This is a genomic window from Rhodococcus coprophilus NBRC 100603, from assembly GCF_001895045.1.
Classification (GTDB): domain Bacteria; phylum Actinomycetota; class Actinomycetes; order Mycobacteriales; family Mycobacteriaceae; genus Rhodococcus; species Rhodococcus coprophilus.
Genome location: NZ_BDAM01000011.1, coordinates 226033 through 282871, shown reverse-complemented (window position 1 = coordinate 282871; position 56839 = coordinate 226033). Strand labels below are relative to the sequence as shown.

Below are 56839 nucleotides of genomic sequence, written 5' to 3'. Positions count from 1 at the left end.
CCGGTGTCCACGACATCGCGCATGGACGTGAGCAAGCGGACCGCCGATGCCACCCCGTCGCGCAGCGCCGCCCGGTCGCGTGGGTCCTTCAGATACCCGTAGTCGACCACCGGCGCAGCATAGGGGTTGCGCGCGTCGAAGAGCAGACGTCCGCGACTGTGCGGGCGGGTCAGCACGACCCCGAGCACCGGGATATCGGCGCCGCTGCCCGGAACCGAGTCGGCGAAAGGCGCCGTATAAGGGCGGAGTTCGAGTTCGTCGGTGTGCAACACGGTCTCGAGTACCGGTGCCCGGTCTGGTAACTCTCCTCGATACCGGTACGGCACAGCGACTTCCGGATGATCGGAGAATCCGCGACCCACGCCGGGAAGGTCGAGAACAGGCTCGATTCCGAGTCTGCGGAGTTCGTCGGCGGGTCCGAGTCCGGACAGCATCAGGAGCCGAGGGCTCTCGATCGCACCGGCGCAGAGCACGATGTTCCCGGCCTCGACGGTGGCGATCCCGCGACCGTCGTCCACCTCCACGCCCACCGCCGCTGTACCGGCCATCACGATCCCGCGCACGTGGGCATTCGCACAGACAGTCAGATTCGGGGAGCCGAGCGCGGGCACAAGAAACGAGAGCGCAGGACCCATGCGCATTCCGTTCGAGATGTTGAGCGGGACGCGTCCGACTCCGGCCGGTCCGGGTGCGTTGAGATCGTCGACCGGGGCGTGGCCGGCCGCCACGGCAGCCTCGTGAAACGCACGCGCTACCGGATGAAGGCGGTCCCAGGGCGTCCGGGCGACCGGGACCGGACCCGAGGCACCGTGCCACTCGTCGTCGAAGTCGGTGTCGCTCTCGATTGCCCGGAAGTGCGGCAGAACGTTGCCGAACGACCACGACGTCGGCCAGGCGTCGAAGTCCCCGGGCCGTGCACGCACGAAGTATCCTCCGTTGACCGCACCCGATCCACCGAGCACGCGCCCACGGGAGATAGCGCCGGACCGGCTTCCCAATATCGCCGGATACTCTGCGGTACAAACACTTTGGGGTCCGACGGGAAGCCGCATCGCGTCGAGGATCTCAGGCGGTGCGGTCGCGGTGCCCGTGTACCCGGACCCGCTCTCCAACAGGACCACCGTCCGCCCCGGCCGTTCGGCCACCAGAGTCGCGGCGAGGGTGCATCCGGCGCTCCCGCCACCCACCACCACGATATCGGCGCGTGCGGGAATCACCTCAGGACCGGATATCGGGCATGAGCGCCGCGGGGTCGCGGGCGTCGACGACGCCTTTCCACAGTCCGGCCCCGTATGCGATGTCGTCGAGACGCTTGTAGAAGACGTACCGGACCGGGTCGAGTCCGCCACCCTCCCGGTGCGAGTACCAGTCCCAGATACCCTCTGCCACTGCGAAAGCCACCACCGCGCGTCGCACCTTCGACGACAGTACGGCCGCCACGAACGTCAGGGGCCAATAGTGGCGGCACGCCGCGGACGCCACCTGCCACATGCCGCCCGCGAAACCCTGCCCCGTGAGGACCGCCGCGATGCGGGTGGGCCGGTCGAGTTCGGCGAACATGCGGCGCAACCGCAGGAGCGTCACGAACTGGCTCAGTACTGCCACGACGAAACCGAAGCGCGTCAGCGTGGCGACCGCCGCGCACGCCAGCAGAGTCCAGACCGAAATTGCCATCGGGGGCACAGTGCCGGGGTGCCGCGCCTCCAGCGGCGCAGCCCCTGTGCCGTAGAAAACCTTGCGGGAGAACCATTCCCGGAACCCAACCCGGTGATCGTGGGCCACTCGTGCGATCGGTTCGTAGCGGAGTCGCCACCCGGCCGCGCGGAGTCGCCGACACACGTCGACGTCCTCGGCCACATGCATCGTTTCGTCGAAGCCACCGCAACCGGCGAGTGCTTCACGACGGACCACCATCGCGGCGCTGGGCACATACGACACCGGGCTCCCGGCGACGACGGCGGCTTCCCGTCGACCGAGGTCCAGGGACGAACGTGCGTGTTCGTAGCGCGCCAAGGCTCCGTTGTCCGGGTCGAGAGCGACGATGCGAGGCGCGACGAGCGCGACAGCCGGGTCGCTGAAGTGACCCAGCGATGCTTCGAGCCACCCGATGCGGGGAACGACGTCGGAATCGAGGAAGGCGACGAATTCCGTTCGTGCTTCCCGCAATCCGCGGTTCCGCGCCGCGGACGGACCGCGGGATACGTCGGATCGGAGCACCCGGACACGGGGGTCTTCGGAAGTGACCACCGGGGTGTCGGAGCCGTCGTCGATCACGATCACCTCGAGGCCGGGGAGGGCCTGCAGCAACCGCCGTACTCCGGCCGCGTTGTTCCGGACGGGAACGATCACGGTCACGTCCGAGGTGGACGGCAGCCGGGTGGGCCGCGGGTTTCCGACGCCGGAGTCGAGTAGACGACGCGCGACGACCGCCGTGCGGGAGTCGACGACCTCGAGGTGGTCGCCGTCGATCATCGCCGCGGCGGCGGGAGCGAGTTTGAGCATCCGGGTGGGTGAACCACCGATGAGTACCTGTCCGCCGGCGAATCGCCGGACCCGGGGATCGATGCGAACTCCGAACCCGTCAGGAAGGCGGCCTCCGGGGGTCTGTGCCGTTTCGGGTGTTGTCGCCTGACTCACCGAAGTCCCCCCTCCGTGCCCGGTTCCCACCGAGCGACCTGCGATCTTGCTTGTTCCGTCAGGTGTGCGAACAAGCGGGCCCCCTGCTCCGCGGTTGCGGTGGTGGGATCACCGAGAACCCCGTTCGCCGACACCGAAACCATACCGGCTTCACGCAGTCGTGGCATCAAACTCGCGATCGAATCCGTGTTCCCGACGACCGCGCGGCCCATATCCACCGAACCGGGGCACAGGTGCAGCATGAGACTCGTTTCGGTGGCGCCCGCGTGCGCGTCGGCGCGAGGCACCGCACACGGGATCCACGCCGCATCGCGACCCTCGTACCGCAGCAGGGACACGGCTTCGGCCAGGGCATATGCGTTTCCGCCGTGTCCGTTGACGAACAGCACCCGTCGGGCCCAGCGGCATATCGACCGCCCGTATTCCACGAACACGGTGCGCAGCGCGTCGACTCCGAGCGACACCGTTCCCGGAAACGCCTCGTGCTCGCCGCTCGCGCCGTACGCGAGCGGCGGAGCCACGAGGACGTCCGGGAGTGCCTCGGCAACAGCAGTGGCGATCCGGGTATCGGTGTCGAGGGGCAGGTGTGGGCCGTGTTGCTCGAGTGATCCCACGGGCACCGCCACCGTCCACCGCTCCGGTTCGACGTCGGTCCAGCGGGCGCCGGCAAGATCCCGTATCACCGGTCCGATGCTAGTGCGTCGGATCGCCGGTGCCGCTACCGCGTCGGGTCACACCAGTAGGCGAGGTATCTCGCGATTCCAGTTCTCCGAGTAGACGCGCCGCTTTCCGTGGATCTCGTCGATCTCGTATGCGTCCAGTTGCGCGGTGATCACGAAATCCTCCGGTGTCGAAGTCAGCACCGTTCGGGTCTGCACTTCCGTCTGCCAGTCACCTCGTCCGAGATATCGCACGGTGCGCGTCTCACCGCGCGCCGACTCCACGTCGTTGCCCTGGAAGCCGAACCACTCGGTCGTCGCATTGCGCATCGTGGTGCCGGTGTCCTCGACGAACGACTCGCCCCGGTCGTCCTTGATCTCGAGTGTGGTCACGCCGGTTTCGAGATCGCGTGAAGTGCGCCAGTGGTGTTCGCCGGGTTCGACCAGGGTGACGGCGGACGATTCCGCTCCCTCGGGTTCCCCGAATGCGGGCAGCGCAGCGTCTTCGGCGTCGCGTGGCGGGCGGACGGGCAGCCTCAGCCGGCTTTCGCCGGTGGTCACAGTGAGCGTCGCGAGTTCGGGTGCCGGCCACACCAAGGGGAAGTACGACGTGGACAACGACAAGCGAATGCGATGGCCTGCCGGGAACTCCTGCGCCATGCCGTTGAGCTTGACGCGCACGCGGTACCGCCGGCCCGGTTCGAGGGGCTGAGGATCGGCGCTGCCGTCACGATGGGTGAGATTGAGCAAACCGTACGTGACGCGGGTGGCCTGACCGTCCGGAGCGACGTCGCTGAGTCGCGCCGCGATCATTGCTACCGGCTTGTCGGCGCTGACCTCGAGATCCAGAGTCGGCAGACCGACCACGTCGAGCGGTTCGCTCAGCGCTTCGGTCTCGAAAACGAGTGCGCCGCCGTCCTCTTCCCGTTGATCGGAGGGCAGATCGGGAGTGGCCGCATACGAGGCCCACTTGCCACCGGCCATGCCCAGGCTCAGGGGTGAGCACATCGTCAGATCGCGGCGCTCGGCTTCGTCCGGGTCGATGCCCTGGTCCAGCCCGAAGCGGGTCAGCGTGTACTCACGGTCCTCGATGCCCGGCGCCGGCCAGGACGGCTCGGCAATCCATTTGCCCGGTCGTTCGGGGTACCGGGGATGAGGCGGGACGCTGCCCTGCCTCCACATGCGGAGCATCGGTTCGTCCATGATTCCGTTGTCGATGCCCTTGAGCCAGTAGTCCCACCACCGGACGACCTCCTGCAGGAACCCGATCGCGGGGCCCGGCACGCCCTGGTGGGGGTACTTGTGCCCCCAGGGACCGATGAGGCCCTTACGCGGCACGTCGAGGTTCTCCATCAGCCGGAAGATGGCGTTGGTGTAACCGTCGGCCCACCCGCCTACCGCGAACACCGGACATGCCACGTCCGCGTAGTTCTCGTTGACGGAAGCCCGTTTCCAGTACTCGTCGCGGTGTTGGTGTTCGAGCCACTTCTCGACCCACAGGCCGCTTCCCCGAAGCCGTTCGTGCCACATGTCGCGCCACCGGTCACCGACGATCGCCGGGTCGGGCGCCATGCTGTTGAAGGCGAACATCACGGTGGCCTCCGACAGATTGTCCGACAGCAGGCACCCGCCCATGTAGTGCATGTTGTCGACGTACAGATCGTCGGTGGCCGACGCGCTGATGATCGCTTTGAGCGCCGGGGGCCGCTTCGCAGCGACGTGGAGGCTGTTGAAGCCGCCCCAGGAGATGCCCATCATGCCGACGTTGCCGTCGCACCAGGGCTGCTGGGCAAGCCATTCGATCACGGCGCAGGCGTCGTCCTGCTCGGTGGGAAGGTACTCGTCCTCGAGTACCCCGTCGGAGTTACCGCTGCCGCGCAGGTCCACTCGGACGCAGGCGTATCCGTGACCCGCGATATAGGGGTGATTGAGCTCGTCTCGTGCTCGCGTCGTGTCGCGGTGCCGATACGGAATGTATTCGAGCACAGCGGGAACGGGGTTGTCCTCGGCGCCGTCCGGAAGCCAGATGCGAGCCGAGAGGCGGCACCCGTCGGGCATCGTGATGAACGTGTTCTCGATGACGCGAACACTGTGGGGAAAGGACGTCACTGTCTGCACGTGTGCCTTCCTGTCGATCGGATCGAACAAATCGCAGCCAGGAACAGCCTTATTCGGAGATCGCGTCGATGCCGAACGGAAGAAGCTCGGAGGCACGATCGAAGTACTTCTCGAGTCCCCCGATGTCGTCGGCGCCGATGTACAGCGTCGCCAGGACGGTCCGGTAGCCGTCCTGATTGGGAAGCTCGGAGAGCCGGTCGCCCACTCGAACCTTGATGTCCACCAACGTATCCGGAATCTCTTCGCACACTCGGGCGAGATCGTCGGCACTCGGAACGCTGCGCACGATGCCGTCGGAGTAGTAGCCGATGTGGCACTGGGCAGCGTGCCGGTACCGTCCGCGGCCCTTTTCGATGCGGGGTTCCACACCGAGTGCGATGTCGATCGCGACCTCGTGGTTCGACGTGCCGTCGACCTTGACGAACAGGTCGCTGTGGGACTGCGAGATACGGGTGTTGACCTCGATCAGCGAGAGCTTTCCGGTCTTCTCGTCCCACATGAACTCCGTGTTGAAGCAGCCGTTGTCGAAACCGATGTGGCGCAGGTATCGCTCCGTGAGGTCGATCATGCGCTGCTGCACGTCGTCGGGAACCGACTGCGCAGGGTAATCGAGCCTGTCGAAGCTGTGGCCTGCGTCGTCCTTCCGCATGTCGAAGAATTCGTGAATGTTGTACTCGCCGTTGAACATCGTTCCTTCGGGTGCGACCTGAATGCCTGTGATGATGTCTTCGGCAAGGCACATGTTGCCGCCGACACCTTCGAGTTCCGGCGGGAGTTCCACCATCGACAGCACTTCGTCGAACGCGTCCCCGACCCGTCCGATCTCGGCGCGGATCTGTTCCAGGGCCGCTGCGAACTGCTCGGCGTTTTCGATCTCGAACCCGAGTTGTGACGAGTGCGACTTGATGGGCTTGACCCAGAACGGGAACGAAAGATCGATCGAGTCCAGCGCGTTGTCGTCGAACGGATCGAAAACTGCGAAGCCCGGGACGCATTCGGGGATGGACTTCTTCTGCTCGATCCGGCTCCACGCCTTGTGCTCGCACTGGAGAAGGCTGCGGAGGGTCGGCGCAGGCAGGCCGCGTTCGGCGGCGAGGATCGGAGCGAGCACGCTCGTCGGGAAATCCCAGTGCGCGACGATTCCGTCTATGCTGCCGTCGAATTCGTCGAGCTGCTTACGTGCGCGGTCGAGTAGGTCCTGAAAGACGTACGTTTCGGGCTCGATCAGTGACGTGTAGTCCAGAAGGCTGTGGAACCGGAGTTCGTCGGCGTTCGACAGGGTGTCGAGCTTGTCTCGCTGCTGGTCGGTCAGGGCCGGGATGAAAATGTTCTTCTGCATCACCAACGGGTGCCCATGCAACGATTCGGTAAACATCACCCATTTCGCTGCGCTGTGCCGCCGAGTGTGATCCGCCTCTTCGCGCCGGTCGCAGCCTGGGCTCCGTCTGCTGTCACGACCAGGACGCGTGGAACCCCCCTGTGCGTCGACCGGCCACCGGCTCGGTGGATCGCAATCGGTCGCGCCCCGGGCCGGCACGTAGTCTCACCTCGTGCAGATCGAACCGCGCCCCTTGGACGACCCCGACGTGCAGGCCCTCATCGACGAGGTCCAGCTCGAGTACGTACGGCGCTACGGAGGACCCGACCACACCGAACTCCACCCTGAGGAGTTCGCGCCCCCGCGCGGCCTGTTCCTGCTCGCGCACTCCGGCTCGACCCCGCTGGGAATCGGCGGCTGGCGCGCGTACGACGCGGGGCATCCCGGACTGCGCGACGGCGACGCGGAGATCAAGAGGATGTACGTGCGTGCGGATTCGCGGCGGCGCGGAATCGCGCGGCGTCTCCTCGAGGCGCTCGAGCGAACCGCAGTGGACGCGGGTCGCCGCCGGATGGTACTCGAAACCGGCACTGCGCAACCGGAAGCCATCGCGATGTACACCGCTGCCGGATACGCCCCCATGCACGAGCGGTTCGGTATCTGGGCCGACTCGGAATCCTCCTTGTATTTCGCGAAGGAATTGCCTCGCATCCGGCTCGCGCGAGAGGCCGAACTGCCGTTGCTCCAGGACATCGAACGAGCGGCGGGCGAGCAGTTCGCCGAACTGGGCATGACGTTCGTCGCGGACGACGCCCCGCCGACGGTCTCGGAGTTGCACCGCTATCTCGTCGCCGGCCGGAATTGGGTGGCGTTCGACGATGGTGGCGCGCCGGTGGCGTACCTGATCGCCGAACCGGTCGACGATGCACTCCACATCGAGCAGGTCTCGGTCCATCCCGGTCACGCTCGGCGCGGCGTCGGTCGCGATCTGCTCGACCATGCCGCCGGGTGGGCTCGCGATCACGGGTACAGCGCGGTGACGCTCACGACCTACCGCGACGTTCCGTGGAACGCGCCATATTACGAACGCCTCGGCTTCCGCATTCTCGGCGACGGAGAACTCACCCCGGCGCTACGCCGGATTCGCTCACACGAGACGGAGTTGGGACTCGACCACCGTCCACGCGTTGCGATGCGGCGCGAACTGGGTTCGTAGGCGCGCAGGAACGGTCGGAGTCGATGTCGCGCGCGGGGTGTCACACCGCGATCGCAGCTGCGTCTCCCTCGAGAATCGCGTTGTGCGCGCGACGTGGGGTCACCGCATCGCCGATGCGGAACACAGGAAAACTGCTGTCGGCCAGCTTTTTCCAGAGTTCGTCCACCGGTTCCTGATGGGTGACGACCACCACCGCGTCGGCCACGAGGAGTCGGCCCGTGCCGGTCCGGTGATCGACGAGTGACACGTCCATCGCGTCGTCGGCGTCCACGATTCCCGTGACCATCACATCGGTGATCTGCGTGATCCCGGCAGCGTGGGCGCGACGTGTCCATCCGTCCATGTCAAGTGTGAGGCCGAGATCCTGTCCGACGATCATGCCGCCTGTACACACGGTCACGGCGCAGCCACGTCCGGCGAGGAGTTCGGCCACCGACGTCGCCTGATGGAAACCCAGATCGTCGACCACGAGCACCCGCCCCTCCGGCTCGGCGCGACCCTCGAGCACGTCGCGCACGTCCACCACCTTCGCGGAGTCTCCGGCCCAGGCGGGCCGCTGCGGCCGAGCCCCCGTCGCCACGATCACGGCGTCGGGCCGGTGGGCGCGAACGAAGTCGGCGTCGACCTCGATGCCGGTCCTGATCTCGACTCCGGCCCGAGTGCATTCCGCTTCTAGGCTCGTGACGATACCCGCCAGTTCGCCGCGGTGAGGTGCGGTCGCCGCGCCGCGAATCTGCCCACCTGTCCACGGTTCTCGCTCACACAGGGTCACGGTGTGGCCGCGACGAGCGGACGTAGCGGCCGCCTGTAATCCGGCCGGTCCCCCGCCGACCACCAGCACCCGGCTGCCGGGCATGCGCGGCGCGGGTAACGGCGTCGATTCTCGGCCGGCGCGCGGGTTCACAGTGCATCCGATCCACCGGCCGAGCCCGACCCGCCCGATGCATTCCTGGTTGCAGCCGATGCACGGACGCACCTCCGCGTCGCGCCCGGCAAGCGTTTTCGCGGCGAACTCGGGGTCGGCGATCTGCGCCCGTACCGCCCCGACCAGATCGCAGACCCCTTCCGCGAGAGCGGTCCGGACCTGCTGGGGAGCGGTGAATCGGCCCACACCGACCACGGGCACCGACACCGCGGCACGCATCGCGGCCGGGACGAACAGCGAGTACCCGTGCGGCGTCGACATCGGCGCCTCGACGAGATGCAGCGTCTCGGTGGCGACACCGATCGACGTACTGAGGTAATCGACGGCACCCCGTTCGTCGAGCATGCGCGCCACCCGGACGGCATCGTCGAGTTCGATTCCGCCCGCCGTGCCGTCGTGACCGCTCAACCGCACGCCCACGACGTGCTCGGGACCTACTGCGGCGCGCACAGCGTCGACGACCTCGACCAGCAACCGTGCCCGTCCCCCGAGATCGCCACCGTATCGGTCGGCGCGGCCGTTGGTCCCCGGCGCGAGAAAGGCACGCAGGATCGATGCCTGCGAGCATTGGATCTCGACACCGTCGAATCCACCCTCGACGCACCGGGTCGCGACCGTCGCGTATCCGTCGATCAATTCCGCGATCTCGCGGTCGCCCACCGTGATCGGCACTTCCCGGAACAGTGGGTCGGGATCGGGTCCGGGAGCCCACAGCGCCCGGCCCGTGTACATCGAACTTCCCTGTGCCCCGTTGTGATTGAGCTGTGCGACGATCCGCGTACCGTGCCGGTGCACCGCGTCGGTGAGGCGGCGGTACCCGGGCAAGACGTCGGGATCCCATCCCCGGATCAGCTTCTCGTACGGCCGATCCGAGCGATGCACCGTGTGTTCCTCGGTGACGATCATCGCTGCCCCGCCGCGCGCCCGCGCCGTGTAATACGCGATGTGCTGGTCGGTGATCTTTCCGTCCACAGCGAAGTTCGTCAGGTGGGCCGGGAAGATGATCCGGTTGCGCAACGTGGCCGGACCGATCCTGAGGATGTCCCGGGGATCGGGACCGGCCATGTTGCGCAACACCGGCTAGACCTTGGAGTTGCCCTGGTCGAGGGCCATCTGGCTGCCCGTGATCGTCTTCGCGCGATCGCTCGCGAGAAACAGCACCGCGTCGGAGGTGTCGTCGGGATCGGCGATCGGCTTCTCGGTGAGGATGGGCGCGAAGTTGGGGAGCCAGGCAGGGAACCGTTCGAACATCTTCAGCGAACCCTGATCGGTGCCCATCGGCGTCTTCACCCCGTACGGATGGATGGAGTTGACGCGGATGTTGAACTCGCCCAGCTCTTTTGCCGCCGCCTGCGTGATACCGACGAGACCGAACTTGGCAGCGCCGTAATGTGCCTGCCCGGGCATCGCCTTGAGCCCGGCGACCGAGCTGACGACGATGATCGAACCGCCGTTTCCTGCTTCGATCATCGCCGGTGCCGCGGCCTTCAACGTCTTGAACACGCCCGTGAGGTTGATGTCGACGAGTTCCTCGAACTGCTCGTCGGGCATTTCCCAGAATCGGCTCCAGCTGCAGATACCGGCGTTGGCGACGACCACGTCGAGCCGCCCGAACTGTGCGACACCCTCGTCGACGGCGGCCCGGAGGGCGGCGCTGTCGCGGACATCGGCGATGCGAGCGACGATCTTGCCGCCGGCCTCCTCGACGAGACGGACGGTCTCGCGGAAGTCCTCCTCGGTCGCCTGCTCGTAGGTGATGTACTCCGAGACCGGCTTCGCGACGTCGATTCCGATGATCGCCGCTCCTTCCCGGGCGAACCTCAAGGCGTGGTTACGTCCTTGACCTCGCGCGATACCGGTGATGAAGACAACCTTGCCGTCGAACTCGCCCATGGAGATCCTTCCAGATCGGTCTATGCAACAGGTTACAGTTCCGAGGCGAGACGGTGCCCCTCCCCGATCGCTTCCCGCACCGTCCGAGGAGCGATGCAGTCACCGATCCCATCCAGCCCCGGCCGGGTCGATCTGTCATCCGGTAGTCCCACTGAGCAGTCGACGAGCGTCGCCGAATCCACGACGACCTCCGACCCGGTCACCCGGTGCACGAGATGCACTCCCGAGGCGTCGACCCCGCGCACCTCGACGCCGAGGTGCCGCCGCACCCCCGCACGATGCAACCGGGCATTCGCCGCGACGAGGTCACCGGTGGGTGCCAGTCTCGACCCGGGGATGGGGTCGATGGTGGCGTAATCGACCGCCCGCCCGCGCGCGACGAGGTGCTCCGCCACCGCGACACCGACCCGCCCGCCCACCGGATCCCACACGACGGCACGATCCGGCACGGTCTCCGGGGCGCGGAGAGCCTGGGTTGCGGTGAGATAACCGCCCCCTCCGACGACCGGGAAGCCAGGAGGTCGAGGACGGCTGCCGGTAGCGAGTACTACGGCCGTTCCGGCGTCGTGCGCCGCGTCGAGGTCGTCCGCGCCGACGACGGTGTCGGTGCGGATGACCACGCCGAGATCGCGGCATCGCTGCTCGAGCCACCGGGCGAGTTCGGCGAACGGCGGCGCACCCTTCCCCGAGCCTGCGGTGTGCAGCATGCCTCCGACGCGGTCGGCGCGGTCGGCGACGGTGACTCGATGTCCCCGCCCGGCCAGGCCGCGCGCCGCTTCCAGCCCGGCCGGTCCCCCGCCGACGACGAGCACGTCCCGCACCGTGGTCGGCACACCGGGTGCAGGTCGGTCCTCCTGCCCCGCCTCCGCGTTGGCGATACATCCGATCTCCGGGTTGCGGAAGTCGCGGACGAGGCATGCCTGGTTGCAGCGCACGCAAGGCCGCGGATCACGATGGTCGCGGACGGAGGAGACGAGATCGGGGTCGGCGATCTGCGCGCGGGTCATCTCCACCGCGTCGCACACCCCCCGATCGACGGCCTCCTGGGCGGACGAAGGACTCACGACGCTGCCCTGCAACACCACCGGCACAAGACCCACAACGGCCCCCCGGACCTGCCGGCACAACTCGCGATTGAACCCGGTCGGTGTGTGGGCATCAGGCCGGTACGTTTCCGGTGTGAACAACCCGCCGCGTACGACGGTGATCAGATCCAGCGAGCCGGCGAGTTCCCGCACGTACCGTGCGGCTTCGTCCGGTGTGATGCCCGCCCAGGGAGCGTTCTCGTCACAGCTCAGTCGCAGCGCGAGGATCCGTCCGGGCCCGAGTTCGGCGCGCACGGCCGCGATGACTTCCCGGAGCAGGCGCAACCTGTCGGCGCCGTAGCGGTCGGTGCGGTGGTTCGTCAGTCCGGAAAGGAACTGGCGGAGCAGCGCGGTGGGTCCGGCATCGAGTTCGACGCCGTCGGCGTCCGCCTCGACCGCCAGCGCCGCCGCAGCGCGGAAACCGTCAGTGACCGAGTGAATGTCGGCTTCGGTCATCTCCGCCGGGAGTTCACGGGTGGCGGGATCGGGAACCCTCGACGGTGCCCACAGTGGTGCCTGGGTCCAGGCGCTGGATCCCTGCAGACCGCTGTGCCCGATCCCAGCCAGGACGAGAGTTCCGTGGGCACCGCACGCCGAGACGATCTCCGCCCATCGGTCACCACAGTGCGCCGCAAGCGGAGCCCGTTCGTACGGGTGATCGCCCGGATGAACCGACGCCACTTCGGTGACGACAATTCCCGCGCCACCCCGCGCACGACGCTCGTAGTACGCGACGTGACGCGCCGACAGTGCCCGTCCCACAGCGAGGTTGGTTTCGTGCGGACCGAAGATCACCCTCGACGACGCGGTACGGCCGGCGAGGGTGATCGGGTCGGTGAGAGCGAGGCTCATGCCGATGGCAGTTATTCGACTCCCAGATCGCGACGGAATCCTGGCGGAACGACCACATCGCCGGGCACGAGGTCGTGGATGGAATCCCGGCCCAGCCCCAGAAGCGCGGAACCGATTCCGCCAGCGAGGATGTCGAGGACGTTCTCGACACCCGCCTGGCCGTTGGCCGCGAGGCCCCACAGGTAGGCTCGGCCGATCATGACGGCGTCGGCTCCGAGGGCAACGGCCTTGACGACGTCGCTACCGCGCCGGATACCACCGTCGAGCAGCACCTCGATGTCGTTGCCGACCGCCTCCGCGATGGCCGGAAGCGCCCGGATCGGCGCGGGTGTGCCGTCGAGGTTGTTGCCGCCGTGGTTCGAGACCGAGATCGCCGTGACCCCCGCGTCGACGGCGCGCTTGGCGTCGTCGACGCGCATGACGCCCTTGAGCATGAACGGGGCGTCGCCCCACTGTTCCCGTAGCCATGCCACGTCTTCCCACGTGGGCAGCGGGGTGCTCATCCACTCTCCGTACGCGCCGAAGAACGTCGGGGTCTCGCCGCCACCGGGCGGGGTGAGGTTGGGTGTGGTGAGGTCCGGGACCCCGCCGGTCCGCGCCCAGTCCAGGAGCCACTTGGGCCGGATGATGCCCTCGGGCGCGAACTTCACCATCGCGTCGAAGCTCATCCGCTCCGGGATGGCGGGGCTCCCCCAGTCGCGGCCGTTCGAGAAGGACCAGTCCAGGGTCATGATGAGACCCTTCGCACCCGCTGCACGGGCGCGTTCCATGCGCTGGACGAGCACGTCGCGGCTACCGACCCAGTACATCTGGAAGAAGGTCTTGTCGTTGGCCGCAGCCACGTCCTCGATGGATTTGCTCGCGAACGAGCTGAGGCCCATTGCGATTCCGCGCGCGGCGGCGGCTCGGGCGACAGCCACCTCTCCGTCCGGGTGTACCGCCTGGACGCCGGTCGGCGAAATCAGGACGGGCATGGCGACGTCCTGCCCCATGACCCTGGTGCCCATCTCACGCTTCTCCGACAGTCCCGCAACGTGCGGGGCGAAGCCGAGTTCGCGGAACGCCGCGAGATTGTCGTCGACGGTGATGCCGGCTTCGGACCCGGCCACAAGCGCGCCGTACACCGATTTCGGCAGCCGCTTGCGGGCGCGCTCCTGCGCCACGGCGACCGTTTCGAACCAGTCGCTCTGCTTCCAGGGATTCTTCAGCCACGAGAACTTGGCCATCGTGAACTTCTCTCCTCGAGATCTACAGGCCTGCGAGAGGGTTCTCGTCGCAGAATTTGGCGGGCGGCTTGGCGAGCAGGGTGAGCGGCACCGGCGCTGCCGGGGTGCGACGCTCGGCCCGCTTACCGGTACGCGAGTGGTCGACGCTCGACTGCGGCACGGTGCGGTCGGCTTCGAGGGCCGACTGTCCGTATCCCTGAACACATTCGGGGTCGGGACCGTCCATCGGGAGGCCCGTGAAGAACTTCGCAGCCATGCAGCCGCCGCGGCACGAGTCGTAGAAGTTGCACGATGCGCACGCCCCGGCCGACTGCGGTTCGCGCAGTTCCCGGAACAGCTCGGAGTTCTTCCACACCTGCGCGAACCCACCGTCGGTGAGGATGTTTCCCGCGAGGAAGTTCTCGTGGATCGCGAACGGGCACGCGTACACGTCTCCGACCGGGTCGATCAGGCACACCACACGCCCGGCACCGCAGAGGTTGAGGCCGGGCAGAGCACCTCCGCCGCTGTCGCCGCCGAACGCGGACAGATGGAAGAACGAATCACCGGTCAGGACGCCTTCGCCGTGTGCGACGAGCCAATCGTAGAGCTGCCGCTGCTGGTCGTGGGTGGGATGCAGATCGTCCCACACGTCCACGGCGCGGCCCGACGGGCGCAGGCGCGTGATGCGCAGCGTCGCGTCGTAACGGTCTGCGAGCGCCTTGAATTCGTCGAGTTGGTCGACATTGTGGCGGGTGACCACGACGGAGATCTTCGCGTCGCGGAAGCCCGCCTCGGAAAGATTCTCCAGGGCGCGCACGGCCATCGCGAAGGACCCGGGGCCGCGCACAGCGTCGTTGACCTCGGCGGTCGCGCCGTCGAGGGAGATCTGCACGTCCACATAGTCGGACGCTGCCAGCCGCGCCGCGACCTTCTTGTCGATGCGCACGCCGTTGGTCGAGAACTTCACCCCGACCTGATGGTCGGTGGCGTAGTCGACGAGTTCCCAGAAGTCCGAACGCACGGTGGGCTCGCCGCCGCCGATGTTGACGTAGAACACCTGCATGCGCTGGAGTTCGTCGATGATTGCCTTGCATTGTTCGGTGGACAGCTCACGCGGGTCGCGCTTGCCCGACGAGGACAGGCAGTGCACGCACGAGAGGTTGCAGGCGTAGGTCAGTTCCCACGTCAGGCAGATCGGAGCATCTAGGCCCTTCTCGAACTGGTCGACGAGTCGACCGACCTTCGGAGGCGCGGTGGTGACGGGAGGTTCGAGCAGAGACGTCATAGCGGGTCCTTGCTTGGTCGAAGCGTCAGGCGGGGACGATCATGTGCGAGTCGGCCAGTGTGCCGAGGGCACGCACGTAGGGCCGCTCGGCGTTCTCGTCGATTCCGTGGGCGCGCAGAGCATCCCGCACCGATGCGTGATCGTCGAGGGACCGGACCACGTCGACGATGACGGTGTTCTTCAGGAACGACAGTTTGCGGGTGCCGAAGTGGTAGAGCAACGCCCCGAAAGGCTCGGGGCGAAGCGCTACCTGCGGGTGGAGCCGCCACGTGGCGCCCGGATCGAACTGTGTGGTCGCCACGGCGGTGGCTCCGGGGGTGGACATGATCAGTAGACGCCGCACATGCCGTCGATCGAGACCTCTTCCACGAGGGACTCCTCGATCAAATCGGACTCGATCACCGCGTTGTCGCGATCGGACATGATTCCTCCTCGAATTTCACTCCACATGTGGAGTCCACATCACAACAGGGCTAGCGTTGTGACTCGGTTCACCACTGTAATGGCATCGAGTGCAGAATGTCATCCATGAATCGAGGGAAATATGCCTGAACGCCGAGAGCCGTCCCCGCGGACCGGCCGGCGCCCCTCCACCACGAGAGAATCCCTGGCGGCGGTCGGCATCGAACTCTTCCGCACCCGCGGCTTCGACGAGACCAGCGTGGACGACATCGCCGAGGCGGCGGGCATCGCGCGGCGCACCTTCTTCCGGTACTTCCCCTCGAAGAATGCGGTCGCGTGGGGTGACTTCGACGGCCAGCTCGAACGGATGCGACGACGACTCGCAGAGGTCCAGTCGGACGATTCGCTCGCGGACGCGCTCACCGCCGCACTACTCGACTTCAACACCTTTCCCGCATCCGAGACCGAGCGACACCGCGCCCGCATGGAGCTGATCCTGCGCACTCCCGCCCTCCAGGGGTACTCGTCCGTCATGTACCAGGGATGGCGCGCGGCGATAGCCGAGTTCGTCGCGCGCCACACCGGCGCCCGCCCCGACGACCACATTCCGAGGACCGTCGCCTACCTCGTGCTGGGCGTCGCGGTCGCGTCCTACGAGCAGTGGCTCACCGACGCCGAATCGGACCTTCACGACCTGTTGGGAACAGGAATGCTCACGCTTTCCGAAGGACTCGGCCCGACCGATCACCCATTCGAAAGAGGTTGACCGACAATGTCTGTGCTGGATTCTCTCGCGCCGTGCCCGCCGGGCCGGTGGACACACGACCACGTGACCGTCGAACGGGTGCCCTCCGGACCGATCAGGTTGCACCGCACCACCGACGGGCTGCACGTCACGCATGCGCTCACTCCCGACCTGCTCAGTGAGCGTCTCGTCGCCGACGTGACCGCATCCGTCCAGGACGCCGAGTTCGGACAGAACGAGTTCGAGTTGACGATGGTCGGTCTCGTCCGCTCGACGGTCCCCGGAGCGCTCGAGTCGTGGGTCACCTACTACCGCAACTCACTGAACGAACTGCTCGACGGCACAGCGGAGTTCGCCCCGATCCACGACATGGCAGCCACGTTGGTACGCGGCCGGGTACTCGACCTCGGTTCGTGCTTCGGGTTCCTGCCGTTGCGGCTCGCAGGAGCGGGGTTCGACGTGGTCGCCACCGACATCCTCCCCGGCACGATGCGGCTGCTCGATGCGGTCGCACCGCATTTGGGCCTGGCGGTGGACACCCTCGTCTGCAACGCGGCCGGAGTGCCCGTCCCCGACGACAGCTCGGACACCGTCACCGCGATCCACCTGCTCGAGCACGTCGACGACGAGACGGGTGCCGCCGTTCTCGCCGAAGCGCTGCGCATCGCCCGGGAACGCGTGGTGATCGCGGTGCCGTTCGAGGACGAGGCAACCGCGTGCCACGGGCACATCCGGACATTCGACCTCGCGTCGCTCGACGCACTCGGACGCACGACAGGCTTTCCGTACGAGGTGTTCGAACACCACGGCGGGTGGCTGGTCGTCGATCTCGTGTGACCTACGGGCGCTTCGCGACGAGAAACTCCGACATCGCCCGTGCGATCGTCTCGGGTCGGTCGAGCATCGACAGCACATAGGCGTCGTCGACCTCCACCAGAGTCCCGTTCGGCATCAGGTTTGCGAGCCGCCGCCCGTGACTGCGCGGCATGACCTTTCCTGCCGACGACCACAGCACCAGCGCCGGACCCGTGAAATGCTGCAACGCTTCGGTATCGGCGACGAGCTCGGTTGCGGTGCAGTGGGTCGCGACGTACTTGCGCAGGTCGCGGCGCACTTCCTTACTGCGAAGCCCCGGTTCGGTCCAGGCTCGGACGAGATCATCGCGCAGCGGTCTCCGGGCCATCCAACCGAGCAACAGCGGCGTTTTGCGCAGCCACGAAACCCGAAGTTGCCGCAGCGCGAGCGGGAGACCACCCGGGATACGCGAAGCGAGGACCGCCATTTTGCCCGGCAGCCCGGGCGGGAAGTTGTCGAAGGCCTCGCACGGCAGCAGGATCAGACGGCCGACGCGTTCGTCGAGGCCGTATGCGGTGAGAAACAGCGCGCCACCCCAGTCGCTGTGCACCAGCGTCGCGTCGGTCAGGCCGAGCGCAGCGAGGAAGTCCGCTACGAGCCGGTTCAGCCCGTGCAAGCTCAAATCCGCGTCGGGACGCATCGGTTCGGGGTGGGCGCCGAGGGGCAGATCAGGTCGCACATACCGGAACCCAGCGGGTAGTCGGTCGATCACCTCGTCCCACACCGTGTGGTTCATGAGGAGTCCGTGCAGTAACACAACGGCCGGTCCGTCGCCGTGTTCGACGTAGTGAATCGGCCCTGCCGCGAGATCTACTGTGGGCATCGCCGCACCTTTCGCGTGAGTGATCACTCCGGAGGGTCGGGTTCAGCGTGGCGGCGGGGACGGAACGCTGTCAACCGTTTTCCTCCCCACCCACCGCACCGTCGGCAAGTTCGCCGCCGTGTGCCCGGCGCGCACCGGACACGCAGGCGTGCCATGCTTCCCCTACAACTGTCGTCGAGCTGGGAGTCGCCATGCCGTCCTCGTCATCGCAACTCGGCCGACCGGTCGGCGCGAGAAGCGAGGACACGCGTCGGAGAATCCTCGCTGCTGCCATGCGCTGCGTTGCCGAGGTCGGTTACTCCGGAGCGACAATCCGGGAGATTGCGCGCCTGGCCGGTATCACGAGCGGGAGTCTCTATCACTATTTCCCCAACAAAGCCGAGATCGTGAAAGCCGCCTTTACAGAAATCGCCGAGGTGTCGCTGCCGCGCCTGTCGGCCGCAGCGGACCGCACCGAAGGCGTCGTGGACCAGTTGCTGGCCGTGCTCGACGAAGGGGGGCAACTGTTGCGCGAGAATCCGCATGCCGTCGCGTTCGATCGCGCCCTCCGTGTGGAAAGCGCCGAGCACCTCCAACTCGACCGCGACAGCGACATGATCTACACAGGTCTACGGACCGTCATCAGTGAGATCGTCCAGCAGTCGCACCGAGACGGCGTCTTGAGTGCCGACGCAGACGTGGACGGAACCACTGATGCCATCTTCGCCCTTTTTCAGGGACTGAGCGCTCACGCAGCCACCGCGTCGCCCGAGCGGTATCGCGCGACGAACCACGCTCTGGGGCTCCTGATCCAGGGCTCCTTGTTCGGCTCCGTCGATCCCCGGTAGCCGATACCCGCTCCCCGAATACCGCACGGTCGAGCAGCAAGCCCTCCGGGATGGGCCCGCCGGCACGCTCGAGATGGGCGCCGAGCGCGGTCACGGTGCCGGATCGCCCATCACCGCTCCCTCGCGCCGAGGATCGGCTCCCCCGACCCAGCCCGCCTCTGCGCGTTGCAGTGCGCTCAAGCCGCTGGACTGCGGCGCGACGGAGACCTCGTGCCCCTTGTCCCGAAGTTGCTGCACGAGCGGATCCTGAGCACCGTCGTCGGACGCATCCACGGCGGGATGCTCACCCCCGACGCCGGTGACCGGGGTGTTCGCTGCCCCGAAGGAGACGGCCGAGACCGCCTGCTGCGGATCCAAGCCCCAATCGAGCATCCCCACAAGGGTTTTGACGACGAACTGGATGATGACCGAACCGCCCGGCGATCCGACGACCATCTGCAGGTCGCCTCGTTCGCCGTCGGGCGTCCTGTCGAAGACCAGTGTCGGAGCCATCGAACTGCGTGGCCGCTTTCCCGGCTCGACACGATTGGCGGCCGGAAGGCCGTCCTTGTCCGCGGGCTCCGCCGCGAAATCGGTGAGCTGGTTGTTGAGGAGGAATCCGTCGACCATGTGGAACGACCCGAATGCCGATTCGATGGTCGTCGTCATGGCGGCGACGTTGCCGTAACGGTCGGCGACCGAGATGTGACTGGTGCCGTGCTCGGGTGTCTGTGCCGGCACCCCGAGCGGCACCGGGCCGAAATCACCGGGCTGCGCGGTGCCCATACTCTTTCCGGGATCGATCAGCGAGGCGCGTGCGGAGAGATATTCGGGGTTCACCAAGGTGTCGAGCGAACCTCCGGGCAGCGGAACGAAATCGGAGTCCGCGACGTATTTGTCGCGGTCGGCGTACGCGAGACGCTCGGCTTCGGAAATCAGGTGCACTGCTTCGGCATTCGGCACTCCCCCGTTCGCGTCGACCTCGGACGGACCCAGTGCCGCGAGGTCGAAGTTCTCCAAGATGCCGAGGGTGGCCGCGACGGCGGTGCCACCGGACGACGGGTTCGGCATTCCGCAGATCTCGTGGTCGCGGTAGGGCGTGCACAACGGGGTGCGTTCCTTCGCCTCGTAGGCGGCGAGGTCGTCGAGCGTCATCGTTCCCGGTGTGCGCCCACCGGAATCGCTGGTGGTCGCCTCGACTATCGACTGTGCGATGTCGCCGGTGTAGAAGGCACCGGCACCGTCGGTCGCGATTGCGCCGAGTGTCTTCGCCATCGCCGGATTGGTCAAGGTGGTTCCCGCGGCCTTCGGACTACCGTCCGGCTCGAGGAAATACGCGCGGGCCTCGTCGTCGACCGCGAGTTGCTGGGCGGAATCGGCAATCGACTGTGCCATCCGGTCACTGACGAGCACCCCTCGGTCGGCCAGATCTATCGCCGGAGCGAACAGACTCCGCCATTCCTGGTCCCCGTACTCCGCATGCACCAACTCGAGCATGCGCAGGACGCCGGGTACCCCGATCGAACGTCCGCTTGCGCGGGCATCCGGCTTCGGCTCGGTACGGTCGGTGACGCTGATCCAGCGGAGATAGTTCTCGTCCGCCGATGCGGGGGCGGTCTCACGGCCGTCGTACGCCTGGACCTGGCCGGATTCGGCGTCGAAGTACATCAGGAACGCTCCACCGCCGATGCCGGACGACTGCGGCTCGACGAGTCCGAGCACCATCTGCGCAGCCACGAGCGCATCGGCCGCCGTCCCGCCGTCCCGGAGGACCTCGCACGCCACCTCGGTGGAGACGGGATTGGCCGTGGAGACCGCGAAGGATTCGGTACTCACAGCGGTCATGCCGCTGCGATAGCCGGTAGCGACCTCCGGGTTGGTGGCGATATCCCGATCCCCGGTCGCCGGCGGCGGTGCATCACCTGTCAACGGGGTGCCGTTGGGCGTCGCCCCACATACCGCTGCCGCGGGCGCGGCGGTGTTCTCCGAACCACCGTCCGTGCTCGACGCACATCCGCCCACGAGTGCGACCGCAGCCGTCACGGCCAGTGCCGCACGTGTTCCCGACCTGATTTCCCCCACCGAGATCATCTTGACGACGGTAACCGGGCAGGGCGGTATCCGCCGGGCAAATGTGTTTCCACGACGCTCGGTGCGAACGTCCACTGCTGACGTCCGGTAGCGCGCCACACCGGTCGTCAGCCCGAGTGACCGAGTGCGCCGTCGCTCACGGGCGCTCCACCCCACACCGACGGGTCGCCGTCGAGAGGTAGCCGGCATGTGGAGGGTCTTGACATGCCTACCGTCTGGACGGATGCTGTATTCAACCGAAAGGTTGAATAAGGAGGGTGGCAGGTGGACGCTGCCGAAGCGGAGGACGATCGGCTCGACCGGGCTTTCATGGCCCTGTCCGATCCGGTCCGCCGACGCATCGTCGCCCGCCTCAGCCGGGGGCCCGCCACCGTCAACGAACTCGCGGAACCCTTCGAGATCACCGTCCAAGCGATCTCGAAGCACATTCAGGTACTCGAGCAGGCCGGGCTCGTCACCCGTAGTCGCGACGCGCAACGGCGTCCCGTCCACCTGAATCCCGCGCAGCTGGAGGCGCTGACCTCCTGGATCGACCGGTACCGGTTGGTCAAGGAACAGCAGTTCCGCGGCCTCGACGCTGTGCTGGCCGGGGACACGGCCGACACCGGAGATCGTCCGCCGGGATGACTCGCATCCCTTCCGAGAGGACAAGGACATGACCAACCCACTGCACGTCGACGTTCCCGAAGGCCTCCCCTATCTCGACTACGCACGGGAGTTCGATTTTCCCGTGGCCGAAGTCTTTCGGGCACACCAGGACCCGGCTCTCGTGACCCAGTGGCTCGGGCCGCGCGGTATGCGCACGGACATCGACCACTACGACTTCCGCAGCGGAGGTACGTACAGATACACCAACAGCGACGACAACGGGTCGTACACTTTCTCCGGCGTCTTCCACACCGTCCGGGAGAACGAGTTCGCCATCCAGACCTTCGAATTCGATCAGTACCAGGATGTCGTGAGCATCGAGTTCATGACCTTCGAGGATCTCGGCGACGGCCGCAGCAAGCTCAGCGGCCACAGCGTGTATCCGAACCTCGAGGCACGGGACGGTATGGCCTCCTCCGGCTGGAAAGAGGGCATGATCGATTGCTACGAACGAATCGACGAACTCCTGTCGAAAGCCACCGCCTGACCCACTCCCCGATGCGGCCGCACTCGTCGTCGAGCGCGGCCGCATCCGGCCGGATCGGCGGCGGCGTGCCCACTGTGCGGGAGGGGTGACGATGCATCTGTGAGCGCCCGGTACCGTTTCCCGGGCAATACCCCCGACTGTTACCCTTGAACTAGAACGCGTTCTAGAATTTGAGGTTCGACAACGTCGGAGATCGGGAACACCCGGGGTAGCGCCACTGCTCCCGCACGGTCTGCACGAGAGGACGACACACGCCATGACGACTGTCGAGGTGCCACACGGCTCACGATCGGTGGTTCTCACCGTATCCGCCGTCGTCGAGGAAACCGCCGACGCGAAGTCGATCGTCTTCGCCGTCCCAGACGAACTCCGCGACAAGTTCGCCTACAAACCGGGCCAGTTCCTCACCCTTCGTATCCCCAGCGAACGCACGGGGTCCGTGGCACGCTGCTACTCGCTCGCGAGTTCGCCGCACACCGACGACGCGCCCAAGGTCACCGTCAAGCGCACGTCCGACGGCTACGGATCGAACTGGCTCTGCGACACCATCGCGGCGGGCGACACCATCGAGGTCCTGCCGCCGGCCGGGGTTTTCACCCCGAAGTCCTTCGATCACGACTTCGTGCTGTTCGGCGCGGGTAGCGGCATCACTCCGGTGATCGCGATCCTGAAGTCGGCGCTCACCCAGGGATCCGGCAAGGTCACGCTGATCTACGCCAACCGCGACGAGGCGTCGGTCATCTTCGCCGAGGAACTGCGGGCCCTCACCGAGAAGTACCCGACGCGCCTGACCGTCATCCACTGGCTCGAATCGGTCCAGGGACTCCCGAGCGCCGATCAGTTCGCGGCACTCGCGGCTCCGTACGCCGAGCGCGAAGCGTTCATGTGCGGCCCGGGTCCGTTCATGGATACGGTGCACCAGGCGCTCCAGAACATTGGGATGCCGCGGAACCAGGTCCACGCCGAGGTGTTCAACTCGCTGTCCGGTGATCCGTTCGCAGACCACACGCCCGTCGAGGTCAGTGACGAGGAGGCCGCCGACGCGGCAACCGTCGAAGTCGAACTCGACGGTGAGGTCCACAACCTGACCTGGCCCCGCAAGCAGACCCTCGTCGACATCATGCTCGCCAAGGGCATCGACGTCCCGTACTCCTGCCAGGAGGGCGAGTGCGGGTCGTGCGCGTGCACCGTCCTCGAGGGCAAGGTCGAGATGGAGAACTGCGACGTCCTCGATCCGGAGGACATCGCAGCCGGTTACATCCTGGGATGCCAGGCGCGGCCGGTGACGGACCACCTCAAGATCGAGTTCTGACCGACCTCACTCGGCGCGGGCGGCACCCCCGGGGTGCCGCCCGCGCTGCGTCAGCGAGCGGCACGGAGGCGGGCACGCTCCTGCGCGTCGAGATGCTCGGTGGCGTAGCTCAGTGCCGTCCGGCCCATCGCGGCCGCATGGGTCTCGAGGAAGTCGACGAGAACGGTCCGGTCGACGCGCTTGCCCACCTCGCGCAACATCCAGCCTGCCGCTTTCTGAATCAGGTCGCGCCGATCGTCGAGTACACGCTCGGTTGCCGTGAGGGTCGGCTCGGCCTCCCCTCTCTTCACGAAAGCGAAGGTCGCAAGCAGCCCGGCGCGTCGCCGCCACAGGTCGGGGTCGTCGACGAGCGTCGTCAGCAAGCCGGCGTCGCCGGGATTGGCACAGACCCATTCGCCGACGATGTGATCGGACGACGCGTCGACAAGATCCCAGTTGTTCACCCGTCCGCAGCGGAGGGCATCGAGATACGTCTCGAGCACCGCGGAACGTGCGGACGGATCTCGCGCGAACCGGTCCACAAGAATCAGCAGCCCGGCGAGACGGTGTTCGTGAATGTCGCTGTCCAGCAGCAGGCGTGCCTGCCCCACGGGCAGGTCACGGAATCTCCGGACCACGGCGCGAGTCTGCGGTACCCGTAACCCCAGAAAGACGTCGCCCTCGCCGTATTCGCCGGGACCGGTCTTGAAGAAGCGTCTCATCCCGGCGGCTGCGGCCGGGTCGGCGAGCGCATCCAGTTCGGAGCGCACGTCGCCCGCATTCGGGAGATCTGAGGTCACGACCCGGAGCTTACGATGGACGGATCGTCGCGGAGCATCCTTGTCCCGGGCGCTCCTACGTCGCGGTGGTGGCGGCGAGCAGTTCCCGCCCCGCCGCGAATGCTTCGGCTCCGGGCGGGAGCGCGCCGCGTCTGCCGCTGAGGTACACCTCGACACGCCCCGAAGCTCCGGAACGGTCGTCGAACTCGCGGGTGCCGGGCTCTGCCGCGTCGAGGTCGGCGAGACGTCGCAGCGTCTGCCTGGCCACCGCTTCGGCACTGTCGAACAGGCGCACACCCTCGGGAAAGCGGGCAACGATCGAGTCCGCCACGAGCGGGTAGTGCGTGCAGCCGAGGACGATGCCCTCGACGTCGCCCGGGGTGCGCGCTACGGCATCGGCGATGGCCCGGTCGGCGCCTTCCCGGTCACCCCGGTCGATGGCGTCGGCGAGTCCGTGACATGCGACGCCCACGACCTCGCTGCCGTTGCCGAATCTCTCGATGAGGTCGGCCTGGTAACGACTCGAGGTCGTCGCCGCGGTCGCCCAGATCGCCACCGACTTGCACACGGCCGCAGCGGGCTTGATCGCGGGCACGGTCCCGACGACGGGAACATCGTCCCCGAGGTCGGCGCGCACATGCTCGAGAGCGGTCACCGACGCCGTATTGCACGGCAGCACCACCACGTCGGCACCGCGGTCGACGGCACGTCGTGCGATGGACACGACGTGGTCGGCCACCCAGTCGGCAGGCTTCGGACCCCAGGGAGCGCACTCCGGGTCCATCGACAGCATCAGGTCGAGATCCGGACGCATCCGCCGGAGCCACGCAGCCGTCGGCAGCAGACCGAATCCCGAGTCGATGAGCGCAACGATCACCCTACGAATCTAGCCCTTCCCACCTGCGACGGTGTCGAGGCATGCGCCGACAGGCGTTCAGACGGCAGCGAGCAACTCCTCGATGGGCGCGCCCGCGGCGATCTTCATCCGGGTCTTCATCACCTGCGCGGGCATTCCGCCCCCGACCACACCCACCAGGCGTCCTTCACGCTCGTAGTAGGCGAGGAACTTGCGTCCGTCGTCGCGCACGACGTGCACCTTGTCGTCGGCTCGAACGGCACCGAGACCCTGGATCTTGATGTCGTACTGATCGCTCCAGAAGTAGGGCACCTGGCCGGCGGCACCGGACTCCCCCGTCACCATCTTCTTGGCCAGCACGATGGCTTGCTCGCCGGCGTTGGTCCAGTGCTCGACGCGCTTGCGGCCACCGCCGGGAACCTGCCACGACGCGACGTCGCCGACTGCCCACACGTGCGGGGCCGACGTGCGGCCGATGTCGTCGCACACGACTCCGTTGTCCAGTTCGATGCCGGAACCTTCGAGCCACTCGGTGACCGGCACCGAGCCGATGCCCAGCACCACGAGGTCCACGTCGATGACGGAGCCGTCGCCGAGTACCGCAGACGTGACTCGGCCGTCGCCGCGGAGTTCGGCGAGCCCCACTCCCGCGCGCAGGTCCACTCCCGCGTCGGTGTGCAGTCGCGCCACCAGCGAACCGACCTCGGGGCCGAGCACCGACGCGAGCGGCGTCGGCTGCGGCTCGAGCAGGACGACGTCGACACCCAGGGAGCGCAGGCTGGCGGTGACTTCACACCCGATGAATCCCGCGCCGACGACGAGCGCTCGGACGCCGGGGGTGATCGCTGCCCGCAACGCGCGGCTGTCGTCGACCGACCGCAGCACGTGCACGCCGTCGAGATCGGCCAGACCGGGAATGCGCCGAGCACGAAGTCCGGTCGCGATCACAAGTTCGTCGTACGGCAGTTCGGTGCCGTCGGTGAGTGTGACGGTGCGGGCCTCGGTGTCGACCGAGCGGGCCGCGTTGCCGAGTCGCAGGTCGATGCGCTGCTCGTCGAAGAACTCGCGGGGCCGCAGCGTCGTGTCCTCTCGCTCGCCGCGAATGACATCCTTCGACAGCGGCGGACGGTCGTACGGCAGGTGCCCCTCGTCGTCGAGCAGGACGATATCGCCCTCGTACCCCGCGCGCCGCAACTCCTCCGCGGTGCGCACACCGGCAAGGCCTGCTCCTGCTACAACGATCCGTTCGACTGCCACCTGGTACATCCTCCTGAATCGCGTGACCTCTGCCACCCGTGTGCGCGTGCACTCTTCATACCAAACGCAGGTTCGACGGTGAACAGCGCGCCGATCCCGGCAGCACCCGGCGACACCGCACGACAACACGTTGGCGGTCCCGCCCCACGTTTCGCCACGGCCGGGCTGATAATGATGGACAACGCACGGCCCGCACGTTCCCCACGACCCACTCGGCACGAGGAGCATTCATGACCAGCGACAGCGGCGCAGGAATCAGCCGCATCCAGTTCGGCACCGGTTCGTTCTCCGGTCCCGTCGACAGCCACGGCCGGACGATCATCGCCGACGCGGTGGTCGCCAAGATCGCGGGCATCGCGACCCGTGAGGTGAGCGGCGTGTTCGACGTCGGTGCCGGCACCGCCCGGGTGGTCGGCGCGTTGCGGGACCGCATCCCCGGAGCGCGGATCAATCACGGGCAGGGCGTCGCGGTGGAGGTCGGCGAGAAGCAGGCCGCAATCGATATCGGAATCGTCGCGGAGTACGGCGTCGCGTTGCACGAACTCGCCGTCGCGATCCGGCACAACGTGATCGCGGCCGTCGAGCAGATGACCGGCCTCGAAGTCACCGAAGTCAACATCACCGTCTTCGACGTGGTGCTTCACGACGAGGCAGCCGCCGCAGACGAGCTCAAGCCGCGAGTGCAGTGACCGTCCCTCCCGGCGCGGACCCCCGCGCGCACCCCGACCCTGCGGTGGCGGACCTCGTCGCCGAGATCGTCACGGGTGTGGCGGGCGTCGCCGGGCTCAACAGCGGCCCGTTCGGATCGGTCGCGACCTATCTGCCGGGACGACGGATCCCCGGCATCAGATTCGGTCCCGAGGGGTGCGATGTGCACATCACCGCGGAATACCCCGTCGATCTGCCGGCCGTCGCCGACGCCGTGCGTGCCCTCGTCGAAGTCGTCGTGGGTCCTCCGGTGCATGTGACGATCGAAGACGTTCACTTCGAACAGAAACAGGTGTCCCCGTGAACCACAATCCCACCGGCAACACCGCTGTCGGCCTCATCGCCGGTCTTCTCCTCGCTCTTGCCGGAATATTCGGGGGTGTCAGCGGGCTGCTGTTCGCGGTGCTTCTCGGCGCGCTCGGCGCCGCAATCGGCGCGCACCGGGACGGACTGCTCGACCTCGGTGCGATTCTGCGGAGTCGCGGCCGTGGCTGATGCCGTCTCGCCGGACACCGAGCCTCTCCCCGGCACCGACGTCGACGACACCGACACCGCCGGGCACCGCGGCACCCTCCTCATCAAGGATCGCGCCGTCGAGCGCATCGCAGCATCCGCCGCGCTCCAGGTTCCGGGAGTGGTCCGGCACACCGGTGGCCTGAGCCTGCTCACCGGCCGGGAACTGCCGCGCGCCGACGTGACCACCGGCGGGCAGGCGGTAGCGGTGAACCTGTTCATCGCCGCCGAATGGCCTTACGATGCAGCAGCTTTGACCCGTCGCGTCCACGACGCCGTGGCGCGTCAACTGCACGACTACACGGGCCTGCACGTGACGGAGCTGAACGTCGTCGTCGCAGCGACGCCACAGGCAGAAGAGCGTGAGCAGGCCGAGCAACCGGTGCCCGTCGAATACCTCGAATCCGACATCGTCGCCCATACCGAGTCACGCGCGCGGATACCGGTCGTGCAGCCGCTGCCGCCGCTCGCGACGCCGGCGGCGGCCCCTGCCGCAGCGCTCATCGCCGTCGGTTCGCTCGGGCTCGCGTTCGTCGCCGCCCGGGAACTCCTCATCGTGCGCGGGACGTACGCGGGCGCACCCTGGCTCCGCAACGCCTTCGAATGGTTCGGGAGGCTGCACTGGGAACCGTGGATCGGGCCGGTCGCCGGAATACTCGCGCTGCTCGGTGCGGCGCTGCTCTTCGCCGCGCTGAAGCCTCGACGCCGCACCCACCTGCCGTTGCGGGTCTCCGGTCCGGCGCAGACCGTCTGGATGCGGCGGACCGACGTCGCCCGCATGTGCAGTGCCCGGGCCTCGGTCCTGCCGGGAGTGCGCAGCGCGCGAACGGTCGTCGACCGCCGGCGCGCCGTGGTGCGGGTCCTCGCCGACCCCGAGGTGTCGGTCGCCGAACTCACCGCGACGATCCGCGCCGAGGTCGAACCGAATCTGGCGTTGCTCGCCGATCCCCTTCCACTCGTGGTGAAGATCGGTCATGCGGATACGCGGGCGACCGCGTCGGGAGGAAGACGCCGATGAAACTGCGTACCGTGCTGGCGAACCGCTTCTTCGCCTTCGTGACCGGGTGCGCGCTGCTCGGAGCGGGCGCGTTCGCTCTCGCGTGGCTGTGGGAGGTCCCGCCGGCGCGGGAGCGGCTCGCGCAACTGGACCGCCCGCGCGTCATCGACATACCCGATCAGGACTGGTGGACCCCTGCCCTGTGGACGGTGCTCGCCGTGGGCGCCGCGATCGGCATCGTGCTTCTGGTGGTGAACCTCTCCCGCCGCCGCACCTCGACGGTGCAGTTGTTCGACGAGGTGACCGACGCGACGCTGGGGATCGAACTGGGCCCGGTCGCGGACGGTGTGGCACGCGAACTCGCCGGACTGCCGGGGGTGCGGGCGGCCCGGGGCCGGGCGGTCGTGGAGCGACATCTCCCGACGCTGTCGGTGGTCGTGAATGCCGAACCGGGCATCGACGTCGCCGAGTTCACCGCACACGCCGAGGACACCGCCGAACGCGCTGCCTGCGCACTGGGGGGCGCCCGGGTCGCCACGCAGGTGCTGCTGCACCTCGATCCACCGCACCCCGAACACGACTGACATCGAAGACGGCCGCCACCGAGCACGGCCCGCACCGGGGAGCGACCCACATCGCGAACCGGTGCGGTATCGCAACCCGTACGCGGGGTCGCAACCCCCGTAAACGCCGAACGGCGTCCACCCCGAAGGGTGGACGCCGTTCGTGTCAGTGAGGAACTAGCTCACTTGACGATCTTCGTGACGCGACCGGCGCCGACGGTACGACCACCCTCGCGGATAGCGAAGCGAAGGCCCTCGTCCATGGCGATCGGCTGGATCAGCTTGACGGACATCTCGGTGTTGTCACCGGGCATGACCATCTCGGTGCCCTCGGGAAGGGTAACAACGCCCGTCACGTCCGTCGTACGGAAGTAGAACTGCGGACGGTAGTTGTTGAAGAACGGCGTGTGGCGGCCGCCCTCTTCCTTGTTGAGGATGTAAGCCTGGCCCTCGAACTCCGTGTGGGGAGTCGTGGTGCCGGGCTTGACGACGACCTGGCCACGCTCGACGTCCTCGCGCTTGATGCCGCGGACGAGGAGGCCGACGTTGTCGCCCGCCTGGCCCTGATCGAGCAGCTTGCGGAACATCTCGATACCGGTGACCGTGGTCTTGGTCGAGGTCTCCTTGATGCCGACGATCTCGACCTCTTCGTTGACGTTGACAACGCCACGCTCGATACGGCCGGTGACGACCGTGCCGCGACCGGTGATCGTGAAGACGTCCTCGACGGGCATGAGGAACGGCTTGTCGGTCTCGCGGACCGGGTCCGGGATGGAGTCGTCGACGGCCTGCATGAGGTCGACGATCGACTGAACCCACTTCTCGTCACCCTCGAGTGCCTTGAGAGCAGAGATCGGGACGACGGGAGCGTTCTCGTCGAACTCCTGCGAAGCGAGGAGCTCGCGGACCTCCATCTCGACGAGCTCGAGGATTTCCTCGTCGTCGACCATGTCGGCCTTGTTCAGCGCAACGAGGATGTACGGCACGCCGACCTGGCGAGCGAGCAGCACGTGCTCACGCGTCTGGGGCATCGGGCCGTCGGTTGCAGCCACGACCAGGATCGCGCCGTCCATCTGGGCGGCACCGGTGATCATGTTCTTGATGTAGTCCGCGTGACCCGGGGCGTCGACGTGCGCGTAGTGGCGCTTCTCGGTCTGGTACTCGACGTGGGAGATGTTGATCGTGATACCACGAGCCTTCTCCTCGGGAGCCTTGTCGATCTGGTCGAACGCGAAGCTCTCGTTCAGGTCCGGGAATTTGTCTGCCAGCACCTTGGTGATGGCGGCCGTCGTGGTGGTCTTGCCATGGTCGACGTGACCGATGGTGCCGATGTTCACGTGCGGCTTGGTCCGCTCGAACTTCGCCTTAGCCACTGGAATGTCCTCCTGGACTGTTGTTGCTTGCAGTATGCAGCAGTGCGGTTTGTATTACTTGGTCGTGCAGGTGACCGAGGGAGATAACCCGAAGGTTACTCTCCGGTCGCCTTGGCGATGATTTCCTTCGAGACGTTCGACGGAACCTCTGCGTAGGAATCGAACACCATGGAGAAGTTCGCGCGGCCCTGGGTCTTCGACCGAAGGTCACCGATGTATCCGAACATCTCCGAGAGCGGAACCAGCGCCTTCACGACACGGGCACCACTGCGTTCCTCCATGGCCTGGATCTGGCCACGGCGGGAGTTGAGGTCGCCGATCACTTCACCCATGTAGTCCTCGGGGGTCGTGACCTCGACAGCCATGAGCGGTTCGAGGATGACCGGAGCTGCCTTGCGGGCGGCTTCCTTCAGGGCCTGCGAGCCGGCGATCTTGAACGCCATTTCCGACGAGTCGACGTCGTGGTACGCGCCGTCGAGGAGCGTGACCTTGACGTTCACCAGCGGGTAGCCGGCGAGCACGCCGTACTGCATCGCGTCCTGCGCACCCGCGTCGACCGACGGGATGTACTCGCGGGGCACGCGGCCGCCGGAGACCTTGTTCTCGAACTCGTAGGTCGCGCCGTCTTCGCCGCGGAACGGCTCGAGAGCGATGATGACCTTCGCGAACTGGCCGGAGCCACCGGTCTGCTTCTTGTGCGTGAACTCGAGCTTCTCGACCGGCTTGGTGATCGTCTCGCGGTACGCGACCTGCGGCTTGCCGACGTTGGCCTCGACCTTGAACTCACGACGCATGCGGTCGACGAGGATGTCGAGGTGGAGCTCGCCCATGCCGCCGATGACGGTCTGGCCGGTCTCCTCGTCGAGCTCGACCGAGAAGGTCGGATCCTCTTCGGCGAGCTTCTGGATCGCGGTGCCCAGCTTCTCCTGGTCGGACTTGGTCTTGGGCTCGATCGAGACCTGGATGACCGGATCCGGGAACGTCATCGACTCGAGGACGATCGGGTTCGCCTGATCGCACAGGGTGTCACCGGTCGTGGTGTCCTTCAGGCCGATCATCGCGTAGATGTGGCCGGCCACAGCCTCGTCGACCGGGTTCTCCTTGTTGGCGTGCATCTGGAAGAGCTTGCCGATGCGCTCCTTCTTGCCCTTGGTGGCGTTGAGCACCTGGGCACCCGGATCGATACGACCCGAGTAGACGCGCACGAAGGTGAGCTTGCCGAAGAACGGGTGCGCAGCGATCTTGAAGGCCAGAGCCGAGAACGGCTCGTCCTTGCTCGGCTTACGCGTGAGGGTGGTCTCCTCGTCGTTCAGCTTGTGGCCCTCGACCTCGCCGATGTCCAGCGGAGTCGGCAGGTAGTCGATGACCGCGTCGAGCATGGGCTGGATGCCCTTGTTCTTGAACGCGGTGCCACACAGGACCGGGTACAGCTCGGAGGAAACGGTGAGCTTCCGGATGGCGCCCTTGATCTCGTCGACCGTGAGCTCCTCACCGCCGAAGTACTTCTCCATGAGCTCTTCGTCGGACTCGGCGACGGTCTCGAGAAGCTTCTCGCGGTACTCGGCGGCCAGCTCGGCGAGATCCGCGGGGATCTCCTCGATGGTCGGCGGGGTACCGATCTCGGTGACGCCGCGCCAGGTCAGCGCACGCATCTCGACGAGGTCGACGACGCCGTCGAAGGCATCCTCGGCACCGATCGGGAGCTGCAGGACCAACGGCTTCGCGCCGAGACGGTCGATGATGGTCTGCACGGTGAAGAAGAAGTCCGCGCCCATCTTGTCCATCTTGTTGACGAAGCAGATGCGCGGGACGTCGTACTTGGCAGCCTGACGCCAGACCTGCTCGGACTGCGGCTCGACGCCTTCCTTGCCGTCGAAGACGGCGACAGCGCCGTCGAGGACGCGCAGGGACCGCTCGACCTCGACCGTGAAGTCGACGTGGCCGGGCGTATCGATGATGTTGATCTGGTTGTCGTTCCAGAAACAGGTGACGGCGGCGGAGGTGATGGTGATACCACGCTCCTTCTCCTGCTCCATCCAGTCGGTGGTCGAAGCACCGTCGTGGGTTTCACCGATCTTGTAGTTCACACCGGTGTAGAAGAGGATGCGCTCGGTCGTGGTGGTCTTGCCGGCATCGATGTGCGCCATGATGCCGATATTGCGGACCTTGTTCAGGTCGGTCAGCACTTCCTGTGCCACAGGTAACCCCGCTCGTAGCTAGTGTCGGTCCTTTGGTGCGGACCCATGTTCTTGTGTTGTCAGCCGGCCTTTACGGGACCGACACAGTTGTGCGAGCAGCCGATCGGGAGGTCCGGATCACGGTGCCTCCCGACCGGCCTCGACTCACCAGCGGTAGTGCGCGAACGCCTTGTTGGCTTCAGCCATCTTGTGCGTGTCCTCGCGACGCTTCACAGCGGCGCCGAGGCCGTTGCTCGCATCGAGAAGCTCGTTGGCGAGGCGCTCCACCATGGTCTTTTCACGACGCTGACGTGCGAACGTGACCAGCCACCGAAGTGCGAGGGTGGTGGAACGGCCGGGGCGAACCTCGACCGGCACCTGGTAGGTAGCACCACCGACGCGGCGGCTACGAACCTCGAGGGCGGGCTTGACGTTGTCGAGCGCGCGCTTGAGGGTGACGACCGGATCGGTACCGGTCTTCTCACGTGCCTGCTCGAGCGCCTGGTAGACGATGCGCTCGGCAGTGGACTTCTTGCCGTCCATCAGGATCTTGTTGACCAGCTGGGTGACCAGCGGGGACCCGTAAACCGGGTCGGCGATCAGTGGACGCTTGGGAGCGGGACCCTTACGTGGCATCAGGCCTTCTCCTTCTTCGCTCCGTAGCGGCTACGGGCCTGCTTGCGGTTCTTGACACCCTGGGTGTCGAGCGAGCCGCGGATGATCTTGTAACGGACACCGGGAAGGTCCTTCACACGACCGCCACGCACGAGCACCATCGAGTGCTCCTGGAGGTTGTGGCCTTCACCCGGGATGTACGCGGTGACCTCGACAGAGCTGGTGAGGCGCACGCGGGCGACCTTACGAAGAGCCGAGTTCGGCTTCTTCGGGGTGGTGGTGTACACGCGAGTGCACACACCGCGACGCTGCGGGCTGCCCTTGAGGGCCGCGCTCTTGACCTTCACGGTCTTGTCGCGGCGGCCCTTACGGACCAGCTGATTGATGGTTGGCATTAACCGGCTTTCTTCGTTGTCTGGAGCTGCTCACACGAGCAACACTGGCTGTTCTGAAATTAGGGATCCATCGGTTGGGACAAGAGAGCTAGCTGCCCCTCACTCGCCCCTCGTGTGCACACGAGGTCGGGTGTGTCGCGTACCCCCACACAGGCAGCCGGGAACTCGTAACTGCAGACTTCTACAGACGACGCGCACGGCACTACCTCGCATAGGCACACAGACCGGTCCGGACTTGCCGGACACGACCCACAACGATACCCGGCTGGCGCGCATCAGGTCAAAGTGAGTTGGGCAACCGAGGACCCGCTCGACCCTGGTCGGCCCCAGCCACGGTCAGCTGCTGAGATTCAGGGTGAGCCGTGCCAACGTAGCAGCGGCCTCGCAGGGGTCCGGCCCACCGCCCTGGTACTGCACCCACCAGCCGAAGATCCCGGTCGTCGAGGCACCAGAACTCACCCCGCACGACGACGCGTCGCCGGGCCTGCGCATCTGCAGCGCCCGTCGTCCCTCCACCGTGGTGTTCTCCACCGCGTACCCGAGGTGCTCGGCGGCGGACCGCTCGTGGTCGAGCGATCCGGTCTCGAACCAGTTGAACGTGACCTTCACGACCCCGCCCGGTCCGTCGCCTTCCCAGCGGCACACCGCTCCGAAGAACCCCCGGTACACCGCACTTGCGCCCACGGCCTCGGCGATCTGCGGATCGGCGACCGCGTCGCACTCGGTGAGCAGTCGGGTGAATTCTTCGGTGTAACCGGAACCGCCCGCGCCCTCCTGCACCGCGCGACCCTCGATACTCCGCGTGCACCCGGCGAGCACCGATGCCCCGAGCGCCAGCGCGGCCATGCCGGCACCGACGCGGAGACCGGCGGGACGGCGCGTCACCGCTCCGCCCTTTCGACGCTCGTCTCCGCGAGATCGCGAGCGACCGCACACGCATCCGCCGCGGGCGCGAAACTCGCGTAGGAGACGGACCAATGGATGAAGTCACCGCCGAACTGCACGCCGATCTCGCACAGCGTCGTCTGTCCGTCCGGCGACTGGAACGAGCCGATGAAGCCGGGATTCCCCCCGATGTCGATGTCGGATGCCGGGCGTCCGATGAGGTCGGAACCGGCACGTTCCCGGCCGATCGGACTACCCCTGTACCAGGTGAAGGACACGCTCGGGCCACCGACGAAGGCTTCCCATTCACAACCCACGGAGTTGCGTGTCACCGACGAGAACGGACCGAGACCGAACGTATTCGCCACTTCGTCGTCGGACAGAGCTCCGCACTCGCCGAAGAGCGGCCCCGCCTCGGTCACGGCCGGTGTCGTCGAGGTCGGCGCGGTGTCGGCGGAGTCGTCCGCGCTGCCGCACCCGGCTGCCGCGACCGACAGCACCGCCAGCGCTGCGGTCCCTGCTCTCCTACCGGTGCGCTCGAAGAACATGGCGGAGACACTACCGAGCGAGAGGGTCTGCTGCTCGCCGACTGCGGGCGTCTTCGAGGACGGTGTCGAGCTGGGCTGCCCAGTGCCTGACGATCTCTCGGCGGCGTGCCGAGTCGTCGGTGAGGACGTCGGCCAGCCCGAGTCCGCGGGCGAGGTCGAGGGTGGCCTGCACCATGCGGTGCACCACAGGGTCGGAGTCGTCGGCGCCGAGTTGTTCGACGGCTTCCTTGTGCGCGACCCGGCCGAAACGCTCTTCGAGGGGGAGAAGACGTTCGCGCAGTGCGGGATCCGCAGCGGCGGCCGTCCACACCTGCAGCGCCGCGTTGAACAGATTGCCGGTGTACTGCTCGACGAGACGCGACACCACCGCCTCGGTGCGCGCGCTGCCGGGCGGCACATCCGGAGTCTCCTTCCGGGCGCGTTCCATCCGGCTGTCGAACATGAAGTCCAGGGCGGCCGTGATGAGATCCTCGCGGGTCGGGAAGTGGTGCTGGGTCGCGCCGCGCGACACTCCGGCACGTTCCGCGACGACACCGACGGTCGTCGCCGCCCAGCCGAGTTCGGCCAGACAATCTATCGTGGATTCGAGCAGGCGCAGACGCGTCGCTCGGCTGCGATCCTGTTTGGGCTCGCGCGTCACCCGTCCTCCTCGGTCCTCGTCCCGTGCGAACGACCGTCGCGGAACGCCCGGCGCCCGCAACGCCGCGTCGTGTCCCGCGACTCAGCCGTCATGTCCCCACCACTCAGCCCTGGTATCCCACAACTCGGCGCAGTGAGACCACTTCGAGACCATACGAACCTAGCGTGCGGGAACAACCCGACAACCGACCGGACGGAAGGGGCACCCACGTGGCGACGATCGTCAGGCGCGAAGACTATTTCGCCGCTGCTCTCGAGATCCTTGCGGTGCATGCCCACGCGGGCCTCAAGCAGGCACGACTGTGCGCGCACCTCGACGTCACCACCGGGTCGTTCTACAACTACTTCGCGAGCTGGGCCGACTTCGAACAAGAGTTTCTTCAAGATTGGCTCGACAAGCAGACCGTGCAACTGTCCGCGACGGCGCGCCTCGAAGGTTCGCCTCGGCGGCGTCTCGAGATGCTCATCGACTTCGCGTGCCGGCTCCCCCATCCCGCGGAATCGGCGATCCGCGGCTGGGCCTACAGCGATCACGCCGTGCGCGACGTCCAGGCGCTCGTGGACCGGCAGCGCTTCGACGTCGTGGCCGACGCCACAGCCGCGATCCTGGGCCCGGGAGAAGAAGCGCACCGACTGGCGCAGATCGCGATCTTCGCGCTCGCCGGCTTCCAGCAGACTCTTCCGGCCCAGGACGTCTCTGCGCTCCGGTGGTCGCTCGACTGGGTGCTGAGGAAGGCGCTCGAGGACCTGGACCGCGGGGACACCGGCGGGGATATCGACAGCCGGGACACGGAGGTCGAATGACGGTGGCACGTAGGCACCGTCCGGTGACCGTTCAGCGGCGAAGCAGGTCCTCGAACTGTTCACGCCACACCGCCAGATTTGGGTCCGCATCCGGATCCCGGGGATCGATCGCGTAACCGAGTGCGATCCCACGCATGCTGCTGTAGACGAGATCGCGCACTACCCGGTAGCGCGGCAGCACCGTGAAGTCGCTGCCGAAGAACCGGTCGGTCTGGGCCTTGATCATGCCGCCGAGGGTGCGTTCGAGGGGTAACAGTTCCCTGCGCAGTTCTTCGTGCGAGCGGGCGGCGAGCCACAGTTCCATCGACGCCCAGAAATAGGGCTGCCGGAAATGCAACCACATCAGATCCACCGCCACCGCGACCCGAGCGACCGGGTCGGCGGGCCACTCCTGATCGTGGCCGAGATCCTGGACACGCTGCGCGGCAAGATGATGTACCGCCGCGACCAGCAGCGAATCGCGACTGGGAAAGTGATGGAGCAACCGTCCGCGGGAGACCCCCGCCGCAGCCTGGATGCGGACGGTGGTGGCGTTCGAGTATCCGTGCTCGACCAGTACGGATACAGCAGCATCCAGGATGGTGACGCGGGTGGCACGGCCGCGTTGCTGCTCCCCGCGTCGACGGGGTTCGCTCGGCGCACTCATCATGCGCACCAGCGTAGGGGGGCGTCCTTCTCACCGTCCCGGGGACCACGACGGCGGCCGCTTCTGCAGAAAAGCGGCGACGCCCTCGGCCGCTTCGGGAGAGCCGAACAGTCGCGCGGACCGGGCGGCCAACGCCTCGGCGTGCCGGTCGAAATCGCCGAGCATTCCCATGGTGAGCAGGTGTTTCGACTCGGCCAGGCCCTGCGGCGAACACTCTTGCAGATCGGAGACCAGTTCTGCTGCCCGTTCCGCGGGCTGCTCGGCCACGAAGGTCACGAGTCCGGTGTCCATAGCCTCCTGCGGCCCGAACCGTTCGCCGGTGAGGAAATAGCGGCCCGCCGCTCGCGGCACCATCCGCGGCAGTACCGTCAGGGAGATGATCGAGGCCGCCAGGCCGAGCCGGACCTCGGTGAGCGCGAACGTCGCCCGAGGTCCCGCAACGACCATGTCGCACGCGCCGACCAGTCCCATTCCGCCCGCCCGCACGTGACCGTCGACCACTCCGATCACCGGCTTGGGAAGCTCGAGGATGCCGCGCAGCAGACCCACCATGTCGCGGGTCCGCTGGGCGGCCGCCTCATCCGGATCATCCGTGGATTCGCTGAGATCTGCTCCTGCGCAGAATGTTCCGCCTTTGTGTGTCAGGACCACTGCGCGCACCCGAGGGTCGCGCGCGGCCGCGTCGAGACCTCCGCGCAGCTGGTCCATCATCGCGGCCGAGATCGCGTTGCGGTTGTGCGGCGAGTCGAGGGTGAGCGTCGCGGCGCCACCCTCCACCCGGTACTGCACGACCGGGTCCGGCGCGTGCCCGGCGAATTCGGTGTCCGGCATTGCCGCCTCCTAGTACGACCGCGGCAAGCCGAGGGAGTGCTGCGACACGAAGTTGAGGATCATCTCGCGGCTCACGGGCGCGACCCGGGCGATGCGCGCGGCACCGAGCATGGCCGCCAGCCCGTACTCCCGGGTCAGACCGGCACCGCCGTGTGTCTGAACGGCCTGGTCGAGCGCCCCGATCGCCGCTTCCGCCGCAGCGTACTTGGCCATGTTCGCGGCTTCGGCGGCACCGAAATCGTCGCCGTTGTCGTAGAGCACGGCGGCCTTCTGCATCATCAGCTTCGCGAGTTCGATCTCGATCTTGCGCTGCGCCAAGGGGTGCGCGATGCCCTGGTGTGCGCCGATCGGGGTCTTCCACACCGTGCGGTCCTTGGCGTACCGCACCGCCGAGTCGATCGCGAACCGGCCCATTCCCACCGCCATCGCCGCTCCCATGATGCGTTCGGGGTTCAGGCCCGCGAACAACTGCATCAGTGCCGCTTCGGGTTCACCGACCAGAGCCGTCGACGGGAGCCGCACCTGGTCGAAGAAAAGGCTGAACTGGTAGTCCGGCTCGATGATGTCCATCTCCATCGGGGTCTTGACGAACCCCGGCGAGTCGGTGGGCACGATGAACAGCGCCGGGCGCAGCTTGCCGGTCTTGGCGTCCTCGGTGCGGGCGACCACGAGTACGGCGTCGGCCTGGTCGACACCCGAGATGTAGACCTTGCTGCCCGAGAGAATCCAGTCGTCCCCATCGCGCGCCGCGACCGTGGTGATCTTGTGCGAGTTGGACCCGGCGGCGGCTTCGGTGATGCCGAACGCCATGATGCGCGACCCGTCGGCGAGACCGGGCAGCCACTCCTGTTTCTGGTCGTCAGTGCCGTACTTGGCGATGATCGTGCCGCAGATCGCGGGCGAGACCACGACCAGCAGCAGACCCGCGCCCTTCGCCGACAGTTCCTCCTGCACGAGCGCCAACTCGTAGATCCCGGCGCCGCCGCCACCGTATTCCTCGGGAAGGTTGACTCCGAGGAACCCGAGTTTGGCTGCTTCGTTCCACAATTCGGTGAGTGGCTCGTGCCGGCGCGACTTGGGCAGCACGTAGTCGACGTAGTTGTAGCGCTCGGCGAGTGCGGCGACGGAGGCGCGCAGTTCCTTCTGTTCTTCGGTTTCTATGACGCTCATGAGATCGCTCCGGGGGTACGTGGGTGTTCGGATGAGGCTTCGGATGTGGACGAGTCTGTGGATGGTGGGGCGGGTGCGTCGTCGGACGTGACGACGGCGAGGACGGATCCCACCGTCACTTGGGTGCCCACGGCGACATCCAGGACGGTGAGGGTTCCCGTGACGGGTGCGGTGACGGTGTGTTCCATCTTCATGGCTTCGAGCCACAACACGGGCTGTCCGGCGGTGACGGTGTCGCCGACCGCAGCGCCGAGCCGGATCACCGAGCCGGGCATCGGTGCCAGCAACGATCCCGTCGGCAGCACCGCGGCAGGGTCGGTGAAGCGCGGGACGGTTTGCAGGCACACCGGCCCCAGTGAGGAATCGACGTGCACGACGTCGCCGTACCGCGCGACCGCGAATTCGCGCCGGAGTCCGTCGAGCTCGAGGATCACGCGATGCGGGTCGTGGTCGAGCAGCCGAACGTGCTCGACGGCGTCGGTCACGAGGCCGTCCCGGCCGAGCCGGTAACGAATCTCGTGCTCTTCCCGGGCACTCGTATATGTCTTGACCTGGAACGACGACGGCAGATTGCGCCATCCGCTCGGCAAGGTCTGTGCCACCGAGGCTGATTCGCGGTTGGCGGCTGCGTCGGCGAGCGCCGCGACGAGCGCGCCGATCCGCTCGGACGTGGAATCCGCCAGTGGCGCGGCGAGGACCTCGAGATCGTGGGTATCGAAGAACGCCGTATCGGTGTCTCCGGCGAGGAACGCGGGATGCCGGAGCACGCGTACCAGGAGATCCCGGTTCGTCATCGGTCCGTGCAACCGCGCGTCGGCCACGGCCCGTGCGAGCATGCGCGCCGCCACGGGTCTCGTCGGCGCCCACGAGATCACCTTCGCGAGCATCGGGTCGTAGTGCACACCGATCTCCGTACCGTCGACTACGCCCGCGTCGACCCGGATGCCCGGTGCCCGCAGGGGTGCGAATTCTCCGGTCGCAGCCGGAACGGCGAATCGGTGCAGCACACCGGACTGTGGCTGCCAGTCGTGGGCGGGATCTTCCGCGTACAGGCGCACCTCGATCGAATGACCCGACGGGAGAGGAGGTTCGGGCTCGAGCACTCCCCCGGATGCGACATCGATCTGCAGTTCCACCAGGTCCACCCCGGTCGTGCACTCGGTGACCGGATGTTCGACCTGCAGGCGGGTGTTCATCTCGAGGAAGTAGAACTCGCCGGTGCCGGCAGGGCCGGGAGCGAGGAACTCGACTGTCCCGGCGCCCTCGTACCCGATCGCCGTGGCGGCGCGCCGGGCCGCGTCGAACAACGCGGCGCGCATGCCCTCGGTTGCTTCGACGAGCGGAGACGGAGACTCCTCGACGACCTTCTGATGGCGGCGCTGTACCGAGCATTCGCGTTCGCCGAGGGTCCACACCGTGCCGTGCCGGTCGGCGAGAATCTGCACTTCGATGTGCCGGCCGTGTTCGAGGTATCGCTCGCAGAAGACGGTGGGATCGCCGAAGGCCGCACCCGCTTCGCGACTCGCGGCAGCCAGCTGCGCCGGCAGTTCGTCGAGCGTACGGACGACACGCATACCCCGGCCGCCCCCGCCCGACGATGCTTTCACGAGCACCGGGAGATCGGCGGCGGTGACGGCGTCCGGCTCGAGTTCGAGGAGTACCGGCACGCCGGCGGCGGCCATGATCTTCTTCGCCTCGATCTTCGAGCCCATGCGAGCGATCGTCTCGGGCGTGGGTCCGATCCAGCAGAGACCCGCCTCGATCACCTGGGCCGCAAATTCTGCGTTCTCGGAAAGGAATCCGTATCCGGGATGCACGGCGTCCGCACCCGCGGCGAGCGCGGCGGCAACGATCCTGTCACCGCGCAGGTAGGTATCGGACGGGCTCGCACCCGGCAACCGGACCGCGACGTCGGCCTCGTGGACATGGGGGCTGTGTTCGTCCGGATCGGAATAGACCGCCACCGTGCCGAGTCCGGCGCGACGGCACGTCGCGAACACTCGTCGGGCGATCTCTCCGCGGTTGGCGACCAGTACGGTCGTCACGGCGGCGGGGGTGGCGCTGTCGGTCACGGCGTCCTCACATCCGGAAGACGCCGAAGTTACCGGCGCCCTCGATCGGTCCCGATGCGGCTGCGGACAGGCAGAATCCGACCACGTCCCGCGTGTCGCGCGGGTCGATCACTCCGTCGTCGTAAAGCCTGCCGGAGAGGAACATCGGCATCGACTCCGCTTCGATCTGGTTTTCTACGGCGGCACGCATCGCTTCGTCCGCCGCTTCGTCGATCGCCTGACCGCGCGCCTGCGCCGCGGCGCGGCCGACGATCGAGATGACTCCTGCGAGCTGAGCACCGCCCATCACCGCAGATTTGGCACTGGGCCAGGCGAACAGGAAACGCGGATCGAATGCGCGGCCGCACATCCCGTAGTGGCCGGCTCCGTAGGACGCACCGAGGAGAACAGAAATGTGCGGCACGCGGGAATTCGATACGGCGTTGATCATCATCGACCCGTGCTTGATCATGCCGCTCTCCTCGTACTCACGTCCGACCATGTAGCCGGTTGTGTTGTGCAGGAACAGCAACGGTGTGTCGACTTGATTCGCGAGCTGGATGAACTGGGCTGCCTTCTGAGACTCCTCACCGAACAGCACGCCCCGGGCGTTGGCGAGTATTCCCACGGGATACCCGTGGATCTGCGCCCAGCCGGTGACCAGTGACGACCCGTAGAGCGGCTTGAACTCGTCGAAGTCGGAGTCATCGACGACGCGGGCGATCACCTCACGGGGGTCGAACGGTATCCGGAGATCGTCGGGCACGATGCCGATCAGGTCCTCCGGCGCGTAGCGAGGCTCTCTCACATCAGGTTTCGGGTCCGGCCCGAGTCGCGCCCACTCGAGCCGCCGGACGATGTCCCGGCCCAGCCTGATGGCGTCCTCCTCGTCGACCGCCAGGTGGTCGGCCAGCCCGCTGACGCGAGCATGCATGTCGGCGCCACCGAGTGTCTCGTCGTCGGATTCCTCGCCCGTCGCCATCTTCACCAGTGGGGGTCCGGCGAGGAAGACCTTGGATCGTTCCTTGATCATGACAACGTGGTCGGACATTCCCGGCACATAGGCACCCCCGGCGGTGGAGTTGCCGAAGACCAGCGCGATCGTGGGGATTCCGGCCGCGGACAGGCGTGTGAGGTCGCGAAACAATCGCCCGCCGGGGATGAAGACCTCCTTCTGCGTCGGCAGGTCCGCACCCCCCGACTCGACGAGGTTGATCATGGGAAGCCGATTCTGAAGCGCGATATCGTTGGCGCGCAGCGTTTTCCGCAGCGTCCAGGGATTGCTCGTACCGCCGCGGACGGTGGGGTCGTTCGCCACGATCACGCACTGCACACCGTGGACGACACCGATGCCGGTCACCGTACTGCCGCCGACGGGGAACTCGGTGCCCCAGGCAGCGAGCGGCGAGAGCTCGAGGAAGGGCGAGTCGGGGTCGATCAGCAGTTCGATGCGCTCACGCGGCAACAGTTTGCCGCGCTCGTGGTGGCGCCGGACGTACTTCTCCCCGCCCCCGCCGAGCGCCTTGGTGTGCTCGGCATCGAGTTCGGCGAGCTTGTTGCGCATCGCCTCGGCCGCTGCGCCGTACTGCGACGACGCCACGTCGAGAGTCGATTTCAGGATGCTCACGCGCCGTACCCCAGGCGCTTCGCGGCGAGTTCGGTGAGGATCTCGGTGGTGCCGCCCCCGATTCCGAGGATGCGCATGTCGCGATACTGGCGTTCGACTTCCGATTCGGCCATGTATCCGAGTCCGCCGAACAGCTGCACAGCCTGGTGTGCGACCCACTCCCCCGCCTCGACGGCGGTGTTCTTCGCAAAACACACTTCGGCGATGAGATCGGCGTCTCCGTCCACCGATCGCTCGACGACGTGGCGTGCGTAGACCCGCGCGACGTCGATCCGGCGGGCCATGTCGGCAAGAGTGCGCTGCACAGCTTGGCGGGTGACGAGCGGCCGGCCGAAGGTCTCACGGTCGCGGCACCACGCGACCGTCAGGTCGAGGCAGCGCTGCGCGCTCGCATATGCCTGCACCGCAAGACCGACGCGTTCGGAGACGAATGCCTGCGCGATCTGCATGAATCCGGAGTTCTCGGCGCCCACGAGGTTGGTCACCGGAACCCGGACGTCGACGAAGGACAACTCGGCGGTGTCGGATGCGCGCCAGCCCATCTTGTCGAGTTTCCGGGAGACGGTGAATCCCGGGGTGTCCTTCTCGATCACCAGCAGGGACACGCCCCCGGCGCCCGGACCGCCGGTCCGGACGGCGGTGACGACGAAATCGGCGCGGCATCCGGAGGTGATGTAGGTCTTCGCACCGTTGACCACGAAATGGTCACCGTCACGCACCGCGCTCGTGGTCAGGTGGCCGACGTCCGATCCGCCTCCCGGTTCGGTGATGGCGAGCGAACCGATCAGGTCGCCCGCGAGGGTGGGGCGCACCCAGCGGTCGATCTGCGCGGGATCCCCGGCGGCGATCAAGTGCGGCAACGCAATTCCGCACGTGAACAGGGAAGAGAATGCTCCGCCGGACCCCCCGGCCTCGTGGAACGCCTCGCACACGGTCACGACGTCCGCGCCGTCGCCCCCGGACCCTCCGACAGCTTCCGGGAAGCCGCTGCCGAGCAGTCCGACCTCGGCCGCCTTCTTGTGGAGGTCGCGAGGAAGTTCACCGTCGCGTTCCCACTCGTCGAGGTCCGGCAGGATCTCCCGCTGCACGAACGCGGTCACCATGTCGCGCAGCGACGTGCGCTCGTCGGTTGTCCACATGTTCACGCTGCGTCCTCCAGAAGAGAGAGTGGGATGTCCAGGTAGCGGGAACGCAGCCATTCGCCGAGTCCTTTCGCCTGGGGGTCGAATCGCGCCTGGGAGGCGACACCACGTCCGAGGATGCCGGTCACGACGAAGTTGACCGCGCGCAGATTCGGCAGCACGTGGCGGGTGACGGCAAGCGGCGCTGTCTCGGGAAGGAGGTTCTTCAGGGTGTCGACGGTGAGAGCGTGGACGAGCCAGCGGAACCCATCGTCGTCACGTGCCCAGACACCGATGTTGGCGTCGCCGCCCTTGTCTCCGCTGCGGGCACCTGCGACGGTGCCGAGAGGGGCGCGTCGCGTCGGCCCGGGTGGAAGTGGCTCGGGGAGCGCCTGTTCCGGTAAGGACAGCTCGTGTGAAGACTCTGTGCCGGGCGCCCGGTCCGAGGTGGCCCGGGACGCGTCGATGCGGGTGCCGTCCGGCAGTACCGCGATGTGGGGCACAAGTTCGGCACCGACGAACCCCGCGGTGTAGACGCCGTACGCGCCGGCCTGTGCCGGCGGCGAGGTGAGGTGGAAACCCGGATAACCGGAGAGACCGAATTCTACTGCTGTCGAGGTGAATCCGCGTCCGGCCACGGCCGGATCCGGATCGCGCACGACGCACCGGAGCAGTGCACTCGCAGCCTCTTCCGTGTCGGCGTCGGAATGGTCGGTGCGCGCGAGCGTCCATTCGAGTTCGGCGGGCCGCACCGGGAGGTTCGCTTCGATCTGCCGTCGCACGAGAGCGGCCTTCGCATCGATGTCGAGCCCGGTGAGCACGAACTCCGCGGTGTTGCGGAAACCCGCGAGCGCGTTCAGACATACCTTGAGCGTCTGCGGCGGTGCCTCACCCCGTACGCCGGAGATTCGGACCCGGTCGGTCCCGGCGTCCTCGAGGATCGCGGTGTCGAGGCGGGCGGTGACATCGGGGCCGAGGTATCGAGCACCGCCGATCTCGTAGAGCAGTTGCGCGGTGACCGTACCCACCGTGACGGCCCCGCCGGTGCCGGGATGCTTCGTGACGGTCGAGGAACCGTCGGCTTCGATCTCGGCGATCGGGAAACCGGGACGGTCGAGGTCGCCGAGTTCGGTGAAGAATGCGTAATTGCCTCCGGTGGCCTGCGCGCCGCATTCGATGACGTGCCCGGCGACGACCGCGCCCGCGAGCGCCTCGAACTCGTCTGTGCCCCATCCGAAGTGAGCTGCGGCCGGCCCGACGGTGAGGGAAGCGTCGGTGACGCGTCCGGTCACGACGATGTCTGCACCCGAGCGAAGGCAGTCGACGATGCCCCACGCACCGAGATAGGCGTTGGCCGTCATCGGCCTGAGGTCTCCCGCGAGCCCGAGTTCGTCGATGCGCCCGAGCAGGTCGTCGCCTTCGACGTGCGCGACCGCGACGTCGAGCCCGAGCCGGGCGGCAAGTTCGCGCACCGCGACCGCCAGTCCGGCGGGGTTGAGGCCCCCGGCGTTCGTCACGATCCGCACGCCCTTGTCGAGCGCGAGACCCATGCATTCCTCGAGTTGTCGCAGGAAGGTCTTCGCGTACCCGAGGTCCGGGTTCTTCATCCGGTCACGGCCGAGGATGAGCATGGTGAGTTCGGCGAGGTAATCGCCTGTGAGGTAATCGAGTTCGCCGCCCTCGAGCATTTCACGCATCGCCGACAGCCTGTCCCCGTAGAACCCGGAGCAATTGCCGATGCGCACGGCACGGCGGCCGTCACGCGGCGGCACCGCCGGCACGGAGGTCACGACACCGCCTCGCCGGGCGCGCGACCCGCTCCGGGTGGTCCGGCGAACGCCTGCGCGAAGTCGAGCCAGGCGTCGGCGTCGGCGCCGGTGGCGACGAGCGCAGTGTCGGCGCGGTGCACTCGCTGGGTGACGAGCATGCAGAAGTCGAGGGCCGGTCCGGTGACGGTTTGCCGCGCGTCGTCGGGTCCCCAGGTCCATTCGCTGCCGTCGGGTGCGGTCAGGGCGACACGGAACGGCTCGGCGGGCGGTGTGGCGTCACGGATGATGTACGCGAAGTCGCGGGTGCGGACACCGAGGTGAGCGATGTGCCGCAACCGGGCGGTGGGGGTCCGCGCGACTCCGAGGGCGTCGGCGACATCGCCGCCGTGCGCCCAGGTCTCCATCAGTCGCGCCGTAGCCATCGATGCAGCCGACATCGGCGGCCCGTACCAGATGATCTTGGTGCCCTGCGGGACGTCGGCGAGGGCGAGTGCGAGTTCGTTCCGTGTTTCGCGCCAGTCGCCGAGGAGATCGGTTGCGGGGAGTTGCGCCAGTTCCGCAGCCCCGGAGTCGACGAACCCGAGAGGGTCAGCGAACGCTTCGACGACTGCAGCACGGAACGCTTCGGGATCACGAATGGCGGTGAGCGCGGCGCGATCCGTCCACAACAGGTGACCGATCTGATGCGCGATCGTCCAGCCTTCTGCGGGCGTGGCGCGAGCCCATTGCTCTGCGGGCAGGTCCGCGACGAGGTCGTCGAGCGCCTCCCCTTCGGCCCGGAGGTCGTCGAGCAGGGCATGCAGGTCCGCAGCGCGATTGTGCAACTCCACCATGCGACAAGGGTCACACGTGCGAGCGCAAGAATCAAGCAGGCGTGATTGTTTTATGTCGCGCGGCCCGCAGTACGTTCGGCGAGACTGGGCGCATCGACGACGACAACTGCGGAGGACGGATGGCCGACAAAGATCACGGGGGCACCGCTGTGCCCGTCGTGGCGGTGCTGGGGGCCGTGCTGTCGATGCAGTTCGGGGCCGCTTTTGCGACAACCCTGTTCGATCAGGCGGGCGCGGCGGGCACGGTCACCGTGCGATTGCTCTTCGCCGCACTGGTGTTGTGTGCGATCGCGCGCCCCCCGGTCCACCGGTGGACCCGCATCGAGTGGCAGGGAGTCCTCGCGCTCGGAGCGAGCCTCGCGGTGATGAACACGTTCTTCTACGCGGCCCTCACGCGACTTCCCCTCGCCACCACGGTCACGATCGAATTCCTCGGGCCGCTCACCGTCGCGGCCGTGCTGTCGCGGCGGATCCGAGACGGAGTGTGGGTTCTGCTCGCACTCGCCGGCATCCTGTGCCTCGGTGCGGGGCACGGCGACGGACTCGCGGCCGGCCTCGATCCGGTGGGCGTCGCGCTGGCGCTCGTCGCGGCCGCCGCGTGGGCGGGGTACATCGTCGCCGGATCGTACGTCGCGACGTCACTTCCCGGCTCTGCACTCTCCGGCACCGCGGGTCTCGCGGGCGCGACCGCGATCGCAGCAGCGGCGGTGTTGCCGCTCGGTATCTTCTCCGCCGGAACCCAGATGCTCTCCCCGACGTTTCTCGCTGCCGGTTTCGCCGTGGCACTGCTGTCGTCGGTGATCCCCTACAGCCTCGAGATCCGCGCACTACGCGACCTGTCCAAGAACGTCTTCGCGATCCTGATCGCGCTCGAACCCGCAGCCGCCGCCCTCGCCGGCGTCGTCGTGCTCGGCCAGTTCCTCGACCCACTCTCCGCCACCGGCATCGCGCTCGTCGTCGCCGCCGGGATCGGGGCGTTGCGCAACTCGCGGCCCCAGACGGCCGTGGCTCCGGTCCCGGAGGTCAGCGGCCGCGAGTGATCGACCGGACGAGTTCACCGGCGGACCCCGCGAGGGCACGCGGCGGCCGCCACACGGCGCGCAACACCCGGGGAAGATCGAGGCCGTCGACCTCCACCGCACGCAACCGGCCGGATTCCAGGTCGTCGGCCACCGCCAGCGTGCTGAGAACCGCGGGACCGACGCCACCGAGCACGCTCGTTCGTACCGCCGCGCTGCTGCCGAGTTCGAGCAGAGGCGCCGGGCGTTCGTACTCCTGGAGCGCGAGGTCCAGTGTGCGGCGAGTGCCCGACCCCACCTCCCGCACAACCAGCGGCGTGGCAGCCAACTCGGGAACGGTCAGCGGTCGCCGCTTACGTGCCCACGGGTGGTCCGGCGGTACCACCACGACGAGCCGATCCCGCGCGACCGGCACGCTGTAGAGCCCTTCCGGCACCGACGGGCCCTCGACGAACCCCACGTCGCACTCATCCGCGGCGACGGCGTCGCACACCTGCACCGAATTGTGTACCTGCAACTGGATCTGCACGTCGCTGTGGACCGCCCGGAACTCCCCGAGCCACCGCGGGATGAGATGTTCGGCGACCGTCATCGATGCCGCGACAACGAGTTCGGGATGATGGTCGACGCGAAGCGCGGCCGCGGCGTCGAGCATGCGGTCGATGTCGGCGAGGGCCTCTCGCGCCCAGTGTGCGACGACGGTGCCCTCCGGGGTGAGCACCGATCCCGTGCGCCCACGGCGGACCAGCACCGCCCCGAGTTGTTTCTCGAGCCGTCGCAGCATGCGCGTCGCGTTGGGTTGAGCGATCCCGGCGCTTCGCGCGGCTGCGCCCAGACCACCGTGGTCGTCGATACCGACGAGCAGGTCGAGTGCAGCCAGATCCGGCCGGTCAGTCATACCGATACGATATGCCGCTCAGCTTCTTCATATCGATCAGATATGACCTCATGCCGAATCGACGGCTAGTCGCGGAGCGGCATCCACGACAAGCTCGAAGCATGGTCGCCGTCATCGCTCCGCTTCCTACCGAGCCCCTGCGTCGACGCATACGCCCTGTCCTTCCCGGCCTGGCCGTCGCAGCAACAGGTGCCGCGCTCGCGCTCGCTTCCGCTCGCCTGTTCTCCGGCACGAGTCCCCTGCTGATCGCGATCGTGCTCGGAGTCGCCGTGGCCAACGTGGGGCCGCGCCTTGCCGTGCTCGAACCCGGTCTGGCGCTGGCATCCAAGCGCCTCCTCCGGATCGGTGTCGCACTGCTGGGGTTGCAGCTCGCCATATCCGATGTCGTCGGGCTCGGCTGGGGTGCGATGGGCGTCGCGGCCGCGGTGGTCACCGCAGGCATCGGCGGCGCTCTGCTGTTCGGAAGGTGGCTCGGCGTCGGCTGGTCCGAACGAGTGCTCATCGCGTGCGGCTTCTCGATCTGCGGCGCCGCCGCTGCCGCCGCGGTCGACGGCGTGATCGATGCGCGCAAACGAGAACTCGTCACGACGATCGCCCTCGTCGTCGTCTTCGGCACCGCAATGATCCCGCTCCTTCCCGCCCTCGCCGGCGTCTTGGGACTCGACTCGACCGAAGCGGGCATGTGGGCGGGAGCAGCGATCCACGAGGTTGCCCAGGTCGTGGCGGCGGGAACCGCCCTCGACGCCACGACGGCAGCCGCCGGCGGTGCGCTCGCCGTCGCGGTCACCGTCAAACTCGCGCGAGTCGCGCTGCTGGCCCCGGTGGTCGCCGTCGTAGGCGCCGTGGCGCGGCGCAGCGGCAACGCGCGGGGCAGCGGCAACGCGCGGGGCAGCGGCAACGCGCGGGGCAGCGGCAACGCGCGGGGCAGCGGCAACGCGCGGGGCGACGGGCACAACCCTCCGCTCGTACCCGCGTTCCTCGTGGGCTTCCTGGTCCTCGTCGCCGTCCGCGCGACCGGCATGGTCCCGCCGCAGGCACTGGAGGTCGCGCACAGCGCTCAGGTCGCGCTGCTCACCGTCGCGATGTTCGCGCTGGGAACAGGCGTGCACCGCGACATGATTCGCGGCCTGGGATGGCGTCCGCTGGTCTTGGCCGCCGTGACGACGGTGTGGGTCGCGGCGATCGCGTTGACCGGCGTCGTCGTATTCGCGTGAACGGGCATTACCCGCGTCGGCGCCGACGGACCCACGGGGATACTCCACGACGAGACGGGTGTCCGTACCTGGTAGACAGGCGGTCTGAAGATGTGACGACGGCCGGGTCGAGGCTGAGCACTCACGCGGCTCCCGACACCGCGATGAGTACTGCTGCCGTGATCGCGAGCACCACGACGCTTGCCGCGACCAGGATGTTGCGCCACCAGAGATAGTCCACCTCCCCGGCGACGAAATCTCGCACGCGGGCACGGTGACGGAACCTGGCGGAGAGCAGCACGATCACCGCGGGTGTGAGGCACACCAGACCCACGGCCGCGACCACCGGACCCGGTCCCGGAGTGAACCGCATGAACGCCAGCACCACGGCCCCGAGGGCGGCTCCGGTGCGCATCCAGGCGAGGCTCGTGCGTTCGGGCTGAAGTCCGGGGTCGTCGTGCCTCATGGGGAGGTCACACCGCTATCGCGACGGCGAGCCCGATGCCTGCTGTCGCGAGCAGTCCGGCGAGCAGGAACGACGCCCACGGCAGCGGGAGCGGGCGTTGCGTGCGCATCGCTCGTTCGACGCTCAGCCAGCGTGCCACCGCCACAACCACGAGGATTGCGGCGCAGATGAGCAGCGCACACGCGAACGCAGTGCGGATGCTCGAGGTGATGACATCGCCGGCAAAGGCCTCGAGCCCCACAGCGGCGGCGATCAGACCGAGCGCCGTCCGGATCCACGCGAGAAAGGTGCGCTCGTTGGCGAGAGTGAATCGCGGGTCGGGGTCCTCGCCGTCCCGCAGTGCCTTCGGACGCCACCTGCCCGGGCTCGAATCCACAGGTCCGACCCTAGCGTGCGGGCGGTCCGCCCGAGGGGAGTCAGCCGACGACGAGGTCGGTACCCCGGGCTTCGACGGGCTGCGCCTTCAGCGGACGCTTGGCAGGACCCTGCATCACGGTCCCGTCGAGAGCGAACTTGCTGCCGTGGCACGCGCACACGATCGTGTCGCCCTCGACAGAGGTGATGTTGCAGCCCTGGTGCGTGCACAACGCGAGAAACGCACAGAAGTCGCCCTCTGTGGGCTGTGTGAGTACCAGTCGTCTGCCCTCGATGAGCACCCCGCCTCCGACGGGGACATCGGCGACGGCCGCGACCACTTCCGCGTCGGGACCGGGGCGTGCCGTCGTCGTCGGGGTTTGTGCCTGCGGTGCATCGCCTGCCGCGTCGGAGGACGCACCACACGCCGTGAGGGCAGCGACGGCCGCTGCCGCTCCGGCCCCACCGAGCAGTGTGCGTCGGGGCAGGGAGGTCCGGTCGGGAGAATCGAGGCTCATGCACCTGTCCGTTTCGTTCGCGGGCTCTGCTCCGGCCGAGCCTATCGGGGAACGCGAACGGGGGCCGCGACCTACGTCACGGCCCCCGCACCACGCAGATGTTCGATGCGCCACCGCACCGGCCCGCGAGGTCAGTGCATCACGACGGGGGCGCCTGTGCCCTCGGGCTTCTCGGCACGTTTCCGGGGAAGGAACGCCGCCGGAATCAGCGCGAACACCATCACGATGGTCGCGACGAGGAAGGTGAACCCGAACGCCTCGGCGAGTGAGCTCAGCACCGACTGCTGCATCTCGGGAGGAAGCTGCGCGAGCATCTCGGCGTCGGGCTGGCCGGACGACCCCTCGGGCGCACCCTGCGGCGCGATGATCCGGCTGGTGAGGATCACCGACATCATCGCCGTGCCGATGGAGCCGGCAGCCTGCTGGACGATGTTCATCAACGTCGAACCGCGCGCGATGCTGCTGTCGGTGAGGGTCTGCAGCGCGGCGGTCATGGTGGGCATCATCGTGCAGCCCATACCCATGCCCATCACAAACAGTGCTCCCAGAAGCAGCGGGTAACCGGTGTCGACACCGACCTGGGTGAACACGCTCATGCCCAGGGCCACCAGTGCGAGACCGGTCAGCACGATCTTCCCCGGCCCGATGCGGTCGACCAGCTGTCCCGCGATGGGCATCGTGAGCATCGCGCCGATACCCTGCGGTGCGAGCAGGAGCCCGGCTGCGAGGGTGGTCTCGCCCCGCACCTGGAGGAAATAGCTCGGGAACAGCAGCCCGGCACCGAAGAAGCCGATGGCGAACACCGACATCGTCAGGACGGCGAACGTCAGTTGACGATTGCCGAACAGCCTCAGATCGATGAGCGGGTGGTCGGTGCGAAGGGCGTGGACGACGAACGCCGCGATGAGTGCGAGACCCGCGAGTCCGCTGACCAGCACCCGTGCGGAGAAGACGGTCCCGGTTTCCGGGATGGATGAGACGCCGAAGAGGAAGAGCGCGAGTCCCGGCGAGAGCAGCAGCATGCCTCGGAAATCGAACGACTCCGACGCCTTCGGCGCATCCTTCGGCAACACGACCACGGCGACGATCAGTGCGATCAGCCCGATCGGCAGGTTGATGAGGAAGATCCAGTGCCACGTCGCGACATCGATGAGCCAGCCGCCGAGAATCGGGCCGCCGATGGGTCCGAGCAGCATGGGGATTCCGAGGACCGCCATGACCCGGCCCACGCGGTGCGGCCCGGCAGCACGCGTCATGATCGTCATGCCGAGCGGCATGAGCATGCCGCCGCCGAAGCCCTGGACGACGCGGAAAGCGATCAGTGAGGTCACATCCCACGCGACGCTGCACAGCACGGAACCGGCGACGAAGAGCACGAGAGCCGTCAGGTAGAGCCGCTTGGTTCCGAAGCGATCCGCGGCCCAGCCCGTGAGCGGGATCACGCTCGCGAGCGCGAGGGTGTAGGCCGTCATGGTCCACGCGACAGTCGCGTAGGTGGCCTCGAACTCCGACATGAACGTCGGCAGTGCCACCGACACCACGGTGACGTCGAGAATCGACATGATGGCACCGAGCACGACGACCGACGCGATCTTCAGTACGGCGGCGTCGAGCTTGTCGCTCGGCTGATCCGGGGATTTGGCGGGCGGCGCTGTCATGGGATCACTCCAGGGTCGGCGCAGGTGAGCACCCGCGCAAGAGAAAGAAGCGTCACGCAAGGAGCCGGCCCGTGGGGTCGTCGTCGACCTCGATGGCGGCTGCGAAACGCCGAATGATCTTAACGACCGCCGTCGCCGTGCCCCAACCGGTTTACCGGCGGACCGCTCCGATCAACGGCAGTCGACGGCGACGGCGTCCGAGTTCGACGAGCACCTCGCGGTCGGTGATCTTCACTCGCGGTCGCCCCTGAGCGACGCCCGCCTTTCGTTCGGCGGCGTCGATCGCCCGCCAACCGTCGAGGTCGACCCGTTCGGGTCGCCGCCGGCCGAGCAGCTTGTGCAGCGCCCTGCGGTCACCACGTGGTTCGCGCAATGCGCCGGAGTCGAAATCCGCCAGCAGTGAAGTCACCGTCTCGCGTGCACACGACTTGTTGGTGCCGATGACCCCGCTCGGCCCCCGCTTGATCCACCCGGCGACGTACACGCCGGGCCCGACGCGCCCCTCCGAGTTGGGGACGACTCCGCGTGCCTCGTCGAACGGGACCCCGGGTATCGGCACACCCCGGTATCCGATCGACCGGAGCACGAGCGTCGCCGGGAGGTCGTCGAAGTCACCGGTCGGACGGACCACCGCCGCGTCACCGGTATCGGCGAATGCGGTGCGCGCGACCCGCACCCCCGTCACGTGGTCGTCGCCGAGCAGTTCGTGTGGCGCGGCGAAGAAGCGGAACACGATGCGCCGGTTGCCGGGCCGGAGTGGCCGTTGCGCGTACTCGCGGGCAAGGCGCACCTTCGACGCCACGACGGGATCTTCGTCGGCGGCGCGGGCGCTGACCGGATCGAGGTCGAGGTCCGCGGCGTCGATGACGACGTCGACTCCGTGGAGATCGGCGAGTGCGACGAACTCCGGGTTGCTGTACGCAGCCTGCGCGGGACCGCGGCGCCCGAGCAGCACGACTTCGCGGATGTTGCTGTTGCGCAATGCCTTCAATGCGTGGTCGGCGATGTCCGTGCGAGCGAGTTCGCCCACGTCCATGGTGAGGATGCGGGCGACGTCGAGTGCGACGTTACCGTTCCCCACGATCACGGCGCGCTCACCGGAGAGGTCGAAGGTGCGGTCGGCGTAATCGGGATGCCCGTTGTACCAGGCCACGAACTCGGTGGCCGCATGACTTCCGGGGAGGTCTTCACCGGCGATTCCGAGTCGGCGGTCCGCCGACGCCCCCACCGCGTAGACGACGGCGTGGTGGTGCTCGAGGAGTTCGTCGTGCGTCAGATCTCGACCGATCTCCGTATCGAGGTGGAGCGCGAACGCGTCACGCCGGAAGGACCATTCGAAGGAGTCGGTGACGCTCTTGGTGCCGGGATGATCGGGTGCGACACCGGCGCGCACCAGTCCGAAGGGAGTGGGCAAGCGGTCGAACATCTCGACCTCGACGTCGGAACGCTCGAGCAGCGACTGCGTGGCGTAACAAGCGGCGGGGCCCGCGCCGACGACGGCCACACGGAGCGTGCCCTGCCCGCGAGGCGGAGCCTGGGAGGGAGCAAGCGGAAGCCAGCCCTCGGGCGACGGGTTGTCCCGGTAGTAATCGGCGTTGATCTCGGCGAAGCGTGCCTGCGACGGTTCGAGTTTGTCGCTGGGGAGGATCGCCTCGACGGGGCAGGCGTCGGCGCATGCCCCGCAGTCGATGCAGACCACGGGATCGATGTGGAGCATCTCGGCAGTCGCGAACCCGGGTTCGTCCGGCGAGGGATGGATGCAGTTCACCGGGCATACCGCGACACAACTCGCGTCGTTGCAGCACGTCTGGGTGATCACGTAGGCCATGACGATGTCCTCGGGAAAGGGCGGAGGCGGCACGACCGCCAAGTTCATGTAACAGACCGTAACACTAATAACTGTAGTCGGCGCCACACCGGGTTCGCAAGACGCCCTGCGAGCACCCCGGGCGGCTGCGAGAATCGCACGATCGGATATCCGACACAGGGGGACGACGAGTGGCAACAGCGACATCCACGGACGACACATTCTGGGCCCGGCCGCTCGCGGCGCTCCCCGACGGGGCAGCCCCCTTTCACACCGAACGCACCGTGCGCACCGGCGACGTGGACACCGCGCAGCGCCTGCGGCTCGACGGTGTCGCGCGATACCTGCAGGACATCGGCACCGACAATCTCGAGGCGGTCGACGCCGTACACACCGATCCCATGTGGATCGTCCGGCGCACAGTGATCGATGTGCATCGCCCCGCACGGTTGGCCCAGCATCTCCGCCTGAGCCGGTGGTGCGATGCGCTTTCCACGCGGTGGGCGAATGTGCGAGTACGACTGGAGGACCCGGATCTCGACGAAACCGGGCCGTTCATCGAGACTGCGGCCTTCTGGATCGACATCGGCCCCACGACCGGCGCCCCCACCCGCATCAGCGACGCCCTGTTCGACCACATGTCCCGGTACGCGACCGACACCCGGCTCAAATGGCGCGCGTGGCTTCCGCCCACACCGACCGGAGAGCCCACCAAAACTCGCGAATTCCCGTTACGCGTAACAGATTTCGACCCGTTCGGGCATGTGAACAACGCCGTCTACTGGCACGGGGTCGAAGAATTGCTGGCGTCGCGTCCCGACCTGCAGAAGTCGCCCTACCGGGCGATCATCGAGCACTTGCGGCCCATCGCGACCGGGGAGACCCTCGTCCTGCGTGCCCTCGACGACCCGGACGGCGTGACCCTGTGGTTCACGGTGAACGAACGCGCCCGCGCGGTCGCCCGGGTCGTACACCTCTGACGCCCTACGGTGGAGCCCATGACCCGCACTCTGATCTTGCTGCGCCACGGCAAGTCCGCGTACCCGGACGACGTGGACGATCACGACCGCCCCCTTTCACCGCGCGGACGCCGAGAGGCGGGGCTCGCAGGGCGGTGGATCAGAGCCTCCGCGCCCCCGATCGATGCGGTGCTGTGCTCGTCGGCGACCCGCACCCGCAGAACGCTGGCCGAAGCCGGTATCGACGCGCCGGTCGACTACCGGGACAGCCTGTACCTCACCGGCCCTGCTGCGCTCGTCGAGGAGATCCGGTCGGTTCCGAAAGACGTCCGAACGTTGCTCGTCGTGGGGCACGAACCGACACTGTCCGCGACAGTGCTGGATCTGATCAGCGACCACGGCACGGACGCGGCGCAGCAGGTCGCAGAGAAGTTCCCGACCTCCTCGATCGCCGTCCTCACAGTCCGGGGACGCTGGGACGAACTCGAAGCGGGCCGGGCCGAACTCGTCGACTTCCACATCCCCCGATAACGCCCCGGACGACCTGACGCTCCGGACGACGCAAGGCCCCGACACAAAGCCTTGGACGACGAAGCCCTGGACGACGAAGAGGTCCCGCCCCGAAGAGATAGGGGCGGGACCTCTGTCGTGCTGTCCTAGGACACCGGACTACCGGTAATCGTTGGAGTAACCGTAGTCGTCCAGCGGAACCGCGGCACCGGTGTTCTGGCCGAAGCCGTCCGGAGAGTAGTACTGGTCGTCGTACGCCGGGATCGCGTAGGCGGCAGCACGTGCTTCCTCGGTGGGCTGAACCTGGATGTTCCGGTACTTGTTGATGCCGGTACCGGCAGGGATCAGCTTGCCGATGATCACGTTCTCCTTGAGACCGATCAGCTTGTCCGAGCGGCAGTTGATGGCCGCGTCGGTGAGCACACGAGTGGTCTCCTGGAACGACGCTGCCGACAACCACGAATCGGTCGCAAGCGAGGCCTTCGTGATGCCCATGAGGACCGGACGTCCGGCAGCCGGCTCGCCGCCTTCCTGGACCACACGACGGTTGGCAGCCTCGAACTCGCTCCGCTCGACGAGCGAACCGGGCAGGAACTCCGTCGCACCCGAGTCGATGATCGTCACGCGACGCAGCATCTGGCGCACGATGACCTCGATGTGCTTGTCGTGGATCGACACACCCTGGCTCCGGTACACCTCCTGGACCTCGTGGACCAGGTGGACCTGGACCTGACGGGGACCCATCACGCGCAGCACCTCGTGCGGATCGGCAGCACCTTCGAGAAGCTGCTGACCGACTTCCACGTGGTCACCGTCGGCGAGGACACCTTCGGTGCCGTTGGCCTTGCGGATGACGTGCAGACGCTGACGCTTGGACAGCTTGTCGTACACGACCTCCTCGCCACCGTCGTCGGGGATGATCGTGATCTTGTAGAAACGATCGTCGTCCTCGAGGC

Annotated in this window: 56 protein-coding genes (2 of these 56 running past the window's edge); 17 read left to right on the top strand and 39 right to left on the bottom strand. The window is 67.4% G+C overall.

Translation table 11 applies throughout. The features are described from left to right. The 5 genes in view from mftG to RDCOP1_RS19915 are tightly spaced (at most 49 nt apart) and all read right to left on the bottom strand, a layout consistent with a single transcriptional unit that may run on beyond the window. Positions 1-1217, bottom strand: partial view of a mycofactocin dehydrogenase MftG gene (gene mftG, locus RDCOP1_RS19935; protein ID WP_111731632.1) — the 5' portion only. It extends 250 nt beyond the left edge of the window; 1217 of the gene's 1467 nt are visible here — the first part of the coding sequence; it begins with the start codon at positions 1215-1217; its stop codon lies beyond the left edge, outside the window. 1 nt (position 1218) lies between these two features. After that, on the bottom strand, positions 1219-2637 hold the full coding sequence (gene mftF, locus RDCOP1_RS19930; protein WP_072704596.1) for a mycofactocin biosynthesis glycosyltransferase MftF: 1419 nt from the start codon (positions 2635-2637) through the stop codon (positions 1219-1221). Next, positions 2634-3320, bottom strand: a complete 687-nt coding sequence (mftE, locus tag RDCOP1_RS19925; protein ID WP_072704593.1) for a mycofactocin biosynthesis peptidyl-dipeptidase MftE — start codon at positions 3318-3320, stop codon at positions 2634-2636. Before mftE ends, mftF begins: the two co-directional genes overlap by 4 nt. A 48-nt stretch (positions 3321-3368) precedes the next feature. Next, entirely contained in the window at positions 3369-5414 is a 2046-nt protein-coding gene (locus RDCOP1_RS19920; RefSeq protein ID WP_072704742.1) for a CocE/NonD family hydrolase, read from the bottom strand. Between the two features lie 49 nt (positions 5415-5463). After that, positions 5464-6753, bottom strand: a complete 1290-nt coding sequence (locus RDCOP1_RS19915; RefSeq protein ID WP_072704590.1) for an ATP-grasp domain-containing protein — start codon at positions 6751-6753, stop codon at positions 5464-5466. Between the two features lie 211 nt (positions 6754-6964). Here RDCOP1_RS19915 and RDCOP1_RS19910 point away from each other — a divergent pair, with 211 nt between their 5' ends. After that, the gene (locus RDCOP1_RS19910) at positions 6965-7948 is read left to right on the top strand and encodes a GNAT family N-acetyltransferase (RefSeq protein ID WP_072704588.1); all 984 of its coding nucleotides are present in this window, start codon (positions 6965-6967) and stop codon (positions 7946-7948) included. A 40-nt stretch (positions 7949-7988) separates the two neighbouring features. Here RDCOP1_RS19910 and RDCOP1_RS19905 read toward each other — a convergent pair whose 3' ends face one another. Genes RDCOP1_RS19905 through mftA form a run of 7 tightly spaced genes read right to left on the bottom strand, consistent with a single transcriptional unit; the run spans position 7989 to position 15619 of the window. Continuing rightward, on the bottom strand, positions 7989-9938 hold the full coding sequence (locus RDCOP1_RS19905) for a mycofactocin system FadH/OYE family oxidoreductase 2 (RefSeq protein WP_072704739.1): 1950 nt from the start codon (positions 9936-9938) through the stop codon (positions 7989-7991). A 15-nt stretch (positions 9939-9953) separates the two neighbouring features. Then, positions 9954-10766: a mycofactocin-coupled SDR family oxidoreductase gene (locus RDCOP1_RS19900; RefSeq protein ID WP_072704585.1), complete on the bottom strand. Its 813-nt coding sequence runs from the start codon at positions 10764-10766 to the stop codon at positions 9954-9956. Positions 10767-10798: 32 nt separating this feature from the next. After that, on the bottom strand, positions 10799-12703 hold the full coding sequence (locus tag RDCOP1_RS19895) for a mycofactocin system FadH/OYE family oxidoreductase 1 (protein WP_072704580.1): 1905 nt from the start codon (positions 12701-12703) through the stop codon (positions 10799-10801). A gap of 11 nt (positions 12704-12714) precedes the next feature. Further along, complete coding sequence (gene mftD, locus RDCOP1_RS19890; protein ID WP_072704577.1) at positions 12715-13929, bottom strand: pre-mycofactocin synthase MftD; 1215 nt, start codon at positions 13927-13929, stop codon at positions 12715-12717. Positions 13930-13951: 22 nt separating this feature from the next. Further along, positions 13952-15196 carry a mycofactocin radical SAM maturase gene (gene mftC / locus RDCOP1_RS19885; RefSeq protein ID WP_072704573.1) on the bottom strand — a complete coding sequence of 415 codons (1245 nt, stop codon included), beginning with the start codon at positions 15194-15196 and terminating at the stop codon, positions 13952-13954. 25 nt (positions 15197-15221) lie between these two features. Then, positions 15222-15521 (bottom strand): mycofactocin biosynthesis chaperone MftB, encoded by a 300-nt coding sequence (mftB, locus tag RDCOP1_RS19880; protein WP_072704570.1) that lies wholly within the window; start codon positions 15519-15521, stop codon positions 15222-15224. Between the two features lie 2 nt (positions 15522-15523). Then, a complete protein-coding gene (gene mftA / locus RDCOP1_RS19875) occupies positions 15524-15619 on the bottom strand; it encodes a mycofactocin precursor MftA (RefSeq protein ID WP_006553546.1) in 96 nt (31 codons plus the stop codon). Between the two features lie 121 nt (positions 15620-15740). Here mftA and mftR point away from each other — a divergent pair, with 121 nt between their 5' ends. After that, the gene (mftR, locus tag RDCOP1_RS19870) at positions 15741-16364 is read left to right on the top strand and encodes a mycofactocin system transcriptional regulator MftR (RefSeq protein ID WP_072704567.1); all 624 of its coding nucleotides are present in this window, start codon (positions 15741-15743) and stop codon (positions 16362-16364) included. Between the two features lie 6 nt (positions 16365-16370). Next, positions 16371-17180, top strand: coding sequence for a mycofactocin oligosaccharide methyltransferase MftM (gene mftM, locus RDCOP1_RS19865; RefSeq protein WP_072704564.1), 810 nt, complete (start codon positions 16371-16373; stop codon positions 17178-17180). Between the two features lies 1 nt (position 17181). Here mftM and RDCOP1_RS19860 read toward each other — a convergent pair whose 3' ends face one another. Beyond that, positions 17182-18021, bottom strand: coding sequence for an alpha/beta fold hydrolase (locus RDCOP1_RS19860; protein WP_072704736.1), 840 nt, complete (start codon positions 18019-18021; stop codon positions 17182-17184). 191 nt (positions 18022-18212) lie between these two features. On the opposite strand from RDCOP1_RS19860, the gene RDCOP1_RS19855 reads away from it, so the two are divergent. Beyond that, positions 18213-18848 carry a TetR/AcrR family transcriptional regulator gene (locus RDCOP1_RS19855; protein WP_072704561.1) on the top strand — a complete coding sequence of 212 codons (636 nt, stop codon included), beginning with the start codon at positions 18213-18215 and terminating at the stop codon, positions 18846-18848. Between the two features lie 90 nt (positions 18849-18938). On the opposite strand, the gene ggt is transcribed toward RDCOP1_RS19855, so the two are convergent. Then, entirely contained in the window at positions 18939-20918 is a 1980-nt protein-coding gene (gene ggt / locus RDCOP1_RS19850) for a gamma-glutamyltransferase (RefSeq protein ID WP_072704558.1), read from the bottom strand. A gap of 309 nt (positions 20919-21227) precedes the next feature. On the opposite strand from ggt, the gene RDCOP1_RS19845 reads away from it, so the two are divergent. The 3 genes from RDCOP1_RS19845 (at position 21228) to RDCOP1_RS19835 (ending at position 23365) form a co-directional block, all read left to right on the top strand. Next, positions 21228-21545: an ArsR/SmtB family transcription factor gene (locus RDCOP1_RS19845; RefSeq protein WP_072704733.1), complete on the top strand. Its 318-nt coding sequence runs from the start codon at positions 21228-21230 to the stop codon at positions 21543-21545. A gap of 28 nt (positions 21546-21573) precedes the next feature. Then, entirely contained in the window at positions 21574-22053 is a 480-nt protein-coding gene (locus RDCOP1_RS19840) for an SRPBCC family protein (protein ID WP_072704555.1), read from the top strand. 256 nt (positions 22054-22309) lie between these two features. Then, the gene (locus tag RDCOP1_RS19835) at positions 22310-23365 is read left to right on the top strand and encodes a ferredoxin--NADP reductase (RefSeq protein WP_072704553.1); all 1056 of its coding nucleotides are present in this window, start codon (positions 22310-22312) and stop codon (positions 23363-23365) included. 50 nt (positions 23366-23415) lie between these two features. On the opposite strand, the gene RDCOP1_RS19830 is transcribed toward RDCOP1_RS19835, so the two are convergent. The 3 genes from RDCOP1_RS19830 to RDCOP1_RS19820 are packed head-to-tail and all read right to left on the bottom strand — an operon-like array spanning position 23416 to position 26236. Continuing rightward, positions 23416-24144, bottom strand: a complete 729-nt coding sequence (locus RDCOP1_RS19830) for a DNA alkylation repair protein (RefSeq protein WP_072704550.1) — start codon at positions 24142-24144, stop codon at positions 23416-23418. Positions 24145-24199: 55 nt separating this feature from the next. Beyond that, positions 24200-25000 (bottom strand): glutamate racemase, encoded by an 801-nt coding sequence (locus RDCOP1_RS19825; protein WP_072704547.1) that lies wholly within the window; start codon positions 24998-25000, stop codon positions 24200-24202. A 57-nt stretch (positions 25001-25057) separates the two neighbouring features. After that, positions 25058-26236, bottom strand: coding sequence for an NAD(P)/FAD-dependent oxidoreductase (locus RDCOP1_RS19820; RefSeq protein ID WP_231922904.1), 1179 nt, complete (start codon positions 26234-26236; stop codon positions 25058-25060). Positions 26237-26466: 230 nt separating this feature from the next. Here RDCOP1_RS19820 and RDCOP1_RS19815 point away from each other — a divergent pair, with 230 nt between their 5' ends. From RDCOP1_RS19815 to RDCOP1_RS19795, 5 genes are read left to right on the top strand one after another with little or no spacing between them, the layout of a single operon-like run. Beyond that, positions 26467-26925: an Asp23/Gls24 family envelope stress response protein gene (locus RDCOP1_RS19815; protein WP_072704544.1), complete on the top strand. Its 459-nt coding sequence runs from the start codon at positions 26467-26469 to the stop codon at positions 26923-26925. Then, positions 26922-27248: an Asp23/Gls24 family envelope stress response protein gene (locus RDCOP1_RS19810; protein ID WP_072704541.1), complete on the top strand. Its 327-nt coding sequence runs from the start codon at positions 26922-26924 to the stop codon at positions 27246-27248. Before RDCOP1_RS19815 ends, RDCOP1_RS19810 begins: the two co-directional genes overlap by 4 nt. Next, positions 27245-27439, top strand: coding sequence for a DUF2273 domain-containing protein (locus RDCOP1_RS19805; RefSeq protein ID WP_072704538.1), 195 nt, complete (start codon positions 27245-27247; stop codon positions 27437-27439). The genes RDCOP1_RS19810 and RDCOP1_RS19805 overlap by 4 nt, the downstream gene beginning before the upstream one ends. Beyond that, positions 27432-28475: an Asp23/Gls24 family envelope stress response protein gene (locus tag RDCOP1_RS19800; RefSeq protein WP_072704535.1), complete on the top strand. Its 1044-nt coding sequence runs from the start codon at positions 27432-27434 to the stop codon at positions 28473-28475. The genes RDCOP1_RS19805 and RDCOP1_RS19800 overlap by 8 nt, the downstream gene beginning before the upstream one ends. Then, complete coding sequence (locus RDCOP1_RS19795; protein WP_072704532.1) at positions 28472-29038, top strand: Asp23/Gls24 family envelope stress response protein; 567 nt, start codon at positions 28472-28474, stop codon at positions 29036-29038. The genes RDCOP1_RS19800 and RDCOP1_RS19795 overlap by 4 nt, the downstream gene beginning before the upstream one ends. Before the next feature lie 161 nt (positions 29039-29199). Here RDCOP1_RS19795 and tuf read toward each other — a convergent pair whose 3' ends face one another. The 7 genes from tuf to RDCOP1_RS19760 all read right to left on the bottom strand — a co-directional run bounded on the left by tuf (position 29200) and on the right by RDCOP1_RS19760 (position 35650). Then, positions 29200-30390 carry an elongation factor Tu gene (gene tuf, locus RDCOP1_RS19790; protein ID WP_072704529.1) on the bottom strand — a complete coding sequence of 397 codons (1191 nt, stop codon included), beginning with the start codon at positions 30388-30390 and terminating at the stop codon, positions 29200-29202. A 95-nt stretch (positions 30391-30485) separates the two neighbouring features. Then, a complete protein-coding gene (gene fusA / locus RDCOP1_RS19785; protein ID WP_072704526.1) occupies positions 30486-32588 on the bottom strand; it encodes an elongation factor G in 2103 nt (700 codons plus the stop codon). Between the two features lie 144 nt (positions 32589-32732). After that, positions 32733-33203 (bottom strand): 30S ribosomal protein S7, encoded by a 471-nt coding sequence (gene rpsG, locus RDCOP1_RS19780; protein ID WP_072704522.1) that lies wholly within the window; start codon positions 33201-33203, stop codon positions 32733-32735. Beyond that, the gene (rpsL, locus tag RDCOP1_RS19775) at positions 33203-33577 is read right to left on the bottom strand and encodes a 30S ribosomal protein S12 (RefSeq protein ID WP_072704519.1); all 375 of its coding nucleotides are present in this window, start codon (positions 33575-33577) and stop codon (positions 33203-33205) included. Before rpsL ends, rpsG begins: the two co-directional genes overlap by 1 nt. A gap of 336 nt (positions 33578-33913) precedes the next feature. Beyond that, positions 33914-34423 (bottom strand): DUF3558 domain-containing protein, encoded by a 510-nt coding sequence (locus RDCOP1_RS19770; protein WP_072704726.1) that lies wholly within the window; start codon positions 34421-34423, stop codon positions 33914-33916. 35 nt (positions 34424-34458) lie between these two features. Beyond that, a complete protein-coding gene (locus RDCOP1_RS19765; RefSeq protein ID WP_072704516.1) occupies positions 34459-35010 on the bottom strand; it encodes a DUF3558 domain-containing protein in 552 nt (183 codons plus the stop codon). Positions 35011-35020: 10 nt separating this feature from the next. Next, positions 35021-35650, bottom strand: coding sequence for a TetR/AcrR family transcriptional regulator (locus RDCOP1_RS19760; protein ID WP_072704513.1), 630 nt, complete (start codon positions 35648-35650; stop codon positions 35021-35023). A gap of 209 nt (positions 35651-35859) precedes the next feature. On the opposite strand from RDCOP1_RS19760, the gene RDCOP1_RS19755 reads away from it, so the two are divergent. Beyond that, positions 35860-36453 (top strand): TetR/AcrR family transcriptional regulator, encoded by a 594-nt coding sequence (locus tag RDCOP1_RS19755; protein WP_072704723.1) that lies wholly within the window; start codon positions 35860-35862, stop codon positions 36451-36453. A 31-nt stretch (positions 36454-36484) separates the two neighbouring features. On the opposite strand, the gene RDCOP1_RS19750 is transcribed toward RDCOP1_RS19755, so the two are convergent. The 8 genes from RDCOP1_RS19750 to RDCOP1_RS19715 form a co-directional block, all read right to left on the bottom strand. Further along, positions 36485-37099 carry a TetR/AcrR family transcriptional regulator gene (locus RDCOP1_RS19750; protein WP_072704720.1) on the bottom strand — a complete coding sequence of 205 codons (615 nt, stop codon included), beginning with the start codon at positions 37097-37099 and terminating at the stop codon, positions 36485-36487. A 30-nt stretch (positions 37100-37129) separates the two neighbouring features. Next, positions 37130-37930, bottom strand: coding sequence for an enoyl-CoA hydratase family protein (locus RDCOP1_RS19745; RefSeq protein WP_072704510.1), 801 nt, complete (start codon positions 37928-37930; stop codon positions 37130-37132). Between the two features lie 9 nt (positions 37931-37939). After that, positions 37940-39100, bottom strand: a complete 1161-nt coding sequence (locus RDCOP1_RS19740) for an acyl-CoA dehydrogenase family protein (RefSeq protein ID WP_072704507.1) — start codon at positions 39098-39100, stop codon at positions 37940-37942. Next, complete coding sequence (locus tag RDCOP1_RS19735; protein WP_072704505.1) at positions 39097-41172, bottom strand: acetyl/propionyl/methylcrotonyl-CoA carboxylase subunit alpha; 2076 nt, start codon at positions 41170-41172, stop codon at positions 39097-39099. Before RDCOP1_RS19735 ends, RDCOP1_RS19740 begins: the two co-directional genes overlap by 4 nt. Before the next feature lie 7 nt (positions 41173-41179). After that, on the bottom strand, positions 41180-42778 hold the full coding sequence (locus RDCOP1_RS19730; protein WP_072704502.1) for an acyl-CoA carboxylase subunit beta: 1599 nt from the start codon (positions 42776-42778) through the stop codon (positions 41180-41182). Then, a complete protein-coding gene (locus RDCOP1_RS19725; protein ID WP_072704499.1) occupies positions 42775-43923 on the bottom strand; it encodes an acyl-CoA dehydrogenase family protein in 1149 nt (382 codons plus the stop codon). Before RDCOP1_RS19725 ends, RDCOP1_RS19730 begins: the two co-directional genes overlap by 4 nt. Then, positions 43920-45596, bottom strand: a complete 1677-nt coding sequence (locus RDCOP1_RS19720) for an acyclic terpene utilization AtuA family protein (protein ID WP_231923087.1) — start codon at positions 45594-45596, stop codon at positions 43920-43922. Before RDCOP1_RS19720 ends, RDCOP1_RS19725 begins: the two co-directional genes overlap by 4 nt. 89 nt (positions 45597-45685) lie before the next feature. Continuing rightward, entirely contained in the window at positions 45686-46501 is an 816-nt protein-coding gene (locus RDCOP1_RS19715; RefSeq protein ID WP_072704495.1) for a TIGR03084 family metal-binding protein, read from the bottom strand. A gap of 119 nt (positions 46502-46620) precedes the next feature. Here RDCOP1_RS19715 and RDCOP1_RS19710 point away from each other — a divergent pair, with 119 nt between their 5' ends. Further along, the gene (locus RDCOP1_RS19710) at positions 46621-47541 is read left to right on the top strand and encodes an EamA family transporter (protein WP_072704492.1); all 921 of its coding nucleotides are present in this window, start codon (positions 46621-46623) and stop codon (positions 47539-47541) included. On the opposite strand, the gene RDCOP1_RS19705 is transcribed toward RDCOP1_RS19710, so the two are convergent. Continuing rightward, positions 47525-48418, bottom strand: coding sequence for a LysR family transcriptional regulator (locus tag RDCOP1_RS19705; protein ID WP_072704489.1), 894 nt, complete (start codon positions 48416-48418; stop codon positions 47525-47527). The two genes, RDCOP1_RS19710 and RDCOP1_RS19705, sit on opposite strands and share 17 nt — an antisense overlap. Positions 48419-48519: 101 nt before the next feature. Between RDCOP1_RS19705 and RDCOP1_RS19700 the strand changes: the two genes are divergently transcribed. Next, entirely contained in the window at positions 48520-49632 is a 1113-nt protein-coding gene (locus RDCOP1_RS19700; RefSeq protein WP_072704486.1) for a YeiH family protein, read from the top strand. Positions 49633-49753: 121 nt separating this feature from the next. On the opposite strand, the gene RDCOP1_RS19695 is transcribed toward RDCOP1_RS19700, so the two are convergent. The 5 genes from RDCOP1_RS19695 to RDCOP1_RS19675 all read right to left on the bottom strand — a co-directional run bounded on the left by RDCOP1_RS19695 (position 49754) and on the right by RDCOP1_RS19675 (position 54435). Further along, positions 49754-50077, bottom strand: a complete 324-nt coding sequence (locus RDCOP1_RS19695) for a DUF202 domain-containing protein (protein ID WP_072704483.1) — start codon at positions 50075-50077, stop codon at positions 49754-49756. A 7-nt stretch (positions 50078-50084) separates the two neighbouring features. Continuing rightward, positions 50085-50453, bottom strand: a complete 369-nt coding sequence (locus RDCOP1_RS19690; protein WP_072704480.1) for a YidH family protein — start codon at positions 50451-50453, stop codon at positions 50085-50087. A gap of 40 nt (positions 50454-50493) precedes the next feature. Then, a complete protein-coding gene (locus tag RDCOP1_RS19685) occupies positions 50494-50949 on the bottom strand; it encodes a Rieske (2Fe-2S) protein (protein ID WP_072704477.1) in 456 nt (151 codons plus the stop codon). 131 nt (positions 50950-51080) lie between these two features. After that, complete coding sequence (locus RDCOP1_RS19680; protein ID WP_072704474.1) at positions 51081-52607, bottom strand: DHA2 family efflux MFS transporter permease subunit; 1527 nt, start codon at positions 52605-52607, stop codon at positions 51081-51083. Positions 52608-52758: 151 nt separating this feature from the next. Beyond that, the gene (locus RDCOP1_RS19675) at positions 52759-54435 is read right to left on the bottom strand and encodes an FAD-dependent oxidoreductase (RefSeq protein WP_072704714.1); all 1677 of its coding nucleotides are present in this window, start codon (positions 54433-54435) and stop codon (positions 52759-52761) included. A gap of 170 nt (positions 54436-54605) precedes the next feature. Here RDCOP1_RS19675 and RDCOP1_RS19670 point away from each other — a divergent pair, with 170 nt between their 5' ends. Next, a complete protein-coding gene (locus RDCOP1_RS19670) occupies positions 54606-55394 on the top strand; it encodes an acyl-[acyl-carrier-protein] thioesterase (protein WP_072704471.1) in 789 nt (262 codons plus the stop codon). An 18-nt stretch (positions 55395-55412) separates the two neighbouring features. Next, on the top strand, positions 55413-55904 hold the full coding sequence (locus RDCOP1_RS19665) for a SixA phosphatase family protein (RefSeq protein WP_072704468.1): 492 nt from the start codon (positions 55413-55415) through the stop codon (positions 55902-55904). A gap of 138 nt (positions 55905-56042) precedes the next feature. Here the strand turns inward: RDCOP1_RS19665 and RDCOP1_RS19660 are convergent, their stop codons facing one another. Continuing rightward, positions 56043-56839 carry the final stretch of a DNA-directed RNA polymerase subunit beta' gene (locus RDCOP1_RS19660; protein ID WP_072704465.1) on the bottom strand. It continues 3175 nt past the right edge of the window, so only the last 797 of its 3972 coding nucleotides appear in the window; the start codon falls outside the window, past its right edge — the gene reads right to left on this strand; its stop codon occupies positions 56043-56045.

Bases quoted from the DNA above. Each gene is read 5' to 3' on its own strand.
- RDCOP1_RS19915 (WP_072704590.1), bottom strand. From the start codon at position 6,753: ATGCAGAAGAACATTTTCATCCCGGCCCTGACCGACCAGCAGCGAGAC.
- RDCOP1_RS19905 (WP_072704739.1), bottom strand. From the start codon at position 9,938: ATGGCCGGTCCCGATCCCCGGGACATCCTCAGGATCGGTCCGGCCACG.
- RDCOP1_RS19900 (WP_072704585.1), bottom strand. From the start codon at position 10,766: ATGGGCGAGTTCGACGGCAAGGTTGTCTTCATCACCGGTATCGCGCGA.
- RDCOP1_RS19895 (WP_072704580.1), bottom strand. From the start codon at position 12,703: ATGAGCCTCGCTCTCACCGACCCGATCACCCTCGCCGGCCGTACCGCG.
- mftD (WP_072704577.1), bottom strand. From the start codon at position 13,929: ATGGCCAAGTTCTCGTGGCTGAAGAATCCCTGGAAGCAGAGCGACTGG.
- mftC (WP_072704573.1), bottom strand. From the start codon at position 15,196: ATGACGTCTCTGCTCGAACCTCCCGTCACCACCGCGCCTCCGAAGGTC.
- mftB (WP_072704570.1), bottom strand. From the start codon at position 15,521: ATGTCCACCCCCGGAGCCACCGCCGTGGCGACCACACAGTTCGATCCG.
- mftA (WP_006553546.1), bottom strand. From the start codon at position 15,619: ATGTCCGATCGCGACAACGCGGTGATCGAGTCCGATTTGATCGAGGAG.
- mftR (WP_072704567.1), top strand. From the start codon at position 15,741: ATGCCTGAACGCCGAGAGCCGTCCCCGCGGACCGGCCGGCGCCCCTCC.
- mftM (WP_072704564.1), top strand. From the start codon at position 16,371: ATGTCTGTGCTGGATTCTCTCGCGCCGTGCCCGCCGGGCCGGTGGACA.
- RDCOP1_RS19860 (WP_072704736.1), bottom strand. From the start codon at position 18,021: ATGCCCACAGTAGATCTCGCGGCAGGGCCGATTCACTACGTCGAACAC.
- RDCOP1_RS19855 (WP_072704561.1), top strand. From the start codon at position 18,213: ATGCCGTCCTCGTCATCGCAACTCGGCCGACCGGTCGGCGCGAGAAGC.
- ggt (WP_072704558.1), bottom strand. From the start codon at position 20,918: ATGATCTCGGTGGGGGAAATCAGGTCGGGAACACGTGCGGCACTGGCC.
- RDCOP1_RS19845 (WP_072704733.1), top strand. From the start codon at position 21,228: ATGGCCCTGTCCGATCCGGTCCGCCGACGCATCGTCGCCCGCCTCAGC.
- RDCOP1_RS19840 (WP_072704555.1), top strand. From the start codon at position 21,574: ATGACCAACCCACTGCACGTCGACGTTCCCGAAGGCCTCCCCTATCTC.
- RDCOP1_RS19835 (WP_072704553.1), top strand. From the start codon at position 22,310: ATGACGACTGTCGAGGTGCCACACGGCTCACGATCGGTGGTTCTCACC.
- RDCOP1_RS19815 (WP_072704544.1), top strand. From the start codon at position 26,467: ATGACCAGCGACAGCGGCGCAGGAATCAGCCGCATCCAGTTCGGCACC.
- RDCOP1_RS19795 (WP_072704532.1), top strand. From the start codon at position 28,472: ATGAAACTGCGTACCGTGCTGGCGAACCGCTTCTTCGCCTTCGTGACC.
- rpsG (WP_072704522.1), bottom strand. From the start codon at position 33,203: ATGCCACGTAAGGGTCCCGCTCCCAAGCGTCCACTGATCGCCGACCCG.
- rpsL (WP_072704519.1), bottom strand. From the start codon at position 33,577: ATGCCAACCATCAATCAGCTGGTCCGTAAGGGCCGCCGCGACAAGACC.
- RDCOP1_RS19770 (WP_072704726.1), bottom strand. From the start codon at position 34,423: ATGGCCGCGCTGGCGCTCGGGGCATCGGTGCTCGCCGGGTGCACGCGG.
- RDCOP1_RS19765 (WP_072704516.1), bottom strand. From the start codon at position 35,010: ATGTTCTTCGAGCGCACCGGTAGGAGAGCAGGGACCGCAGCGCTGGCG.
- RDCOP1_RS19750 (WP_072704720.1), bottom strand. From the start codon at position 37,099: ATGAGTGCGCCGAGCGAACCCCGTCGACGCGGGGAGCAGCAACGCGGC.
- RDCOP1_RS19745 (WP_072704510.1), bottom strand. From the start codon at position 37,930: ATGCCGGACACCGAATTCGCCGGGCACGCGCCGGACCCGGTCGTGCAG.
- RDCOP1_RS19740 (WP_072704507.1), bottom strand. From the start codon at position 39,100: ATGAGCGTCATAGAAACCGAAGAACAGAAGGAACTGCGCGCCTCCGTC.
- RDCOP1_RS19720 (WP_231923087.1), bottom strand. From the start codon at position 45,596: ATGCGTGAAATGCTCGAGGGCGGCGAACTCGATTACCTCACAGGCGAT.
- RDCOP1_RS19715 (WP_072704495.1), bottom strand. From the start codon at position 46,501: ATGGTGGAGTTGCACAATCGCGCTGCGGACCTGCATGCCCTGCTCGAC.
- RDCOP1_RS19710 (WP_072704492.1), top strand. From the start codon at position 46,621: ATGGCCGACAAAGATCACGGGGGCACCGCTGTGCCCGTCGTGGCGGTG.
- RDCOP1_RS19705 (WP_072704489.1), bottom strand. From the start codon at position 48,418: ATGACTGACCGGCCGGATCTGGCTGCACTCGACCTGCTCGTCGGTATC.
- RDCOP1_RS19700 (WP_072704486.1), top strand. From the start codon at position 48,520: ATGGTCGCCGTCATCGCTCCGCTTCCTACCGAGCCCCTGCGTCGACGC.
- RDCOP1_RS19695 (WP_072704483.1), bottom strand. From the start codon at position 50,077: ATGAGGCACGACGACCCCGGACTTCAGCCCGAACGCACGAGCCTCGCC.
- RDCOP1_RS19685 (WP_072704477.1), bottom strand. From the start codon at position 50,949: ATGAGCCTCGATTCTCCCGACCGGACCTCCCTGCCCCGACGCACACTG.
- RDCOP1_RS19680 (WP_072704474.1), bottom strand. From the start codon at position 52,607: ATGACAGCGCCGCCCGCCAAATCCCCGGATCAGCCGAGCGACAAGCTC.
- RDCOP1_RS19675 (WP_072704714.1), bottom strand. From the start codon at position 54,435: ATGGCCTACGTGATCACCCAGACGTGCTGCAACGACGCGAGTTGTGTC.
- RDCOP1_RS19665 (WP_072704468.1), top strand. From the start codon at position 55,413: ATGACCCGCACTCTGATCTTGCTGCGCCACGGCAAGTCCGCGTACCCG.